The following is a 55,261-nucleotide window of genomic DNA, read 5'->3' as shown; positions in this document are numbered from 1 at the left end:
GATTCCAGAGATTATTGTATCAAAGATTGTCCCATGAATATGAAATCCAAAAGCAGCAATTGCACCCATGTCAACATAATACAGTCTGACTAGCTCGTTGGTTTTTGCAGGAAGTGGATTAGACCAATATTGATCTGCGTATCCGTTGAAAAACACATAGTCGGGATTCCAGATTTCTTGGTTTTCCAAATCGTATTCTCCTTTGACAAGAACATACTCTCGTGCAGGCTCCAATCCTTCTTTAGGATCAACTATGAATGCACCGTACAAACCATTTCGAATATGCTCAGATACCGGCATCACATGGCAGTGATACATGAATAGTCCTGCAGGCTCTGCAATGAAATCATAGACATATGATTCGCCGGGAAGAACTTCTTGGAATACGCCATCATTTTTTTCATTGTGATCTCCATGAAAATGCATTGTGTGTGGAAGTTTCCCATTATTGATAAAATTAATAATTACACGATCACCCTCAGTTGCCCTTAACGTGGGACCAGGAATGGTTCCATTGTAAGTCCAAGCCTCAACTCTAGTTCCCGGAGCAATCTCAAGTGTGGTGTCTTCAGCAACTACAGTATAGGTAATTGTTTTTGGAGGATTGTGAACAGAATTATCTTCTGCAAATGACTGTAAAGGTAATTCTGCATCAAAGAAAAAAATGCCAAGTGTCACTCCAAGGGAGACAACTCCTATGAGCATTACGATGGTTCTGTCCACGAAAAACATTCAAGGGTTTTGCTATTAACTAGGAAGTTTATTCTGCAAACAGTTGCAAACAGTTGCATACAGTGATCTTATCTAGTAAGAATTTTTTTAAGATGCCTTGGCACCAAGATGTAAAGGACACTGTATTGACTTTGTGACAAAAAGATTTGAGGGAGGTCTAAAGTATCAGAACGGATTAAAATGGTGCACCACATGTTCGCGCTTTATTCAGACAAAACTGATTCGCTGTTCCTGCTGCAATACAAAATTGCGGGTTAGGGCAAAAAACAGAGTTTATCACAAAAAAATGTCTGATTTAGAAACCAAGTTACCCACAAATTTAGAGGTTTTAGGATCATATAGAGATATTTTGAAGTGAATAAGACCTGTGAAACAAGGGTCATTTGAGAAAAATAGTAGGTATTATGATAAAATAAACACAGCATATTCCAAGTCTTTGATCAAACTTTGATCCAATTTGGTAAATTTGAATTGTAAATCTTTGGCTTTTTGGTATACCGAATCATCTACAACTACAGTGTTTGGCAAAGCATATTGATTTATCTTAAAGCAGGTATTCACTGGTTCTCCAAAAATATCATCAAGTGAAGAATCAGATGTTTTTGCCTCATTTACCATACCAAATGCAGTACTGATTCTGTATGCCATTCCAGGAAGATTCTCAGACGATGTTTTGTCATTGAGTTGTTTGTCTAGTTTTGAGATTTCTGAGCAGCAATCAAGCATACTGGATAGAATTGTTTTATCGTCTTTGGATGATGGGAAATAAAATAATATTGCATCATCAATAATTTTAATTGGTATTCCTTTGTATTTTTCTATTATTGGGATAACAGAGTCAGTAAAAATTTGACTGTATCGTTTTTTCTGTTCTTCAGATAGGGTTTTAGTTAATTTGAGCGAGCCTATTAAATCCACCAAACACACATAACTATCACGTTTTTCTTCAAAGAATTTTTCTAAAATATTTCCTTGTTGCTTGATGATATTTTCTCGTTTTCCTATTGCAGAAATAGATTCTTGTAATGTCTTTGCCATATTATCAAAAGATGCAGATAACTGCTCAATCTCATCATTTGTTTTGATGTTAGTTCTTACATCAAAATTACCTGAGGATAATTCCTGAGCGGCATTACGAAGTTTCAGTATAGGGTTAGATATTCTCTTGGAGAGGACAAATGTGACTATACTTGCAATAACAATTAGAGATATTCCGACAAGGATAATTCTATTTTGTAATTCCGTTATTGGTTTTAGAATTACTACTTCATCAACTTCAGTTAATAAAACAAAACCCAGATCAGGCTTACAATAAGAATATCCAAAAATATCTACGTCTCTATAGTCAGTATAATCTGCAGCTTCCACATTTTTTCCATTCTCAAGACATTCAGATACTGCAAACGTGTCTACTTTTTGATTAAACTGAGCATTTTCAAGAAATATTGATTCCGAGATCATCATCTTGTTTTGATTTACAAGGTATACCTCGCCTGAATCATGCAAACCAAATCTATTCAACAAGATATTATCAAATACAGAACTTCCCATTGTTGCAATCAATACGCCGTCCTGATTTCCATTCTCCGAATATACAGGCAATGATATTTTCATTAGTCGTGTTTTGTCAATATCTTGAATAAATTCAACAGCAGGTGCAGTTACTTTGTAGTTTCCTTTAACATATGTAGTAGGATCAATTTTTTCATTTAATGAAAATATTGGCTTTCCCCTCATGTTGATTATCTGGAGATCCCTGATTCCAGCTTCAAACTCATTTAATTGAAATAAATGGAATTCATGATGCAGTTTTGGTGATTGCTCATCAAGTATTCGGTCAAAAGAAACATCATTCAATGCAGGAATCAAAACATCAAAAGCATTGGCAAGTACTTTATTTTCTGAAAATTCTTGTAATTTCTCAATTCTGGATTCAATTATAGATGTTATAGTATCTCCTCTTGTTTGTGATTCATCTTTGAGTGATTCTTTGAAATTATCTTTGATTATAGTGTCTGCAAAATTATAAGCTAAACCAGTAGTTATTGCAATAGAAGAAATACTAATTGCAAGTACCAAAAAGATCAATTTAGTACCAATACTAAGAAATGAACTCATGTAATTACATCACAATAGTAGGTATTTTAATTATGAGTGGATTTTACGATTATTCAGATTGTAAATATTCAATCATGGCAGCACAGTAATCATTCATGAAAGTATCCAAATTTCCTAGTTTACCAGTCTATTGTTCTATAGTCATAGTGGATAAAGATCCACATCTCTAGAGTCTTTTTTTTATTTCTTATTTTTACGACATGGAATTGAAATACACTTTCTACAAGATAAGGTGATCATCACTATGACGCAAGGGAGGACAGGCGGTAATCTCAAAGTAGGTAGCAATATCTTATGAAATATTGTATGTAATTTGATACAGACATCTTTTTAATTATTTTTCATGATGTTATGATAATATGATGTTACAGGATGTATTTTTAATTAATTACCATGATCTTTGTATGATGTGGAATGCCCTAATTCCAGCTAGATATAGGAGGATACTATAATTGCATGAAGCCATAAAGTATGAATATAACATATTACTACTATATCTGAAGAGATGGGAGGAATTGTACGATGGTTAGCTGTATTGTGGTAGATGATGACAAAAGCATTGTGGATTTGTTCTCTGAATTATTGGGAATAATCAACGTAGATGTTCTTGCCAAGGGATATGATGGACAGAGTGCAGTGAAATTGTATGAAGAGTACAAGCCAGACATTGTCTTTACAGATTATCAAATGCCTGAATATGATGGACTGTATGCAGTTGAAAACATCAAAGACAAGAATCCTGATGCCAAAATAATCATGGTGACAGGAGGTGTCGATACCGTACAATTTGCAATTCTTGATTCGCTAAACGTACCTGTCATCATCAAACCATTTGATATCCAGAAAATAAAACAAACAATAACAAATGGTTTTCTTGATAATGATATCAAACAATCTATATTTGAGATCCAATACACGTTCAAAGAAGATTACTCTGTTTATTCATGTGTGGTGACTTTTGAACAATACAGGAATTTGAAGGCGATACCAATAATTGATGAATGTAAAATCATAAGAATTGGTCAAAACAGTCTTGATTCATATACAGAAAAAATGCAAAAAGCACTTGATTTGGCACGTACTAACGACAAAACTAACATTTTAGAATTATCGGAGATTGTAAGATGATTTACAACAGCGGAGAATTAATATGAAAGTATTAACTCATGAAAATATGTCCGGAGCAGATTCGCTTCTTGCAATATCTTTGGAGAAAATTATCTTGAAAAATCTAGGTGATAGTACAGTTCGTAAGATACAGGACAGACTATTTGAAAAATTTGGCATATCTATGACTGCTGCAATGCGAGAATTTGATAAAATAGATTATGTGCTAAGAGAATTTTTTGGAGCAGGTGCTGAAGGACTGGAGAAAAAATTCCTCCAAGAGATCTGTAGCCTCAAATCAAACAAAGACAAGACCGATAAGAGATTCACCTTATCTGATTCAACCATAACTCAATCTATTGTAAAGGCATTCTGTGACGATGAAATGTCAAAAATTCTCAATGCGTCAATTGGGGAGCCATGGACAATTTCTGAAATTATTGAAAAGTTGAACCTTCCTAGAACCTCAGGATACAGAAAAATCAATTTCCTAATAGAGCAGGGCTTGCTGATAAAGACAGGATTCATACAAACTGCTAACAGAAGAGTAGACAAATACAAGTCACTGTTTGATAATGTCAATATTGATTTTAACAATAAAGTTACAGTAAATGTTCAGTTTACACCCGAAGTCGTTAAGAACAGCTCTATTCTCACGACAGTCTACGGCTCATAGAGTTTGATTTAAAAAATAATTTCTTTATCTCTTTACAGTATTTTTTTTATCTGCTCACCACAATCGGCTTTAATACAGCCATTACATCTTCAAATAATTTCACAAAATGAAATAAAAAAGAAGGAATGCTATGCCAATCCTATTTGCTTCATGAATTCCAGATTATCCCAGAACAGGTATTCCTCAGTCATGACGCCATTTTCCCAGTAACCAACTGTAGCCATGTTAAGTTTGTAGGATTTTCCAGTGGGCTGAACAATAGTTCCATCAGGCAATTGCATAGGTTCAGTAAAGGTTCCCTCAATTACCCCAATCACACTTGTCCAAGGTCCAGATGCAATCTTGATAGGATGCTGTTCTATTCTAGTATCAGGGGCCCAAACAAACATTGCTTTCAAATCTTTAATGTGTGGTTCTATTCCAGTAGTTGTACGACCATCAGGCCAGTGTACAACAATATCACTTGAGTGGCTTTCATGTAATCTATCCCATTTCTGGTTTGTAAACACATCAAAATCCAATTCATCAAATGTTTTTAGATGTTGTTCAGAAAGGAGTTCTGCAGTTTGGAATTTTGTTAGTTCATCTTCATGGTGTGCATCATCCATATCAGAATGATCATCTTTGCTCATTTTATCGAGCATTTTCTCTATGTGTTTTAGAAGTTCTGGTTCATCCATTTGACTCATCTTTTCAATTTTCTTATCATGGTGTTCAGACATCATAGACTTCATCGAATCAATCATCTCCATTTTACTCATAGATTTCATTTGTTCTAACAATTGAAGATGTCTTTCCTTCATCTTGTTTTTTCCTTCATGTGAGGATTCACCGTGTTTTGCTTTGTCTTCACCGTGTTTTGCTTTGTCTTCAGAAGATTCTACTTTAGAACATAATTTATCGCCACAAACTTTCTTCGAACCTGTTTCAGGCAAAGGGTTTCCTTGTGATTTTGCAGCATCAGCTGTCTCTAAAAGATCAACAGATGTTACAACAGTAACTGTCAGCAATAGTACGATACTGAATGCTACTGTAAGTAGCGTATTCATTAAATTTTGATTGAGTTTTTCACATATAAGAAAATAGGTATTTTTATGGTCTGGTTTTCAATTATGACAATTGTCTAATCTAGTTTCATAAGATATTCCCAGCAATACGCATAATGGGAACAAAACCCTCTCGCCGTGTTTTAATGGCTATGTTGATAGTAGGGGTATCTGTTGCTGTAATTTTTACAATTACTCCATGGAATTGGATTCCAATTCAAGTAACTGAGGATGTATCAGTTATTGCAGTTACCGAAGATGGGTGTGTCGCAGAATCTCAATACGGAACTAGTGTAGTTGTATCTGAGTGTAATGCAAAAGTAGGAGACATAGTATCTGCCACGTTCTACATTCCTTCAAGTGAAATCAACGAGTTCTATGACAAACAACAGCAAAAAGTCGAATTAGTTCAACCAGAGCCCTGAATTTTTTATTTCATCAAAAATAAATTCACAATTGTTTTCTTGGTTAAAATTTTGATTTTATTTTAAGGAAAAGTAGGGAGTGTTGAACTGATCGGACAAAACCCGATGGGAGTATTAGATTTTTGGGTATTGACAAGCCCCTCTCATTAGACCTTTTTCAGAAACTATGATGGTATCCTCCTTCTAACTAGAAGGTTACAATTAACGAGGCCAATAGAACATGATTGTAACGCCAATCAAAACTATTACTGAACCAATTATCTCAAATCTGTCTGGCTTTTTCTTATCCACCCAGTATCCCCAAATTATTGAAGATACCACAAAGATTCCCCCATACGTTGCATAGACTTTACCAAAATCTGCAGGCTGCAAAGTCATTACAATCCCATAAGAAAATAAAATCAATCCTCCAATTAGACCCAAAACTTTCCCTTTATGATCACGTAACCATTTCCATACAAGATAACCTCCACCAATCTCTAACAGTGCTGCAAAAAAGAAAATGCCTACAGTTGATGCTACTTCGACCAAATCTTTTCTCCTTTTCTAGGATAGTAGAAAATTATCAGGACTCCAATTACAGCAATTATTGTTCCAAGAATGTCATAATTGTCAGGAGTCACTCCATCAATTAACCATCCCCAAAATACTGACATTACAATAAAGACTCCACCATAAGCTGCATAGACTCTATGAAAGTGGGTTTTCTGAAATGTGGGAACTATTCCATACAAAAATAACACGAATCCTCCAACTGCACCTAAAACAAAACCAAAGTCTTCATGCATCCAAAGCCAAACTAGGTACCCACCACCAATCTCACAAAGACCAGCTAGAAAGAATAGTAGAACCGAAGTGAAAAAAATTTTTGGCGGTTTATTCATTTAGCGTCAAAATGGAATAAAGATTCTCGATTATAACTAATTAAGGTAAACGGGTTCAAATCAAAGAAAAAGCAGTTTTGTGGTTATTGCCCTGAAGACAAATGTATCTTAGATTGTGAGATTTGTAATCCAAAGTTTAATAACGGATGCAAATGTGATTGCTAAACCTCATTTCAGACTACATGAGTAAAAGGTTCAGAGATTATGAACCTCACAATTTTAGCTTGAATAATTTAACATTAAATTTAGTTATAATTCCAATACTACAGGGATTTGCATTTCATCTTTTTTTGCGATTAAGGTAATCAGAAATTATCTTTCTTGCAAATTCATCTGGCAGCATCTCTTTCTTGCTTGATTGACTTGAAAGCTTTCTTGCATTGGTTTTGGAGAGTTTTATTGACAAATTTTGTTTTATTCGCATGGTTTTTGCACGTTTTAACAGTTTTTGATGAGATGATTTGGGGGCCTGAGCTAATGCTTGAAGGTATTTTTTTCTCAATCGTGCATCTATCTTTGAAATTCTTTCTACTATCTTTTCTGCCTTTTTTATGTTGGGTATTACAAGGTAAAGTTTTGTCATTTCATCTCGAGAGATTTTTTGGGGGACAAGTGCTTTTAATTTGTCTGGAACGCCTGCAAACCCCAAATATTTGTTAAGAGTTGGAAGTGACATTCCCATTGATTTTGCAGCAGATGACTTTCCCACATTTTCAGTCAAAAACTTGCAAGAGTCTGCAATTTCTTTGTGGTTCATATCTTTTCTGTGGATATTTTCAACAACTGATGCAGCCTTTGCATTCTCAAGATCGTATGATGTCTGTTTTGTTAGAACATGTACTGGGATTTTCTTAGCGCCCAACCTCTTCATTGCTGCAAGCCTTCTCTGTCCTGACATGAGTAAGTAGGTATTCTTATTCTCTTTTTGAACCAAAGGCGGATTTAGCAATCCTTCATTTTTGATTGATTTTGCAAGTTCTGAAATATTTTCTCTATCAAGCTTTCGTGCTTGAGCTTCTTTCCAAATTTTGATTTGCTTTATTGGAATATCTCTTAATCTGTATGAGATGGTTGGTTTGTATCTTCTCACTAGTTTTTTAAAATCATCATCTTTAATGTAATCATTGGTCTATTGAAAATAATCAAAACTCTAATTGTTTCAACAAATTTTTGTCTCAAAAGATAAATTTATTCAAAAAAAATTGAGTTTTTCTAAAAAATTCCTGATATTAGGATTATTTACTTGACGGTCTTGCAAATTTTTCATGGCAGCAAGACGTAGATCGACAAAAAAGGCAAGTAGAAAGACATCCAAGGTAAAAAGAACTGCTACAAAAACGAGAAAAGCAAAAAATACAGCAAGTAAAGCAAAACGACGAGCACAGCAAGTAGCAAACAAGAGAAAAAGGGAACTACTCAAGGCAAACAACAAAATCAAGAGTTTGAAAAAAGCCTTGAAGACAGCAGAAAAATCTGCAAGAAAAAAGAAATCTACTTTTCAGAAAGCACAAAAAAGAGCAACTTCCACAAAGTGACAAGAAGCTCTTCTCACCCTATTTTTTAACAAATTTTTAGTTAAAAAAACAGTTAAGGGTGAATCTAAAAATTCGTTGACTTTAATTCAACAATTTTTAAAGCAAAGACTACAAATTTTCTTAGAGTTAATCTGATATTCCATGAAAGGATTGTGCTCAAAATGCTACTCTTCAGGAGTTCCTCTAGTTATTGACGAGGATACTTCTGAGGCAATATGTGAAAAATGCAAGAAATAGTCTTCTCGATCTCTTTTTGAAGCCAGATATCAGGATAATTTCGAAGAAAGATCTTGAATTTCTTTTTGTTTTATAGTCAGTTCTTTGATTTTTTCTTCTAGTTTGGGATCTTTGGAATTGTTTGACTTGATGTCCTCATACTCGTCTAAGAGTACCTTGTATTCTTTTTGGAGATTTTCATAATTTTGTAATTTCTTTTTGTCATGTTCTACAGTCAACAAGTTTTTGTAAATTTAATATTTGAAATAGATTATTGACAAAAAAAATTGTTTCAAGATAAATTTTTTTGAAATTAATCTATGCCTGCCCCGCCTGTAGGATTTTTGTCAAGATCTTGTAATTTTCTAGAACAGGCAAGCATCTCTTTGTTTGTATGCTTACTTTTCTCACGTTTGCACATTGGGCAAATTTCTTCCCCTGATGATGAACGTGGCGGATCAGTCATCATGACATGTCGATGGATAATTACCATTTATAGTATTTTTTATGATATTTCAGAAGTATCAGGCTCTGATCTGCTCAGAGTGTTTTTTATGTGAGAATTATGATTTAGAATTGTTTCTTTAAATAATAAAATCAAGAGAAGTGAATAGTGGGATTAAGAGATATTGAATTAAAAGAAGAGTATCGCTCAGACAGGGATGATATCGTAACAGAATTCTTTTTTCCTTGTCTAAGTCATTGTATAGAATATGATAGATGTGTAGATTTTTTATCGATTCAGACTTTAGCCACAATTTCAATGGCATTTGAGAATTTTGCCGGAGGCAAGGCTAAATTAAGAATGATCACAGGACACAGATTCAGATCAGGGGATCTCAACTTATTTACAAAATTATTTTCTGAAAAATTTACAAAATCATTTGAGGGAAAATTTATCAAAGACACTAAAATTCAAAAACTCCAAGACATTGTAAATAACGGTCAAATTGAATTAAAGATTGCCATTACAAATTCAGAGCAAGTTTCCAATTCTTTCTCTGAGAGAATTGGGATTTTTAGAGATGTAGATGATGAAGCAGTCGCATTTACTGGAACTTCTAGAGAATCATTTTCAACTCAATCAAGAGATTTTGAATCAGTAGATGTTTTTACGTCATGGAATGATAAATCAAGAGTTGAAAGAAAGATGAAAGACTTTCAGGGTCTTTGGGATAACAAAACAAAATATGTAGATGTTTATGATTTTATGTTTGCAGAAGAAAATAATCTTTTAAAGTACTCATCAGAATGGGTATTGCGAGATTAGATTTTGAATGATTCTTCTAATCTAGATTTATTCTCATTGAAATTCATTCTGTTAATTTTATAGTAAATGACTTCACCACGACGGTCAATTACTGCAATAATTGGTTCTTTTCCCATTTGAGTGATTTCTTCAATCTTTTTTTGTAGATTTCCCATCTTCTCTTGTTGTCCCTCATTGAGTCCAAAGATCAGGAATTTTGCACCCTTTTCTCCAAAATGTCCCCTCTCATAAACTCTAAAGTCAGAACCAAATCCAAATCCATCTTTTACAACATATCCCCTATTTTTGAGATCACGATAAATTAAAAATTTGGTGAGAATTTCAGAGTCAGTTTTTTGACAAATATTCATAAAAGTGTCAAAATCAATTTGTTTTTTTCCTTTCTTTAAAATCAGCCTTTTAGAATATAATAAAAATAAAGTTTCAAATTGTTTCAAAAATAATTTCTCATTTTCAATTTCACCATATCCCTTTAGATCAAGTTCATGAATCATATTTTTATCAGAAATACAAGTCTGTTCAGAAACAAGATCACCGTTCACTAGAGGGGTTTCTTCCATGATGATGTGAAAATCAAAGGATTTCCATATAAGCATTGGAAAGTTTGGGCACATTCTGGCTCACCGTTAAAATATGGGCGTTTTGGTTTGAGAACATAATGCATGGTGCCAATTATAGAACTGCAACTGGACAAGTCTTTACAAGAAAAGAGTACATCAAAGGTAAACCACAGATAAAAATTGCTAAATTTCAAGGTGGAAAAAGAGGCGTTTACAAATATTGTGTGCAGTTGCTAATTAATGAAAAGATTCAGATCAGACATATGGCAATTGAATCAACCAGATTGGCAGCAAACAAGACACTAGAAAAGACCACTGGTGAAACAGGTTACTATTCCAGATTAAGAATTTATCCACACAATCTACTTCGAGAAAACAAGCAGATTGCAACTGCAGGTGCAGATAGAGTTTCTGAAGGAATGCGAAGATCATGGGGTAAAGCAGTTAGTTTAGGAGCCAGAGTCAAACAAGGACAATGTATCATGGAAATGTTCGTAAACACAGAAGCTCATTTGGAGGCAGCTAAAAAGGCACTTCATGGGGCATGTGTAAAATTGCCAGGAACTCCAACTATCAATGTAATTGAATGGAATAAATCATCACCGTAAATTTTCTAAATCAGATTTCTTACTTTTAACAAATTCTAAAAATTCATTAAATTCATCTTTAGTGGGTTCTCGATTTAGAATTCTTTTTGATTGATAATAGAAAGCGTTGTAGATTCTTCCAACAATCACACCAAGTGCAAATGATTTTGAATCATCAATGTTTGATAGTAGTTGAAGTAGTTCTTTAATTTCATCTTTGTTTGAAAGTGAATCTCGAATTTTTTGTTCAATTTTACTAAGAATAATTTCATCCATAGCATATCTTTGTTGAAATAGTTAAAAACAGTTTAATATCCAAATTCAACCTCTAGGGTTGTTGCAGTTATAGTACAGTCTGGTTAGTACTCGTGCTTGCCAAGTACGTGACCCGGGTTCAAATCCCGGTAACTGCACCATCTATTTTTGATTTTTTGGGATTAGTGCATTTTTAATAATTTCTAATGCATCCTGAGCTTTTTCAGGACGAGGTAACTGAATCATAAACACATTATCTTTTCCATAATTGGACTTTGGTGATGAGAGTGCAAACATAGATGTTTTTGAAAGAGTGACAAAAAAGTCAAGATGTGTTTTTGCATTTATCATAAACTTTTCAACAATATTTCCTTTAGAGAATGTCAAAACAACTTCAACGAAAACATTTCCTAATCCATCTTGTAAGATATTAAGATCAGTGTTTATGGACAAAGATTGTCCTGCAACCTTGGCTAGCATATCATCATATTTTTTTTCTTCAATAATGATACAGGGTGTTTCTTTACCGTCAAAATCAAAAGTGGTGATTCCGTCGTGTGCTTGTTCCGTTAGTTTTTTTAGTTCATCAGACATCTTTCTTTTCCTCTACTTTGGTAATTATTTTATCTCCAGCTTTTACTAAAAAGGGTGAAATAAAAGCCGTGATGATAGAAATTATACCTATCAGGGGGAATAAGAAAGCACTAACTGCCCCTATGTCCACCCCAACCTTTACAATTACAATTGAGAATTCACCTCTTGGAGCACCTAACGTAAATGCAGAACGAATTGCTTTACCACGTCTTTGCCTAAAGATGATGTTTCCAATCAAATTTCCACCAAACTTCATTCCAGTAGCAACAGCTATCAGTGCAATTGCAATGAAAATATAATTTTCAAGTTCAGATACATCCATCAAGGCACCAACAGAAATGAAGAAAATTGCTACAAACATGTCTTTTATTGGACTGGAAAGTAATTTTGCAACTTCGGCAGATTTTGATTCGGCTACTAATACACCTGCCAAAAATGCTCCGATGGCAACAGATAATCCAACAATATTTGCAAGTAATGCATACCCAAAACATACTCCTAAAACACTGAGTAGTAAAATTTCGCGATGCTCAGCTGCTGCAACTTTATCAATTAATGGTGGTATTACTCTAGTTCCAAGAGTAAAAGTCCCAACTATCAGACCAGCTGCTACAAGTGCAATGATAATTACTGATTCTATAGATATTGTTCCAACTAAAGCAATTGACTGTAAAGATGAAATCAAAATAACAGCTATAATATCTTCTACAATTAAAATACCTAAAACAAGAATGGATGATTCATTTCTGATTCTGCCCATCTCCTCTAAAATTTTAACGATTATTGCAGTACTGGAAATTGATAGTGCTGCTGAAATAAACAGTGCATCTAAAAATCCCAAACCCAATGCAGTTGCAGCATAAAATACCACACCTAAAGTAGAAAATAACCCTAATGTCCCAACACCTACTGCCACTCTTCCAATACTTTTGATCTTGGCGTAAGGGAATTCAATGCCAATTACAAAAAGTAGTAAAATCACACCAATCTCAGCAAAAAGATTCAATGCAGAGATGTTAGACAGTATTCCAACACCTCCCAACACATCAGATGACGGACCGCCTTCAGGCAACACCCAAGACCAGAAAGGAGAAAGGGGACCAATAAGCATCCCGGCAAAAAGATATCCAATAATTAGTGGTTGTCTAATTTTAAAAAAAGCCAAAGTAACTATCGCACCAATAATCATGATAAATGCCAAATCAGTTACAAACGATGCATGGGGTAGTTCGGGAGTGATTTGTTCAATTAAACTATTGACAGTTGTGTTAAGGGAGTTATGAATTTCACTAGTATCTAATTGAAGTGAAATGTTTTGCATGTATTGAGTTAACAAATTTCTTTAAAAATGATTTCTGACTAAAAACTTTCAAATCAAATTAATAAAATTACAAATAAATGAAAATACCCTCAATAGAGATAATCTTTAACGTCTTTATGATGATTAATGATAGTAATTTTGCAGAGTGATGATTAGGTCATCTGAATATTATGTAGAGAAATGACCTGGGGTATCTGACTGCAATATTGGTTACGTCATAATCACCTGTGTATTAATAGTACGGTACCATACCGTACTATATGATTCAATGTGAATATTGTACAAGAGGGTTCATCGAAACAGCAAATGGGTTGGCTGAGAAGACCTTTCATGAGTTACTGCACGAACCAACTGTTGTAAACAAGTAACTCATCACATTTTTTATTTTAGACCCAACTTTTTTATCATCATTTTTTAATTGACTATATATGGCAGCTAAAACTACAAAGAAAAAGACCGCAGCAAATCCAAAAAAAGTTGTCAAAAAAAGTACTAAAGAGCCAACACCATCAGTATTACTAAAGAAAGTAGCATCCGTTTCAGATTCGAACAAGGCATTACAAAAAGAGATCAAAGTAATGTCGAAAATTTTTGGAGAAAATCAAAAAGTTTTACTGTCAATGAAAGGTATGATTGATACGCTAACATCAACATTAGAGTATATCCAAAAGCAATCAAAACAAATCAACATTATAGAAGACGATACTCAGAAACTGTATGCAGGGTTAAATCAAGTAAGAACTCAATCAAATCTTGTAAGTAAGATAAATCAGCAAACAGAAAAACTGCAAAATGAGATAAATAAAATTTCAGAGATTCAAAAAACAACAAAGCCTCAAGAATTATCTCAGCAAGTACAAGATAGTATGAATTCAATTAAGAACAACTCCCAGATGATAATAAAAATCGCACAAAGAATTGATGAGGTAAGAGACGACATGAGAAAAGTATCTGGAAAAACAGATTCATTTTTAGAAATTAGTTCTGAGATGAATAAGCTAAAAAATAATCTCGAAGAAATTTCAAACAAAACTGAAAAACTAGATACTGGAAATCAAATCATACAAAGCCTCAAGCAAGAATTTGAAAGAATTGCAGAAGGTTCAATCTCAACAACAGATCTTAATGCAGAATTAGAAGCAATCAAAGTTACAATTGATTCAATCTCTTCAAAAGCATCAAAAATCGATTCACTTGGGGGGGTTATTGACGGACTCAAACAGCAATTTGAGACAATCTCAGAAAATGCAAAATCAGCTCAAAGCCTTAGTACACAGACTATGAAGGATTTAGGAGGGAAAATAGATAAAATTGAGACTGAAATTGGAGGATTATCGCAAAGAGCAGACTCGACTGCATTTGTTGGAGAAGGACTAAAGTCAGTCCAGGAAGACATTTCAAATTTCAAGCAAAATGTTTTTGATAAAACAAACAGTATTGAGCAAAAAATAGCATCAGCATCAGATATTCTAAAGAGACAAGATGCTTCAACAGTAGAATTTCATAAAAAATCAGATAAATTATTTGAAGAAATACAATCAATCAAAAATATCACAAACAAGGCAACAAGTGATTCATCTAAAGAGATGATGGCGTTGCTAAAACTTTCAGAATACCAATCAAATGTTAGAATGAATTCTGAATCAAAATATGGCGAGTTAAAAGACATTGAAAATATGGCAGCACAAACTGCAGATATTGTAAATCTATTTGATAGAGTATCCATAGAAGCAGGTGAAAAGATTCCACTTCCTCAAGAAGTAAGACAATGGGCAGTAAGCAAAATATTAGATTGCGCAGACAGGTGGGAAATTAGATTCAGTGATGTGTATTCAATTTTAACTAATGCGATAGGAAGAGATATGCTAAAAGAAACAATTAGAGTTCAACAAGTAAGAGACATTTATGGAATCAGAGCAGTTGATGAACTAAGAAAGGATCTAAATATCCCTTAGACTCCAGTCTCATCGAGTTCTTTTAATTGTTGTTTCTTTTTCTTTAATGCAGCAAAGATTCCCAAAATTGCTGCAATCCAAATTGTACTAAACATGATGTTTGCAACACTTACGTACATGTAGGGAGTTGCATCCATAATGTTGGTTTTCAGAGATAGTGCTCTACCATTGATATCTAGCATTCCTGTATGGTATGCAGAACTATCCTTTGGCACAGTAGAAATTTTTTCAATACTTGCAACTAATGTATCCACATCATTTTGTATTCTAAGCAAGTTTGTAGATTCTGTGGCAAATATCCAGACAGGATTTTTAGAGATTACCTCACCATTTGCATCAGTTTTTTCTGGTACTTTTTCCATTACAAGTGCCAAATCTTCTTGAATTGCATAGAGATGATTCTTGATTGCAGTAGGATCTGATGAACCAACAATTCCATCAAGATGACCCCTGATTCGATCTAGAGGATAGATATCAGTATTATATCCATAAATTGCCATAAACCCTCCAAAAACAATAATTCCGACAATCCCAACCATGGAAAGTTTGTAAACAGTATTTGCCATTTTTTCCTTCTTGGTTTTTGTTCGGGGTTTACTGGATTTATTTCTTTTAAATCGCGTATGAGACAAACTCATGTATGCAATATAGAAAAATCCTGTTGCCTGAAGCCCAATTATAGGAACAAAGATAGGATTATTTGAAAAAACTGCAATAAAGATTCCCAGTATACCATATACTCCAAAAAAGATCTCAAGTAGTGTAACTTGTGAGAAAGGTAAATTGTATGCATTATCTTTCCAGTCATCTTTTGTTTTCAGCATGCCATATTTTGGAGTTCTAAGAAATTCGTTTTTCTTACCAACAACTGCATCAAAAACTGCAACAGTATTGTTCACGGACATTCCAGCATTGTAAATTAGTAGTGCTGGCAATATCTTGGCTTTAGACTTCCAAGATTTTTGGTACATACCTTGCATGATCATAATATACGCTCCAGGTCCCATTGCCAGATATGTTGCAATAGTTATTGCAGGCAAAAAACTAATTACATAAAGATTCACTTGGCCTGCAAGTAGAATTGGTAGAGATAAAAATTGTATTAGCATTAATGGATAAACAATATGGCGAGTTAATTGAATAAATGCCTGAATTTTTGCTTCAACTGCGACTTTACGTTTTAGTGCAATATCAGATAGTAATTTAATTGCACATTGAATAGAACCTTTTGCCCAACGGAACTGCTGTCTTTTTGCTGCATTCATCTGGACAGGTAGTTCTGCATCAACTACAATGTCTGGAAGAAAGAGACATTTCCAACCTTTCATTTGTGCTCTATAGCTAAGATCAAGGTCTTCAACTAGTGTTGCAGTATGCCAGCCTCCTGCATCTTCAATGCAATCACGTCTCCAAATTCCTGCAGTACCATTAAAATTCATAAACAGATGAGAATTACTTTTTGCCTTTTGTTCTATAAGAAAATGAAAGTCAAGACTGAGTGCTTGCGCTTGAGTAATTGCAGAGTAATTTTCATTAACATGCCCCCATCTACATTGAACAAGACCAATCTTTGAGTTTGTAAAGTGAGGTATTGCTCTTTTAAGAAACCATGATGGTGGAATAAAGTCAGCATCAAAGATTGCAACAAGTTCTGTATCAGTTGATTTCATTGCATGTTTTAGCGCACCTGCCTTGTAGCCACTTCGAGTTTCTCGTCGAATATGTTCAATTTTAAATCCCTGTTTTTTGTAATCATCAACTGCATCTCCAAGCAAATCAACTGTATCATCATCAGAATCATCTAATACCATAATTCTCATCTTGTCTTTTGGGTAATCCAAATTACAAACGGCATCTACCAATCTTTTTGCAACATACTTTTCGTTGTATATTGGAAGTTGGATAGTAATTGATGGGTCCCCCCAATCAGTAGTTGTTGGAGTCTCATTTCTTTTTCTTGAAAGAAATGCAAGATAGTAAAAATTGCAAGTATATGCAGTAATAATAATAGCAGATAAGATGAATAGATCAAAAACAAACGCTGTGAAAGGATTGATTGCCATATCCCTAATCTCTCAAAATGACTAGTCGCTATTTATAGTTGCAATTATAGATTATTTCTGCTCAAAGATCTTGATTGCTTGTGGTGGGCATACACCTTCACATGCAAGACAAAAGATACAGTCAGGTTCTTTTGACATTAGTGGTTTTTTGTCAGATGCAGGATTTCCGGGAGTGTCAAACCACTCGTAGACTCCTACAGGACATGCTTCAATACAACCACCATCTGCAATACAAATATCATAATCTACTGAAACAAACTCTCCCCAAACACCCATGATGCCATTACTGGTACCTTTTCTTCCCCAAGTCTTGATGGTATGCTCTGGTGCTTCATATGCAGCTGAAGGTTTCATTTTTCCTTTGAATTCCACGTCAATAGGTCCAGGTTTAGCACCATCGGGGATTTCAATATCTCCCTCATCTTCTTCAACATCATCATCCTTTGCTTCAACTGGTTTTGGTTTTGCCCCAAGTACAATTTTTGCCAATGGAGTTAGTTCTTCTAGTTTTTGAATTGCAGCAACTTCAGAAATTTTTTCAGTCTTTGCAAAATAAGAAACCATTTTATCTGCCAAGATGGTGTTTCGTAAAATAGTATCAATTACCATTTTTGCAAAATGGTCTGCTTTCTTTCTATAGTCTTTGACCCAATTTGGATCACCGAATTTTTCAATTGGAAATATTTGGTAAATAATATCAACAACTTCTCCAGTAACAATTTCCACTGTAACTGAAAGTTCAACCTCTTCGTATCCTTTAGCATCAGGATCATCCATGTTTTGCTCCTTCCAACGATAAGTAGCGTAAATTCTATCAGCATATATGTCCATTTCAAATGCTTTTTTTAGACCATCATGTACGGATTTTAGTTCTACGGGTTCTTCTAATTTAATTGGTAATCTATACAATCCAAGTTTGTATCCATGTAGTGGGTAAACTCCACGCTTTGCTGTTGGGGCCTCCATGGTATAGACTCGATCTTTTAAAAGTAAAGACATCTGATTTTGATAATTCGATTTTAGTTAAAAAGGTTATCAGTCATCTTCTGGACAGGTTAACTCCCTGAGTTCAGTGTATTTTTTTTCCATGGCCTCAGCATGCTCTAAAACTTTGGATTGAGCGTAGGAATCCTTTGGAAAGTACCATCTGATAACAACCCAATGACCAATTCCATCCATATCATGGATCATTCCCTTGTCAGCTTTGACGTTTAATTTTTCATCGGCAGAAGTCTCCTTAATGGTAAGACCTCGTTTTGTTTTATCCTCTAAGATAAAATGAGTATTTCCATCTTTGATAAAATAAAAACTACCTTTCTCAAGAATTGGAAGGTCTAATAGCAATTTATTTTTCCACAGGGTTTCCTATCATGTTACCCCATTCAGTCCAAGAACCATCATAGTTTCGAACCTTTGGATATCCAAGTAGGTATTTTAGAACAAACCAGCTATGAGAAGATCTTTCCCCAATTCTGCAATAACAAATCACATCCTTATCAGGAGTAACACCTTTTGGCTCATAGTTTTGTCTTAGTTCTTCAACTGCTTTGAAGGTTCCATCAGCATCATTGACTGCAGTTGCCCATGGAATATTGTTTGCACCAGGAATATGTCCACCCCTTTGTGCATGCTCCATTGGATATTCTGGAGGAGCTGTAATTTGACCGGTAAATTCTGCAGGAGATCTAACATCAACCATTACAGTGTCTTCTTTATCCAATGCACGACTTACATCAAATAGATAAGCCCTTAGTCCTTCATCTGGAGGTTGTGCAATGTATTTTGTTGGAGACAATTGTGGTTCATCAGTAGTGTAATCTTTATTTTCTAATTCCCATTTCTTTCTTCCACCATTCATGATTTTGATATTCTCATGACCATAAATTTTGAAAACCCAAAAAACAAATGCTGCAAACCAGTTGTTAAAATCACCATACAAGATTACTTCTGTATCAGATGTAATTCCATTTTTTTCCATTAAAGCCTCAAATTGTTTTTTACCGATTATGTCTCGTGTAACAGGATCATTGATGTCACGTTTCCACCAAATCAGAGTTGCTCCATTAATGTGACCTTTTTCATATCCATTAACTGGGTCATAATCAACTTCTACTAATTTTCTATTTTCGTTTGGAGGATTTTGTGATACCCATTCAGTATCAACTAAAACTTCAGGATGTGCGTAACTCATGATGTTTTTCCATTGTTTTCATACTTATTTGTTTTTTTCCAAAAATCCTCAAAAATATCATTTTTAAGTACAATGAAATTCAGTAGAACTGCTTGAAGCTTCAAAAAGTTGCAGTGGTAAGTAAGGTAGGTTCAAAAGATTCAGAGAAAGCTGCAAGAGATGTTGCAAAAAAGTTTTTGGCAAAAAATTCTACAGTATATACAATTTCACCAATTGAGGTAGAAGGGGCAACAGAGATAGAGGATTTATCAGAGTTAAAAAAAATAAAACTAGACCTAGTCATCACTCTTGGTGGAGATGGAACAACACTAAGGGTTTTTAGAAACCTCCAAAATGAGACACCAATTTTGACTATAAACGTGGGGGGCAATAGAGGTATTTTAGCTGAAATTACAATTGAAGAGATAGATGATGCCATAAATGCAATTCTAAAAGATAATTTCTTTTTAGATAAAAGAATCAGAGTCGTTGCGTCATGTGGTGGAGTTGAATTTCCTCCAGCATTAAATGAAATATACATTAGCAGAGTGAACCTGACTAAAACTGCAGAGATTGAAATCAAATTTCAAAATGATACAGTAAAACAAAAAATGGACGGAGTAATCATCGCAACACCAAGTGGATCTACTGGACATTCATTTTCATTAGGAGGTCCAATTTTACACGAGAGTTTGAATGTTTTAATAATTACACCTGTCGCACCAGTATACAGATTAGCTTCAATTGTAGTTCCGGATGAGAAAATCGAAATTATTTGTTCGCATGATTGCAACATTGCAATGGATGCGCAAGTAATCAAAAAAGCAGGATATGAAGAACCAATCATTATAAAAAAATACAACAAACCAGCAGTATTTGTTAGATTAAAAAAACGAGGGCTAAGGCAAATGAGCAAACTTGGATTTTAGAATTTTAGATGCTAGTGCATTTTATGCAGGAGTTCCATTTGGATCAGCTGATGATTGTTACACAACTTCTTTGGTATACGATGAGATAAAACATATCAAAAAAAATCAAGATGCACTTGGAACATTACTTGAAACTAATAGATTAAAAATAAGAGAACCCGACAAAGAATCCACAATGGCTGCAGTAAAAGCTGCAAGAGATACTGGAGACTATCAACAACTATCAAAACAGGATGTATCAATACTTGCATTATGTATTGAGCTAAATGGCGAGATAATTAGCGATGATTTTGCAATCTCAAATGTTGCAAGAAATCTAGGTCTGAAAATTTCACCAATAATGACGCAAGGAATTTCAGATGTTGGGAAATGGGTTCATTATTGCCCAGGATGTAGAACAAATCATTCATCAGGTAATGAATGCCCTATGTGCGGTACCTCATTAAAGAGGAAATTACTCAAGGGGTAATTTTTTTCCAGTCCATTCAACAAATGAGCCATCATAGAGTTTTACTTTTTCAAACCCTGCAATTTTAAGTTGTAAAAATAGATTTGATGCTCTGTGGCCATGCATACAGTAGCAAACTATCTCTTTATCCTTTGAGATATTTTTTTGTAAAAATAGATCATCAAGGAATTCTTTGTTTTGAAATAAATTTCCATCATAACCAATCCCTTCAGTAAATGGAATGAGTTTTGAGTTTGGAAGATGCCCACCCATAAATTCTTGAGGACTTCGTGCATCTAAAATTTCAAAATCAGTCAAATGATCTTTTAAAAAGTCAGATTCTATTCGGATGTCATGATTAATTTTTGGCGAGAATTTTGCAGGTTTTGGAATTGTAGTTTGACGCTTTAACTCAAATCCATGTTTTTGTAAATCAGATGAATTTGAATTTAGAAGATATGTTTTTTCATGTCCAAAATATAAAAACGTCCAAACAATTCTTGCAACAGATGGATCCATAGCATCTCCAATTAAGATCACTGTTTTTGTTTCATCGATTCCTAAATTACTAAAAAGTTCAACAATCTTTTCTTGCTCAATTACCAAGTTAGAACCAAATTCATCAAAGCGGATTACCTGCTCTATTGAAAGTGATTGTGAATTTGGTAAATGCCCATAAAGAAACATTGTCTTTGGACGTGTGTCTACAATTACAACATCAGGATCAAATTGATGCTCTTTGAGCCAATCAACTGTTACAAACATGGTAATTGATCTAATCTTAAATTATTAATTTGTATCATTCATCATGCAGAGTTTTTTGATTAGATTTTTTCAAATGTTTGCTTTTTGAGTCAAGAACAGTTTTGATTTTCTTGGCACGTGCTTCTCCTAATCCTTCAACTTTTGCCAAATCAGCAGTAGTTGCAGTAAAAACTTTCAGAGGAGTTCCAAATTTCTCAAGCATCCTAACTGCAAATTTTTCTCCAATTCCAGGCAAACTACAAAGTGAGGATAATTGTTGACGTTCTAGATCAGATGATTTTTTGATTTTTTTCAAATATGGCCCTTTGTGAGATTCCTTTCTAGAGCACATCGATACCAATAATTTTGCAGTATGTGCAGCACTGGGAGTAGGGATTACAGGAATTTTAAAATCAAGTACTACTGTAGATATTGCACCATAAAATATTAGAGGATTTTCAGTTATTTCTTCAATCTCATCTACATTTCCCTCCATGAGAACAACGGGATTCTCAAAGTGTTCCTTTAGTCTTGAACATTGATCAAAAAGTCTTCCATCAAATACAGATGCCATAAGATCACGAATACTTTTTCGCTCAACAATTGTTTCGGGGGCAACAATGTAATCACCAATAGGGAGTGTTTTCATCTCAAGATTCATTCCGACTGATTTTAGGAGTTCAGGAATTCCGCTTTTACGTTCCCTCTCATCAACAATAATTCGAAGATTCTCTAATTTCACAAATAGTATTTAGAATGAATTGTTAATATCTTATATGAAATTGTAATGAAGATTATTTTCTTGGATTATCTTCTGCAGGTGGAGCAGGATTTGCTGAACCGCCTTTCATCATTTCAGTGATTTTTGCCTCTTGTTCTTTGAGTGATTCTTTTAGACGCTCCTCTTGTTTTTCAAGTACTGTAAAACGGGTCTTTGCCATTTCTTCTTTCTCTTCTAATTCATCAATTAGTTGTTGTTTAGTGGATTTTATCAAAACAGTTCCAGCTTGCTTAAAGACGGCATCATTATCTGTAACTTTTTTTAATTCATCTAATGCTTTTGCAGTTTCTGCTTTTTCCATCTCAAGATGCTGTTTTTGGGTCATTACTGCTTGTAGGTTTTGTTGAGATTGTTGTAATTTCATAATTTGCTCTTGAAGCCATGGAGGCATTTGTGGAGATGACATAATTAATCAAAAATTTTGTTTCATTATATCTTTACCGATTCAATCGAATCATAACTTGCCTGGATTAGCCTAAGTGTTGAATTAAGATTTGCTCTGAGATGGGTTAGTTGTTGAGATTCTGCAGAAATTTCAATTTTTTTATCAAACGTAATCTTTGTTTTTACAGGATTTTCTGGATAAAATTCGTTATCAGTATTCACAGAATCAAAAATTGCTTTGTTCTTGTCTTTTGCATCAACGATAATTTTTGCACTAAAGCTTAATGTCATATGCAGTTCCGGCTACCTTATAGCTGCATTTCTTGCAAGACCAGATACCTACGGCATCCCTACCAAAAGTTTTTGAACCGCATTCAGGGCAGGTTCTTTTTTCTTTGAGTTGAAGATGGATTTTTGTATATTGTTTTCTAAGCTTAATTCCGTAACGAGCGCCTAATCCTTTAAGTGATTTTTTTGCTTTTGCCATTTTATTGACCTGCCGTTTGGGCTTGTTTTAATTTTTCTCTTATTTTTGCTCCTACTCGTACTGAGATTTCACCGCATTGGTTAATCTCTTCTTGAGTGAATCCATCAAAGCCACCTTTTTGTAATGCACAGATATTTCCATCACCATCAGTCGTAATTGTAATTCGCGCATCCATACTTTCCCATTCATCACCATTTGGATCTACAATAATGTGATTTCCTATTTTTCCCATAGTTACAGATACAGGAATTGTGGTAATTGGTAATGGCGTATCTTCACCCTCTACAAGTGTTGGGGAATCATCAACCCAATTCCATTTAGGAGTTTTTGATGTAAGTAATGCAGCTACACTAGCATAAGAGCAAGCATCAAAGAGATTTCCATCATAATCAACTACAACGTTATCAGCAAATACACCAATGACTGATTTATCTTTTTCAATAACTAATTGAGAAACATCAACCATATGGCTTTCTCTAATTCCTCTATCAACAACTCTTGCCAATTCAATTACGTGTGGTTGTGGAGGTCCAGTTTCAACAGTAGGATGTGAAAGGGGTAAAAGTTCAGCAGTACAAATGAAAAGACCCTTGTCACCAGTATCTGGGAAAGGTCTATCAGGTTGGATTTTCACTCCACATACTACTTCGGTATCACCAAGAAAAACTCTTGCAGAACCATTTGCTTTAGGAATAGCATTAGTCTCAATTCTAATTTCTCTTACTTCATCTAGTGCTCTACCATCTACTCTTTTTCCTTGTTCGAGTAACTCTAGAATTTGTGATTTCCTTAGATCATCAAGAACAGAAGTAGATGTCATCTTTAATCAGCTCCGTTTCCAAAGTATTTGTCTTGAAGTGCTTTCTTTTGAATATCATAAACAATTTTACATCCATCAACTCCAACTTGAATACATTTTTTGTATTCCTCAGGAGTAAGAACACCATCTAATTGTAATAATGTAATTTTTTCAAGACTTGGCATATATCCAATTGGCATATCTGCTTGACCTGCCTGGTCCTCTTCATTGTTAACATCTAAAACTATAGTATCTGCCACTTTTCCTGCAGCACAAGCTGCTACCATATCTCTCATTGGAATTCCAGCATCAGCTAGTGCAACTGATGCTGCTGAAAGTGCAGCACAACGGGTTCCACCATCTGCTTGCAATACTTCAATGAAAACATCAACTGCAGTTCTTGGGAATTTTTCTAGCATAACTGCAGGCTCTAATGCTTCTTTGATTACTTTAGAAATTTCAATTTCTCTTCTAGAAGGAGCAGGATTCTTTCTTTCTCCAACAGAAAAAGGCTCCATATGATATCTAACTCTTAAGATTCCAGTGTCAGTATCAGACATGTGTTTTGGATGAACGTCTCTTGGACCAAAAACACCAACTAGAATTTTGTTATCACCAAATTCAATGTAAGCTGAACCATCTGCGTTTTTTAGTCCGCCGGCTTTAATCATAATTCGTCTTGGTTCGTCTACTTTACGGCCATCACAACGTATACCATTCTCGTCCAATAGGACCATTGTTGCGTCTCTTCCGCCCATTATGATTCACCTTTTGATTCTAACATTTCTTTCACTTGATCAGTCAAATTAGCAACATGTGCTTTTTCATTAACCATTTCAATTGCCTTTTTAGCCTTTAATAATCCCTCGGGAGACTCACAAGAAACAACTACCCAGCCATTCTGACCAATTGTAATTGCAGCATCGGTTGCCATCTCTATCATCTGGATCATGGTACCTCTTTTTCCAATTAGGCGCGGAACCTTACTGGGGGAGATTTTTACCAAATCTCCAGTATCAATTTTACCTAAATCTCTATCAGAAATCGTAACCAGTGGATCTCGTGTTCTATCAAAATTTGCAATTCTTGCTGCAACCAAGTCACCAGACTTTAGTTTGGATGAAAGTTCATCAGCATGAGCAGAAAAATCACGTCCAAAAACATCTTGTGCAGGAAGGAATCCAACATAGCAGGAATTAATGTCAAGTTCCCATGAAAGAGAAGTATGAGAAATTACTTTACCTATAACTAAATCATTGATTTTTGGAATATATTTTCCAGTAAGTGGGATTACCTTTACTGAATCATCATAAATTTCAGAAATTCCAATTGTAGTTGAGATGATCTTATTTCCTTGAAGCTCTACATTTTGCTCAGGTCTAAATGGTCCTGTAGTTACTACATCGCCTGGAATAACGTATTTTCTTTTATTATCCATTATTTCATTACCTCAACTGTAGCAGAGCCTTTGGTTATAGAGCCTAATCTATCAATCACGTTTGGCCTTGCTGCAGCGGGTATTTCAAGTATTGCTTTTAGTGAACCATTATTTTGCCATTCTTCTTTGGTTAGAGAACCTACAGATTTTAAAACTGCATATGATTGAGATGCATATTGTGCAGGAATTGTAATTTCCAATTTTAGATTCTCAGATTTTAAAGCAATGATAGAACGAAGTTTTTCAACAATATCCTTAACCTGTTCATCTACTGTTTTGTGGGGATCAATTGATACTCTACCGTCTTTCATAGCCTGCTCGATTCTTAGTGGGGGGTGTGGAAGATGAGTTCTAGGATCGACATATGTTTTGGCAATAAATGTGACAATCTGTTTTTTCTTCTCTTCAATCATTTTTTTTCTTTGATCAGTGGTAAGATTCAGATCTCCTTTCTTGAGAATTATTTCTGCTATTTCTGCCTGGTCTTCAGTTTTGAATGCATGTTGTAATTTCTCAGCAGTTGGCCTTGTGCCTTTACTGGCATCAGTGTAAATTTCATCAGAAACCAAGATTGATGAAATATCCTTTTTCTTACCTAACCGATAATCTAAAGCAGGGTCAGGCTTTACCATAATTTCAAATTTTTCCCCCTCATAGGAATATCTAACCAACGTGTAATCTGCCATTTCTAAAACATCTATGATAATTTGGTATTTATCTATACGTAAAACTAGCTAGATTTTTATGTGGACTTTGAAGATTTTGTTCAAGATTTGTCATCCTTAGAGGTAATTAGTAAAGATAATCAAAAAATAGCTGTAAAGCTAAAAGGAGTTCCATTGCAATATGCAAATGCACTCAGACGTGTCTGTCTAAATGGTGTCCCAGTATTTGCAATTGATACAGTCGATATACTTGAAAACTCTTCAGTACTACCCGATGAAGGGCTTGCACATAGACTTGGATTAATTCCATTAAAGACAGATTTGAGTAGATTTAACGAGCCATCAAAATGTGATTGTAAGAGTGAAACCGGATGTACAAATTGTAGAGTAATGTTAGTTTTAGACTCAGGGGACTCCGATGTTACAAGATCTATCCTTTCAAATGAATTATCTTCTGAAGACGAATCAGTAAAACCAGTTTCAGACAAAATCCCAATTGTCCAGTTAGCTCCAGGTCAACGAATCAAAGTTGAATGTTATGCAAGACTTGGACGTGGAACAGAACATGCAAAATGGAACTCTGCAAACATTTCTACAATTGTTGATACTGATAAAGAGGATGAAAAGATTCTCACAGTAGAGTCAACAGGTTCACTTAATCCTGAACAAATTATTCTAGCAGGAGTAGATGAAGTTAGCAGTAAACTAGGTCAATTCAAAGAAACCATTGACCAGATTCAAGAGTAAAATAAGCATAGACATTATATTTGGGTTTCAAGGCGGATTATTCACATGACTAATCAAGTAGTTATACGCATGGCAAAAGATCTAAAAAAAGCATCAACTAAAAATGACGCTCCAATTTGGGCAAAATTAGCTGAATATGCATTAAAACCATCCATAGCAAGAAGGGATCTAAACTTGAATCGAATTGGTCAATTAACAAAAGAAAATGATACAGTAGTATTTCCAGGTAAAGTTCTTGGAACAGGAAGTGTTCCCCATAAAATCACATTATTCTCATTTGCAATTTCAAATTCTGCTGCAAACAAAATCATAGAAAAAGGCGGAAAAATTATAAGTTATTCTGATTTGATTGAGCAAAACCCAACAGGTAAAGGAGTTGTACTACTTGGCTAATGGAAGAATAAACAAATCCACAAGAGGAACAAAACAGGAAACAGTTGTAAGAACAGATAGACCTATTGTTGTGGATGCAACAAATCACATTGCAGGAAGATTAGCATCATATGTTGCAAAATTACTCATTCAAGGAAACAGAGTGTCAGTTGTAAATTGTGAAAAAATTATGATGAGTGGCACTAGAGTAAACCAAATCAAAGAATATAGAGAATTTTTAGAAATCAACAGTATTATCAACTACAAACATGGACCAGTTCACTATAGAAGACCAGATACAGTAATTGCAAAAATGATTCGTCAGATGTTACCATTTGATAGAAAGCCATCTGGAAAAGAATCATATCAAAGGCTAAGAACTTACATCGGTTCCCCAAAACAAATCAAATCACTTGAAAAAATTCAATTTGAGAAAGCAAAAATTAAAAGAACTCCAGCAAACTATACAACATTAGGCGAAATATGCAGAGTAATAGGGTGGACTGAATGACAACTCCAAAAACTGAAATTTATTTTGCAACAAGAAAGAGAGCTAGCGCACACGTGTACATTACAAAAGGACAAGGTAAAGTAAGAATTAACAATGTTCCAGTAGAAATGATTCCTCAAGAGACTGCACGTGAAGTTATTTTAGGTCCACTAGAGATCACTGGAGATTTGAGAGATAAAATTGATATTTCTGTCAGAGTAAGAGGCGGAGGATTTATGGGCCAAGCCAGTGCAGCTGCAACTGGAATTACCAGAGCACTGATTGGATGGACTAAATCTAAAAAAGAACCAAAAGAACACCCACTTCCAAAATCTGCAAGAGAAGATCTTCGAAAACGAATCTCTGATTTTGATAAATATCTAGTCAGTGGAGATGCCAGACAAAAAGAACCAAAGAAATTTGGTGGCCCTGGTGCAAGAAGAAGAAAACAGAAATCATACCGTTAGACTGTGAAGGCCATAATTTTAGCTGGCGGAAAAGGAACTAGAGGTAAGCCTTATACGGAATATTTTCCAAAGGCAATGACGCCAATTGATGGAAAGCCACTTATTGATTATGTAATAAAATATCTAAGATCATTTAGTTTCATTAAAGAGATAATCATAATTTCGGATTTTACAGGGTTGGGAGGTCAAATAAAGAATTATTATGAAAATCAAAAAGAAATTACCTTCGTTCAAGACTCGCAAAGCGGTACCGGTGGGGATTTGCTTCATATTGAAAATAAAATCAAAGGCGAATCAGAATTTATTCTGTGGTTTGTAGACAACTTGTGTGCCATCAATCTAGAAAAGATGCACGAGCAATATGTTGCAAAAAAAAGTACGGCATGCATTGCAACAAGATCAAAAAGAAAAGAAGAGACAGGGTTTGCAGTAGTTGAGGATGGGATAATTAAAGAATTCAAAGAAAAACCATTAATAGATTTGCATCTATCTGAATGTCTTGGAATCTACATGTTGGGTTCAGATGTTATTAAAAGAATAAAGTCAAAGTCAAAACAAAAGGAGATTAATCTGTCATTTGATATTTTACAGCAGCTCTCAAAGGAAGGAAAAATCAGTGCATATGACATTGGAGAAATAGAATGGATTGATGCTGAGTCCCCAATGGTTTTAGAAAGAAATGAGAAAACAGTAAAGAAGATTATAAAACAGATGGGATTTTAGAATTTTTTTCAAACTCTGTGATCTTGTCTTCGTATTGGAAAGTTTGAGCGATATCATCTAAGCCTTCTAAGAGAATTTTTTTCATATGAGAGTCAATATCAAAATGAATTTCTTGAGTGGAAGTTTCGATAGTTTGGTTTTCCAAATCAACACTAATGGGATCGGTCTGTTTTTGGATGAGTTCTACTATTTTTTCATCAAGTGAAATTGGCAAAAGTCCATTTTTGAAACAATTACTAAAGAAGATATCAGCAAAAGATGGTGCGATAATCACTGAAAAGCCATAGTCTTTTAGGGCCCAAACAGCATGCTCACGACTAGAGCCGCATCCGAAATTGTCACCTGCAACTAGGATTTTAGAGCCATCATATTTTGGATCATTTAATACAAAATCAGATTTCTTATTTTCTGCCTCATCATATCGCCAATTGAAAAACAAGAACTTTCCAAATCCAGACTTTTGAACTAATTTCAGAAATTGTTTTGGAACAATTTGATCAGTATCCACATTTACTTTATCCAGAGGTGTAATGATACTTGATATGTTTTTGAATGGCTCCATTTTAATTCAAATCCAATTTCCTAACATCTACAAAGTGCCCATTAATTGCAGCAGCTGCGGCCATTACTGGACTAACCAGGTGAGTTCTCCCACCAGTTCCCTGCCTTCCCTCAAAGTTTCTGTTTGATGTACTAGCACATCTCTCTCCAGGAGATAAAATATCAGGGTTCATTCCAAGGCACATGCTGCATCCAGCTTCTCTCCATTCAAAATTAGCATCAATGAAAATTCTATCAAGACCCATTTCTTCTGCTTGCTTTTTTACCATTTGAGAACCAGGTACAACCATTGCTCTAACATCAGGAGATATTTTTTGTCCCTTGACAACCTTTGAGGCCTCAATAAGATCTTCTAATCTTGCATTAGTACATGATCCAATGAAAACTCTATCAATTTTGATTTCTTCAATTGGAGTTCCAGGTTTCAGATTCATATAATCAAGTGCTTTTTCTGCACCCTTCTTTTGGTTAGGATCACCTTTTGAAAATTCATCAGGAGATGGAACTGATTCAGTTACATCACAAGTCATACCAGGATTTGTTCCCCAGCTTACTTGAGGAGCAATATCATCAATGTGTAAAACAAATTGTTTCTCAAATTTTGCATCAGTGTCAGTCTTTAGATGCTCACGCCATTCTTCAACTAGAGATTCGTAATTTTTAGGAGTATATTTTCGGCCTCTAAGATAATCAAATGTTTTCTCATCAGGGGCAACTAATCCTGCTCTGGCTCCTGCTTCAATAGACATATTGCAGATAGTCATTCTCTGTTCCATGGAAAGATCTTCTATACCCTCACCCCTATACTCGATTACTGTACCTGTACCTCCTCCAGTTCCTATGTTTTTGATTATCGAGAGAACAATATCTTTTGCAGTTACTGCGTGAGGGTTCTTTCTTTTTCCCTCAACTCTAATCTCAAAGGGTTTTGGTTTTTCAAGCCACATAGTTTGTGATGCCAAGACATGCTCCACATCACTTGTTCCAATTCCTAATGCCAAAGCACCAAAAGCACCATGAGTTGATGTGTGACTATCACCACACACAATGGTAGAACCAGGTAATGTAATTCCTAATTGAGGACCAATTACGTGAACAATTCCTTGATTTGGACTATTAATATCAAATAGAGTTATTCCAAAATCTTTACAGTTTTTTTCCAGTGTTTGTATTTGAATTGCAGAAGTTTGATCCAAAATTGGGAGCGACCTATCATTTGTTGGAACATTATGATCCATTGTAGCTATGGTAAGATCAGGTCGTCGAACCTTTCTGTTATTCATTCGCAATCCATCAAATGCTTGAGGGGATGTTACTTCATGCACTAAATGTCTATCAATGTAGATTAGAGATGGTTTATTTGGTTTTTCAACTATAATATGAGATTCCCAAATTTTTTCAAAAAGTGTTTTTCCCATTTTAATCCTGGTCTGGTTTGTACTTGAATAGACCACCAGCAGTAATAATTTTTCCAATGATTTCTGAGAATGGTTTCATTTTGTATATCTGATTTTTTGTAAGATTTTTGATTTCATTTGCTGAAACATCAATGTCTATCTCATCACCTTCGGATATACCATCATATGCATCTTGATCAATTTCTATAGGTAACAAGAATGCCCCATCTACTGCATTTCTGTAAAAAATTCTTGCAAAGGACAATGCAAGTACTGCCTTTATTCCCGAATGAGATAAAGCAATTGGCGCATGCTCACGACTTGAGCCACATCCGAAATTTTTACCAGACAAAATAAAATCACCTTCCTTTACTTTAGAATGAAAATCGGGATCAAGTCCCTCCATTGCATGTGTTGCAAGTTCTGCATAATCATGAACTTTAAGATACTGACCGGGAATGATCACATCAGTGTCAATATTATCCTGTGCATATTTTATTATGTTTCCCTTCATTACAAATCCCTCGGATCAGTTATCTTCCCTGTAACTGCAGATGCAGCAGCAACTAGTGGGGATGCAAGATATGTTTGAGATTCAACATGTCCCATTCTTCCGGGGAAGTTTCGATTAGTAGTACTAATGCAAATTTCATCTTTTGCTAATACACCCATGTGAGCGCCACAACATGCACCACATGTAGGAGGTCCTACGGTAACACCAGCATCCAAAAATATTTTCAAAAGACCATTCTCCATTGCACGCTTGTAAATTGAAATAGCTGCTGGTAAAATTTCTGTTCTAATCTTTACTTGTCTTCCTTTGAGAATTTTTGCAGCTGCTACCAAATCTTCATATTTTGCACCAGTGCATGAACCAATATACGATTTATCCAATTCAACACTAGGTGCTTCTCTTACAATTGAGATGTTTTCAGGAGAAAACGGTTTTGCAACAGTTGGCTCCATCTCTGATGCCTCATATTCAAATATTTTAGAATATTCTGCATCATCATCACCTTTAATCAAATTAAAATTCGCAGCACCACGACTAGAAAGATAATCAACTACTTTTTGATCAGGTTCTACAATTCCATTTTTTGCACCAGCTTCTGTAGTCATATTACATAGTGTCAATCTACTTTCAACGGACATTTCTTCAACACCGCTTCCACCAAACTGCATTGTTCTGTATGCACCACCATCAGTTCCAATCTCCCCAATAATTTTTAGAATCAAATCTTTTGCCATCACATGATCGGGTAATTTTCCATTTAGTTTAAAGTACATAGTTTCAGGAACCTTAAACCAGATCTTCCCATTAAGCAAAACATAAGCAATATCTGTATGTCCTAAACCACATGCAAATGCACCCAATGCACCAGTAGTGTTTGTATGAGAATCCCCACCAACATAGACTTCACCTGGCATAACCATTGCTTCTTCGTGAGATATTGTATGGCAAATTCCATATTGCCCCATTCCATATTTGAAGTGTTTTTCAATTCCGTATTGCTTAGTAAAATTGGATAGTTTTACAATATTTTCAGCTGATACTTTTTCTGCTGATGGCACAAAATGATCTTCTGCAACCCAAACTTTTGTTGGATCCCATAACTTATCAACTGAGATTCCTTGCTTCTTTAGTTTATCAAATACCTTGATTACTCCAGGTCCAGAGACGTCATGAACCATTACCTTATCAACATTGGCAAAAATTACATCATCAGGGGAGACTGAAGACTTTCCAGATGCACGTGCAAGGATCTTCTCAACAATGTTCATAATCCAAAAGACTTGTTCTACAGATTAAAAGCTTTACAGAATCCCCAAGTATCAGATCATACTTTCAGCATGTTCTGATTTACTAAAACTTTCTTTACAGAATCAAGATACTGCTTTCTGGTAGTTGGGATTGATTTCCATTTAGATACCATTATAGCATCTAAATTCTCATAAACCAGAGTAATTTCTGTTCCTGATTCTAATTTTTCTTTTGCAATATTTACTAGTTCTTGAATTCGTAATTGCCTTCTCCAAGTTTGTACACAATCAGCCATCAAAGTTTTTTGAATTTAATGAACTAAAAGTATCACTATCAAATCATAACAATTTGAGATTTAACAAGGTAAGATCACTTTATTCTGTATCGAAGTATAGCTAAAACGGAATTATCAAGTTCTAGTTTTTTGATAACTTTTTGGGAAGATGCAAATTCTATTTTGCACGAAGTGTTTTTTGCAGCCTCTAGCATCTTTAGAATTTTTTTAAATTGAGAATCAGAGTAATAATTTGATGAAACAATCAGAGTATCAACTGCCCCAATTTCTAAAGCCTTGAAAATGACACTATTTCTTTTTGCAGTAAGTCCTTGTTTGACTAGGTTTTCATATTTTTCAATTATTTCTTCAACATATTTTTTTCTGTATTGATATAGATGGTGAATTAATTTCTTTTCAATTTCTTTTTTTGATGTAGAAAAAGACAAGTTTTCAACAAATCTGCATTTTTTTGCCAACTCTGAATTAAGTTCATCATAAAATTCTGTTTTTGCAGTACCAATCCCACCCAATAAAATTAAATCAGAATCAGAATCCATCTCTAGGACTTTGTTTGCAATTTTTTTAAAGAATACATGAATTTTTGTTTGTCTCGCTCTAAGGAATCTTCCTTGACTTTGTCCTCCCTTTCTATGTCTTCCCTGCAAATCAATTCTGAGTTTGGATTCTAAAACTATCTGACTTCCATAAAATTTTTGTATTCTTGCAGTTTTTTGATCTAGTGTAACTACCAATACATTGTAATTTGTTTTTAAGATATCTTTGAATGGTTTGATAAATGGTTTTTTGCTTGCCATGTAGACATATGGAAGTTTTTTTGAGGTTCCAATCACTTTGATGTTTGCTTTGTTGTCTTTCATCCATCCAAAAATACAGAGTGTTTTTGTAAACTTGCCAACAGAAACAGGATTGTCTTTGAGTTCAGATATTTTGTTTTCAATTTTTGCTTCAATTTTTTCAAATGACTCATTTCTCTTTGTTTCCTCGAGCAAAGATATGGTTTCAAGTCCCTTGCCATACGGATAATACACTGAGATGCAAGGAGAATCAATTTGCTTAATATCATATAGAAATTGATTAATCGAAAGCCATTCAAGAGGATCTATTTCATCAGGATTTAGAAAATTTTTCACAAGTGTGACTTTTTTTCTTTCATAAATAACTAATACTATCTTTAATGAGGGATTTATCTTAAAAATTCAAAGTATTGTTCATAACAATAAAAAAGAAACATAGTTTTAGAAATATTGTGGAATTGACAGTTTTACCACTTTTAGCTGAAAGAAAGCAAGATACATTTGATATTTTTGAGACATTATTAGAAACTTTAGAAAAAAATGATACTAAATTGCAAGAAGGAGATGTTTTAGTAATTTCCACAAAATACATTTCAAATGCACAAGGAAGAATTGTGGATCTTTCAAAAATCAAAACATCAGAAGAAGGATTAGAGATTGCAAAAAAATACCAGTTAAAACAGGAAATAGCAGAAATAATTATCAGAGAATCAGACAAAATCTATGGCGGGATAGGTGGATTTGTGATCACATCAGCTGATAACATCATGGCACCAAATGCAGGTATTGACAAGTCTAATGCAAAAGAAGGCAAAGCAATTTTGTATCCTCAAAACCCCTATCTTATTTCAGAACAAATTCGCAGAAAGATTTTCTTAAAGATGCTAATTCATGTAGGAGTAATTCTTGTAGATAGTAGACTAATGCCTGCAAGAATTGGAACTTCCGGAGTTGCAGTTGCGTGTGCAGGGATTGAACCAGTTTTAGATATGAGGGCAAAAAAAGATCTTGACGGTACTCCACTAAAAGTTACTTTTCAAGCAGTGGTAGATAACATTGCAACAATTGCCAATTACAAAATGGGTGAAGGTGGTGAATCAAAACCAATTGCAATAGTAAGAAACTCAGATGCTAAACTTACAGATAGAAAGATCAGTCCTTCAGAAATGGCAATATCACCAGATCAATGTGTCTATGTTAGAGGATTATCAAATCCACCCGGACACTAGGGATTTTTTGGTTCTGCTTTAAATAGAGGTATTTTGGTGAAAAAATAATGGAGTATCTTACCACATACCCAAAGACAGTATCATTTTTTGATGGACTAAAACACAAAATTAATGTTGATAATAAACATGGAGTAGAGCAACTTCACATAGTAGTAAAGAAAAGTTTTGAAGAATTAATGAAAATCTTTACTGAAGAGGGATTCACCAAAGTAAAACTTGAACACAAGCAACCAGGACAAATTGGAAACGGTCTTAATTTAAAATTAAAAAAACCATGGGAGATGCATGTTAGAATGGTTGATCTAAAAAAAGGATTAATTGGAATTCATGCAGAAGTTGAAGTCTCAAGAGATTATCTTCAACATTTATTCTCACAGAGAACTCCAGTGGTTTACGAAGTAGAGACAATTCTAAAAAAATATCAGGTAGAGTATAGTTTTTGGCACGATAAAATTAAGAAGAATGTTAATGCCATTGTAGATAATTATAAAGTTAAACTTGCAACACCTAGCATTCCAGTTTTTGCATGGAAACCAATGTTATTTGTAATTGGAACAATTGCTGCATTTTATGGTTGGAAATATTTTAACACAATCTGGTAAATTTAGACGCCCAGACTTTCTGCTTTAGTCATTTCCAGAAATACCTTATCCCCAACTGATAGATTCATCTCTTTGTATTCATGCATTTCAAGTTTTAATTGGGTTACACCTTGCATCCCCATTCCACCACCCATTCCAGACATCATTTTGTTAAGATCCTTCATCATGTCATTCATGTTTGAGAATCCCATAACTTTAGGAGTTCCAAAAGGAGATTGGGGATTTTGAGTTGATTCTTTAAGATCTTTAATAGAGGATAATGATACTACAACATAGGGTGCGCCATCAGGTGCTGAATCAATGCTTTTTACTACAAATTCTTTCTTCATGAATATAGAAATTCATCCATGTAATTTTAATTTTAAGGTCAATTTGTCCCAATTTGCAAGGTTTGAAGCTTTAATTACAATTTTTAAGAATTCAATGTATGGCAGATGTATTAAAAACAACACTGAGATACTATGGAATTTCTCCGTGGGAGATCGAAGTACTCTATGGATTTCTAAATTCACATTTTACAATTATTCAAGATGAGATTGAACAGGATGATGAGAATTTTGTGAGTTCATTAGACATGGAAATTCCACTTGCATTTAATGAAGAATTCTTTCAATGGTTTGACTTTAAACGATGGGAGAATGTAAAGTCAGTTTTCAAGGAGATGAAGAGAAGGAGAGGTAGCGGTAATGCATTAAAGGTTAAAATTAATTTTGCAGGAAATCCGAGAATAGTTTTCAGTATTGATGTAGAGGATAAACAGTGGTTTGATAACGCAATCGAAAAGATTGATTTTGTTTTAGAATTGATTCCTCATCACCTTGATCCCCAAAAACTCCCTACAGAAATTTCAGAAATTATCTACAAGTTTGATTCAAAATCAATTAGATGGAGGCTAGATACAGCATCATCTGAAAATAAAAAATATATTTTTAGTGGAAACACTTGGAAAGAAATTATTTGAGATCTTTTTGTAGTGGCTCTAGTAATTCATGTAGTTCTTTGTATTTTGACTCTAAAAATTCTAAAGCATCATCAAGTTTTTTTGATTTTCCATATTTGAAGCGAATTAGTTCACGATGATGCCAAAATGTTTTGCCCTCTTCTACTGAAAGAGTTGTAAAATAATCGACGCCCTTCAAGTTATCAGGAAGTGATACATTGTGAGGAAATAACAATTCTATAATAAACCATTCATCTCCATCAGGATAATCACACCCCGTATCCACATCAAAGAAAATATGAAGCAAGTCTGATTGCATAAGGCCATCATCATTTATTGAAGGGTGTTTTATGACAGATTTTTTGAAGTCAAGATTCAAAAGTTGGGGTTCAAAGAATCCTTTGATAATAGATTTTCGAAATATTTTATTTGCCTCGTAAATATTCAAATGCAAGATACACTACTATGAAACTTGCCTATAACTTGTTAGGTCTAGAGCAGGAATCACACTTGAAGAGAATCTAAAATTGCAGAAATATCAGTGATTGGCTTGCCATTTTGGGAGATGTTTTGTTTTGCAGGAGGGTTTTCACAGTAATTTGGAATCTTGTCTTTTAGTCTTTGGTTGTAGGGCGAGATTAATTCATTTTTGTAAAAGACTCCAGTAGGTATCTTGGTATCCCACTCTAGTGATTTAATGAGGGATTGAGATAATTTCTCATTTACTTCAGCTACAGAGTCATAATGGACAACTGGATCATACCCTTGCTCTTCAAGTTTGTAAATTCGTGAATGTCTTTTTTGTGCCTCATCAACTAAATCAGTACCAGCATACCAATCTCTAGTATTGATATCATTGTAAGTGGGGCATGGCTGCAACACATCCAAAAAGGATAATCCTTTGTGTTTAACTGCCTGAATAATTAAAGATTTTAGATGTTTAATGTCATAAGAATATCCACGTGCAACAAAAGTAAATCCACTTGCAACTGCAAGACCTATTGGATTAACATTGAAATTGGTATTTGGTGAGGGCAATGATTTTGTTTGTTCTCCTAGTTTCAGAGTTGGTGATGCTTGGCCCTTTGTTAATCCATAAACACCATTATCAAAAATAATGTAAGTCATATCGACATTACGTCTTCCAGCTGCTACAAAATGACCTGCGCCAATTCCCAAGCCATCACCATCACCACCAGCAGCGATTACTGTCATCTCAGGATTTGCAATCTTTGCACCTTGTGCAAATGTCAAAACACGACCATGTAATGTATGAACACCATAAGTGTTGATAAAATGTGACGTCTTACCAGAACAGCCAATTCCCGAAAAGATTGTTGCTTTGTCTCGCTCTATTTCCATCTCAGCTAATGCCATTTGAATGGCATTGACAATACCAAAGTCCCCACATCCAGGACACCAATCGTTGTGCACATCTGTCTTATAGTCTGCAAGTTTAAGCGCCATGCATCAAGACCTCCCGTTTTTCGGCTTTGCCGTCAATAATTTTTTTAAGTGAATCATAAACTTCAGTACTAGTCATGGCTCTACCAGAGTATTTTAAGATGAAGTGATCAATATCACGTCCAACATTTTGTTTGAATAATTTTCCCAGTTGTCCTGAATGATTAGCTTCAATATCGATTATGGTCTTTGCATCTTTGAGCAATGCAGTTACATAATCAGCTGGAAATGGATTCATGAGTTTTATTTGCACATACCCGATTGAGATTCCTTCTTTTTTTAGCATATCAATGGCATCAAGAATAGGACCTTTTGCAGAACCCCATGAAATTATAGTATTCGCTTCAACTCCAAAAGACAATGCTTGTTGGGATTCTGGGATTTCTTTTAAGATTAAATCTAGTCGGGACATTCTTTTATCCATCATTTTTACACGTAAAATTGGGTCTTCTGTGATGTGGCCTAATTCATCGGATTCATCACCTGTATTCCAAAAGACTCCATTATCAAGTCCCAATCTAGAGCGGGGAGATACCCCATCATCAGTAAATGCAAATCGCCTATACTCACCTTCCACTTTTTCTAATAATTTACCACGATTGACTGTTATTTTTTGAGGATCAAATCTTTTGCAAGTAATCACAGAGCTTGCATGGAATTTATCCATCATGTGGATTACTGGGACTTGGAAAATGTCAGCGTAATTGAAGACATTACCTGTATCGTAAAAGCTCTCCTCAATGTCACCTGATGCATAAACAATCTTTGGAAAGTCTCCATGGCCGGCATATACTGCAAAGAGTAAATCATCTTGGCCATGTCTAGTTGGTAGTCCAGTTGACGGACCACTTCTTTGATAATTTGTAATTACAATTGGGACCTCATTCATTCCTGCCCATCCAAGCATTTCAGTCATCAATGCAAATCCCGGACCAGAAGTACAGGTTGCAGCACGTGTTCCAGTTAATGCAGCACCAATTGTCATCCCCATTGCAGAAATTTCATCTTCGCATTGAATTACTGCAGTGGAACCTGGCCTATCTCCACTTACTTCAACAATTTCGTTTGATTCAAGAAATACAGATTCGTCAGATGCTGGTGTAATTGGATAGTATGGTTGCATTCTACAACCACATGCCATCTTACCAAGTGCAGTTCCTTGAAATCCTTGAACTAGAATAGTGTCAGGTTCTTTTTCAGTTCCCGTTAGTAAATGATTGAATGATTCAAACTTTGCAGATGCATAATTATATGAATAAGTTGCAGTCTCTTGATTAATTTTTGCAATCTCTGCTTTTTTTGCAAAAATTTCTCCAATAGTTTTATTTAATGAATCAGGAGGCATTTTAACCAATCCTAAAGATAATGCAACGCCAATCACATTGAACATTCTAACCAATCCTTTGAGTCTCGGATTTTCAAGTTCTTCAGCAAGTGTTGCAAGAATGGATTTGAAAGAAACAGGATAGAGTTTAACCCCTTTTTCTTTGGCAATCTCTAAAACTCCTGCAATTGTAAATGGTTTATTTTTTGATTCTAATTCTTTGTGCAATCTTTCTTTGAATGGAGCATCTAATGTGTTAACATCATCTGTTTTTGATTTTTCTAAATCAGAATCATAAATAATTCCGCCACCAGAAACTACTTCATCAAAATGACGAAAGAGGGTTTCAGCATCAAATGACACCATCAAGGTTACATCATTAATGTTTGAATTAATTTTCTCATCACAAATTCTTACTGTAAAGTAACTATGCTCACCCTTGATATTAGAATAAAACTCTCTTTTACCAAATATCTGATATCCCATCTCAGCGCAAACTTTGGAGAAGATATTTGCACCTGACTCAACACCACTACCTTGTGGACCGCCTATTAACCAGGTAAAATCAGCCGTGCTCACAGTAAATTACCTCTTCTTTGAAGTATAATATTCTGTATTATCAAAATGATCAACCCCCAGTAGCTGCATCAAACAATGCACATTCACATTTATCGCGTTCTCCACAATAAGGACAAACACATCCGCATTTGTCAATAGAATTGCCACACTCTACACAAATGGCAAAATCTTCCTCTTCTTCTTCGGCTTTCGAAGACATAAGTGATTTAGAAAGAAATCGTATAAATGGTTTGAGATGAATCTCAAGACTGATGAAAAACAAAGTCTTTCTTACAAGAACTTTGCATGATTTTGCATTAAAAGAGTTAAAGAAAAAATATCAGGTTGAAATTCATTCGGGAAAAATTCCAATTCCTCAAACAAAGCTTCGATCAAAAATAAAAGAGGTGGATGGAATCATCTGTTTCCCATATGATAAAATCAATAAAGATACAATTGATCTAGCAAAGAATCTAAAAGTGATCAGCACCTATAGTGTGGGTTTTGATCATATTGATGTTAATTATGCAAAGAAAAAGAAAATTCGTGTCGGATACACTCCAGAAGTACTAACTGATGCAACAGCTGATTTAGCATTTACCCTATTACTAGATGTGCTAAGACGAGTCTCTGAGGGAGATAGAATAATCCGTGAAGGTAAATGGAAAGAAATCTACGGAGCACATGATTATGTTGGAGTGGATCTACAAGGAAAGACTCTCGGCATACTAGGCCTAGGTAGAATTGGCAGAACTCTTGCAAAGAGAGCAAAAGCATTTGACATGAAAATCATTTATCACAATAGAAATCGCATCTCAAAATCCAAAGAAAAAGCAATGGGTGTAAAATATACCTCATTTGAAAAACTAGTCACACAAAGTGATGTTTTGTCAATTCATGTCCCCCATACAAAAGAGACAGATCATTTGTTTAACATGAAAGTTTTTAGAAAAATGAAAAAATCAGCATTTCTAATTAATACGGCAAGAGGAAAAATTGTAAATGAAAAAGAACTTGCAATTGCACTGAAGAAAAACATCATTGCAGGTGCAGGATTAGATGTCTTTGAAGAAGAACCAATGAATAGGAAAAATCCATTAATCAAATTACAAAATGTTGTCCTTGCACCACATATCGGCAGTTCAACAAAAGAAACTAGAGCAAAGATGGCCCAAATTACGGTCAAAAATTTGAATCTAGGAATGAATGGGAAAAAGCCGATCTATTCAGTTGGATATTGACTTTTACGCTTGAGTGATCATCTAAAACAATGTGCGGTTTTTATATTCAAATCTCCATATAATATTAGATTGAAAAAATTCAAACATACTAATGAAGAATTAGAATTAGCTAAATTACAATCTGAAAAAGAAAAGAAGAAAAAAGAATTAGAATAGTATTTTTTCTCCTTGTCTTTTTCAGACAAGGTTTTTTTTAAAATTTAATTTTGGATGAGAATTTTTGTTTTAATTCATCATATGCGTTCTTTCTTGCAGGAATTAGTTTTTTAGAATCATCATACATTTTTGTAAAAAATGCCGCTAAAACACGTTCTTTATTGTCATCAAAGAACTGCACACTAAAACTAGTTCTTTCAGGCTTTACTTCTTGAACAAATTCTGCAGATTTTATTTTTTCAGAATTTACATGCATATGTGCAGGGCCATCATTATCCCCTATAGTAATCCATTTTTCTTTTTGTCTGATACTAAGTGAATTGCTTCTAGTTTCACTTGTGGCACCATTATTTTTTACTATTAGTAAAACGTCATCATTTGCCACTATGTCAGATAATAAATCAAAAAGCATCATAATCTATTCTAAACAAAATTATTTCAATTTTTAGATGGTTTCATGTCAATTTGAACAAAATCATCGGAATCGCCATGAACACAATCAGTTCCAACTGCTTTTACTGGTGAAAAGATAATTTTTCCATTAAGGATTTTGCCTTCATTTTGAAGCACTCCAATTTTTCCTGAAACTATTTTCTTGTGTTTTTGGCATGTGACCCCAAACATGTATTCATCTTGCTCAGCCACAATAGACACAATAAATTCTGGTGGGTTAACGCATTGTTTTCCCTCTTCCATTACTGAACATCTATCAGGTAACACAAGTTTAATTGAAATTTTATTGGATATTAATCTTAATTATCATAGATTCGATTTATTATTGAGAAAAATGTACTAAAACAAGGTCAATGGCACATAATTTTGATGTAATAATTATCGGAGGCGGGATTCTCGGAACATCTATCTCATATTTTCTATCACATCTAAACAAATCAAAAAAAATTGCAGTAATTGAGCAAGAACATAATGTTGCATTCCACACCAGCGGTAGAAACACAGGAAAAGTTCATGCACCGTATTTGTACAATCCTGAAAAGAAACAATTGTTTGCAAAAGCTGCTTTTCATGGATATGAGATGTGGGAAGAGTATTCCAAATTAAGAAACTTGCCTTTCAAAAAAGACGGAGTGATAGAAGTTGCATTGGACAAAAAAGGTAATTCAGTTCTTGAAAAATATCTAAAGTGGGGTAAACAAAATGGGTTAGAAGACAAAGACATCAAACTAATGGACAGCGCAGAGCTTAAAAAAATAGAACCTGAAATAAAATGTGAATCAGCACTATATGTTTACAAAGATGGGTCAACAGACTATTCAATATTTACAGATTCAGTTATGAAAGACAGTGAATCTAGCGGAACTAAATTCATTTTAGACACAAAGGTAACAAAAATCAAAAAAGAGAATGGTAAATGGAAGATCACACTAGATGAACAACATGAAGTATTTACAAAATTTCTAATTAATGCTGCAGGAGGAGAAGCAATCAATATAGCTCATGACGTAGGAATTGCAGAAAAACTCACAGATGTCCATTTTAGAGGAGAATATTGGAAAGTCCCAAAAGAATACCACAACTTGACTAAAACAAGCGTATACTCTGTTCCAGAATTTCCAGATTATCCATTTTTAGATCCTCACTGGATTATCAGAGTTGATGGAAGTTGTGAGATTGGTCCAAATGCAGTTCCTGTATTTAGCCCATATGGATACAACAAAACAGAAAACATCAAAGAGTTTATTCCAAAGATGTTAGAGATGCTAGGTTCTGGTGCAAGAAAAGCGATTTTTGACAAACAATTTCAAGAGCTTGCAATCAATGAGATTCAATCATCAATGTCAAAATCAGCAATGATTTACAGAGTAAAAAGATTTCTACCGAAGATTGATGCAGACAAAATTACAGAGAAAGGTACTGCAGGAATTAGATCATCAGTAATTGATGAGGATGGAAAGTTTGTGCCAGATGTTATTCTAATTGATGATGAGACATCGTTTCATATTCTAAATTACAACTCACCAGGTGCCACGGGTGCATTACCATTTGCATCACACATCATTAATCATCTAAACACAAAGGGGCTATTTCAGAGTGAAAATATCGATGCTCAATGTGGGCCATGGAAATTTTCGGAAATCATTGAGAAACTAGAGAGATAGCCAAAGATTAATCAAACATTTTGCTGATTATAAGATGAAATCATTGTTTTTTACAACTAAGAGTAAATCAAATAATTTAATACTTGAACATTAACAACACTTCTTAACAAATACAATGTCAAAGAATTTCAAAAATATAGCAGTTGCAATAATCACACCAACCCACACAAAAAAGTCATTTGATGTAGGGCTTGAACTAGCAAAAAAAGTTGGCTCAAATTTGACTATCATTGAGTGCATGTATAAAATTCAACCAAAGTTGTATTTTTTTGAAACAAAATCCGATAAAAAAATTGCTCAAAAACAGATTTCAAAATTAAAGGCTGAATTGGTGAATTGGAAAAAAATTGCTCAAGATCAAGGAATAAACATTAAGACAAAATTTGCTTTAACAGATTCCATATCACATTGGGTTATCGATTATGTCAAAGATAATAAAATTGATCTCTTAATTGTAGACTATCCCAAACTATCGATGGTAGAAATGTCACTATATGACGACATTATTAACGCGATTCATCATGAATCCCATTGCCATCTTTTAACCACAAAACCCTAAGAAAATCCAAATTTACAATCGTATTTTAAGATCTTTAAAATATCCAAAATAATGATTAAGAAGGAGATTTTAGGGATATCCGCAGTTCTGCTAATCTTTACATTCTCTCCTGTATATGCACAGCACCATTCAGGGTCTTTGGCACCACCAGTAGATTTTGATGGGTTAAAAGTCGCTTTAATCACAATATTATCTCCAGAAGATTATTCATTTCCAGATGCAAAGAATCCAAACTTGTCAATCAGATTCTTTGACAGTGAAACTAATACAAACATCAAAAGCGTAACATATCGCGTTCAAATTTTCCACGAAGACAATCTTGTTGCCAATGAATATTTTTTCGATGATGATGGCAGATTAGATTTAGAAATTAAACCAAAAACAGACTGCCTAGAAAAAGAACTTTGGAAATGTACAAAGTATTTTGGTGAAAAACACGCAATTGCAGGCGCATACTATGCTAGAGGAGAATCGATTCCAGTAATTCAAGGTCCTGTTTTTGATAAAAGCGGACAATACAATGTCAAAGTATCAATTGTAGGCGCAACAAATCCCAAAACAATGACTGTGAAAGATATTCTTTTTGAGACTTTTGTTAGTATTCCACAAAAAGAGATTTTTCAAATAAAAGATGCCAATGCTCAAGAATTTCCCATAGAAATTAAATCGTATGATGGTGAAGTATCCAATTTTATTTTTGATGAGGAGTCATCAAAGATATCATATGAATTAGAAAGTGGCAAGCATGTTCAACATCATGATGCAAACAGAAAGCAGTTAATTACCATGCAAAAAGATTTTTTGTCATTTAATGAAGGGTATAACGTAGAAGTATTTGTTGAAGGAGTTAAACTGAAAAAAGATTTAGTTGAATTTGATAGTTCATCACCTACTGAAAATATCATTAGAATTAGCATTCCAAAAGAAGACAACCATGATTCAGATCATCCATTAAAAGTGGAAATTGTGTCAGGTGATGCAATAAATCCACATAATCTTGGTTTTAATTTTCAGAACGGTTTTTCTGCAAATGTATCTTGGGATTCAAAGTTAGAAGCAGGTGAAAAAATTCCATTCACATTTTCGTTTTTTGATAAAACAAATGATCCTGCAGAAAACATACTCTTTGCATACAGCATTACAGATTCCGCAGGAAATGAAATTTGGTCAAATATTGGAGAGTCACAAGAGCATCTTGGAATTTTAGCTCCACACGGAGTATTGCAAGAGGCAGTTTTGATTCCAATTAGTGACAAATACCAATTGAAACTAATTCTGACTGGTCAAAACTCACAAAATTTTGTAGAGTTTTTCACAGCAAAATCAGATTTTAGCATATCTCAATCACCCCCACAAGAGGAATCAACTTCATCTGTTCCATCATGGATAAAAAATAATGCCGGCTGGTGGTCTGAGGGAATTGTAGGAGATCAAGAATTTGTTCAATCCATTCAATTTCTAATTATAGAAGGAATTCTGAGTGTCACAGTAACTGAATCAGTCACTACAGAATCTCAAGATATTCCCATTTGGGTAAAAAATAATGCAGGTTGGTGGTCAGAAGGTTTGATATCTGAGAGAGATTTTGTGAAAGGAGTAGAATTTTTGATCAGTCAGGGGATAATTAGAGTGAATTAATGTTTCAAATCATAACATCAAATTGCTAAAAAATTAATTAAGAAAAAATAGAATGCATTATCAAAATCATTTAGTGTTTGCTGCTTTCTTCAATGCTTTTTGATAATTTGCTTTCTTTTTGCGTGCAGATTTTTCTGCAGTTTTTAGAGCCTTCTTTACGCTTTTGATCTTGTTATCTGCTTGGAGAAGTTCTCTTTTTCTTTTGTTAGCTACTAGTTGAGCTCGTCTTTTGGCTTTACTTACTGTGCGTTTAACTTTTCTCACAGCTTTCTTTCCTTTTGTGACAGTTCTCTTTGCTTTGCTAGTAGTTTTTCTTACAGCCTTTTTGATTTTTCTAGTGGGTTTTCTTTTGGCTGTTCGTTTTCTTGCTGCCATGGTCTATTCCAAAATAAAGTGAACTAAATAGCATGTACGTCAGAAATTTTTCAGGTCAACTCAAAGATTTTTACTGTAAATTAAAAATTATTTAGAAAAAAATACTTTGAGTTGATCGATTTTTTTACATAATTATAATTTCTCACACTTTCCACCTGCTTTCTTCCAACTTTTTCCACCTTGACGTTTACATTGTGATTTTGTTACTTTTCTTGCAAGAACACCTTTGCAGCAGTTTTCAAGATAACAGGTTCCCAAAGGGGTTTTAGTAGTAGTTTTTTTGTGTAAAACTGATTTTTTAGATGTATTTGTTGATTTGACTCTCCCTAATGAAAGAGAAGGAGTTTTTTTAACAATACGTTTACGTTTAGAGATCAATGGTTTTTTTATTTTTGGAACTTTGGGTTTTCTAATAACAGGTTTACGTATTGACACAAAATTAAATATGTAAATTACTATAAAACAATTTTAATTAAAATGATATGAAAAATTAAATTTTAAATCTCATATCTGGTTGAAATATGTGTGTCAAAATTAGAATATGTAATAATGATCGGTGTTGCTCTAAGTGGAAAGACCACATACATCAAGGCAAATTTTGATCATGAGCGTGTGGCTTTATCATTTTTTGATAACGATAGAAAAAAAGAATTGAAATACATTGAAAAATGTCTTGGAGAAGGAAAAAGCGTTGTTATTGACGATACCAATCTAACTAGCAACATTCGAAAACAACACATTGATCTAGCAAAAAAATACAATGCCAAAGTAAGAGGTATCTTGATGAATACCTCAAGAGGATTACTTGAAAAAAGACAAAAAAGCAGACGAGAACCATTTCCATTAGCAGTGATTTACAAACAACTCAAAGAACTAGAAACGCCAGTAAGTGATGAAGGCTTTGATGAACTTATTGTAAAAAAAGACTATGAACAACCCAAAGACACATGATCATTGCAGTGTTTTGATAAATAATCAAATTAGGATGGCGCCGGGAGGGAGATTTGAACTCCCGTTCCCTTGCGAGAACGCGCTTTATGGTTTAACAATTTCCAGGCGCGCGCCCTACCAGGCTAGGCGACCCCGGCACAAGTCTAACGACAAGAGTACTCGGTAAAATGTGATTATAAATTATGTTACTTTTGAAATCCTACTTCCAGATTGTAACTGTAGTTGATTTCTCTACTTGATTTCCTTTTTCATCTAGGCCCTTTGCAGATATTTTGTATAGACCCTCTAAAGCAGCATCACCATCATTTTTGATTTGATCCCAAGATAATTCAATTTCATCACCAGGTGCAAGATTTGAAATAATTTGTGTACTAATTGGAGTATACATCAGTATCCCTGACAATCCAGTTATTCTAAGACCATATGATGTATCATTGAATGTTATTGGAATTGTTCCAGAATTTACAATTCGAATTTTAATCTCTTCGCCTTTTTTAAAATCAAATTTTTCAGTAACTAGAGAAATAGAAGGACCTTCAACATAGACTAGTTGATTTGTATTTTTAACATCCATCAAATAAACACCAAATGCAAAACCTGAAACTACTCCAATTATAATAAAAATTACAAGACTTTTTGCTAGCATGGCTTTGGAATAATTTAGTTAATCCTTTGGATGAGTAGGCTTTGTTCTCCATTTTTTAGGATATGTGTTTGGAGCCATAATGATTCTCCTTGTTTCAAATGCATATCCCTTTGTGGCATCACGGATCTCTTCTTCAGACATGGTAGATTCGGCCAAAGCTACTGCCTCTCCTTTTTGTGTGTAGACTCCAACAAGATCACCTTTCTTTAGATTTGGAGAAATTTTTAAAATTCCAGGAATTGCAAGTTGAGCTCCATGGCACATTGCATCTACTGCAGAGTCCCGAATAACTACTGACTTTAATTCACTTAGTGCATATTCTACAGGTTTTATCATTTTCATCAACCTTGATTCATCTTGGTTCTCTTCCCACAATGCAAATGCATTTGCCAATTCATGAAGAGTGACTAGTCCATCAGTTTCATAAAATTGATCCACCCTAGATCTTCGAAGCTCAATCATGGTAGCTCCTGGTCCTAAAATCTCTCCAATATCATAGTATAATTTTCTAATATACGTTCCAGCCTCACACAGCACACGAGTTAGGAGCAATCTTTCTTTTTGTTCAATTAATTCAAATTCATAAATGGTTCTAGTTCTGGTTTGTCTTACAACTGCTGAACGTTGAGGTGGTTTTTGAAATATCTCGCCTTTGAAAGAATCAATAATCTTAGATAGTTTTTCTTTTGATGGAAGTGAATGTACACGTCCCAATGCAACATATTCTTTAGGACCTAGCAGTAAAACACCCAATGCTTTTGTTGCCTCACCTAACCCCAGTGGTAATACTCCTGAAACCTGAGGATCAAGGGTTCCACTGTGACCAATCTTTGGAAGTTTTAAAATTCTTTTTGCCCATGCAACTGTTTCATGACTTGTAGGACCTGGAGGTTTATCCAATAGAATGATGCCATAGTTTAGCAATTGCTCAAGTGAACGTTTGTCATAATATGTCCCATAAGAATCATCAGTGATGTCCTGATCAATTTCAATTAGATTTTCAAGTTGTTTTAGGGTCATAGTAATTTTCTCACAGTTTCTTTTGCAACATCAATTACTTGTTGGGCTGATAGATGATCTGTATTAATAATCAAGTCAAATACAGATTTATCCTCACCAAAATCAAAATCATAAAGTTTTTTGTACAATGCCTTATTTTTGTTAAATCTCTCTTTTGTGATTTCATATGCTTGCTGAGGGCTCATGTTATCCCTTGTTTGCATTCTTTGAGTACTACTTTCATGTGAGCCTTCCAACCAAATTTTAATTCCGTCTGAGATTAACCAAGGCAAAGTGTAACTAGTGATCACCACACCACCTTTCTTGAATAGTAAAGTTAATTTTTCATCGAGTGCTCTATCATATTTTGAATCATTTTCACGTTTATTGAGAAAACTCATTCCTTCTTCAGTATCCCACCAGTCGTCTCCATCAGATTGATATCCTTCCTCTATTGCCATCTCTTTTAGAACATCACCACCACTAAGATATTCTAGTTGAAATTCTTCTGCCAATCCTTTGGCAACAGTTGTTTTACCTACTGCAGGAGGGCCAGAGATTACTATAGATTTTGTCAACTGAGATCCATCGAGGTTTTCGTCAGTTTCATAATAATGCCACTAAATGCAATAGATGAAAGGAAATACCAAGCCCAGAGATACAAAGAATTTTCTTGACCAAAACAAGGATCACCCTCTATCGCTGCATGTTCAGCAGTACATGTTAGTTGGAACATATCACCTGGGATTACATTTAGTGGGATGGGGGATATTGCCACAGTATATGAAAACAATTGAGGCAGTACAAAATAAAATATCAAAATTAATGGAACAAAGGTAATCATCATCGGACGCATATTCATCTGCATCATCTCCATAGACATTTTGTTCATGTATGCAGATTTTTTTCCAAGTTCAGCTGCTTTTGCAGTATCTTTTGCTCTCATGGCAGCCATTCTTTCTTTTTGCCAGCCACGTGTTTCTTTCATAATTCGTTTTAGTTTTGTTTGGTCTACCATCTTCTTTCTAACACCAGCATTGAATAGATTCAACAAGATTCCAAATCCAGAAACTGCAAACATCGAAAGGATTAATCCTTTGATTATTGGATCATCACTACCAAGTGCTTGTCTTGCCTCACCACCAAAGATATCAAACTGCAGGGGAATTGATTCGATAAATAGTAGAATAAAGTTAAAGTCCATTTTTTACAGTCCTAATGCATTAATTATTTTGTCTATGGCTTCATCAATCTTTCCTTCTCTATTAAGAATATGTTTCACAGGGGAGCCTGTAAGAACAGTACATGCAGATATCATTGCAGATTGAATATCTAATTCCTTATTTATATTAGGAAGAGTGATTTTGTCACGATTTCGTGTTTCGTCTTTCATTCGTCGGTTGTAGATCTCTTCAGGTTTTGCTGAAACTGAAACAAAGTTTGTGGGTTTAATAATTTTCAAAACATGTTCAGGTAATCCTGGATAGTAACCCTCAGGTGAATTGATAAATGCATGAGTGTCGACTATTACTACTTGCTCATCATATGCCGCAATTTTCTCAGCAGATGTTTTTTGAAGATGTTGTTGTTTACTTACAGGTAAATGTCTAAGCTCATCTCTATCTTTGATACCATTTTCTTTTGCAACTTCAAACATCAAAGTTCCAAAGCTGACCACATGGACAGTTTTGTTATGTTTCTTTAGGATTTCTACCATTTTTTTTAAAATTGTGGTTTTTCCTACACCTGGAATTCCTACAAGGATAATTCGCTTATTTCCTTCCAAGTAAAGCACCCAAACGCGGCATGACGACTTCTACTTGTTCTCTTACTAACTGTGTGTAATAGTTAATGAGAATATCTACCATAAGTAAAATTCCAATTCCAGAACCAAATACACCAAGAACATCAGAAACACCTGCTAGGAGGCCCAAAATCATAGAACCAATAATTGTAACTGATGGAATGTATTTGTTCAACAATGCTTCAACTGGTTTGTTTGATCTTCTAAATCCAGGAATTTGCACATCTGCATCAAGTAAGTTCTGAGCAGCACTCTTGGGGGACAAACCACCAAGCTCTACCCATAGTCTTCCAAATACAACTACAATTCCTACCATAAACAACACATATCCCACAGCACGCATTGGATCCAATGCTGCAACGTCCAAGCCTCTTGGAGGTGTCATATAGTAAATGATACCACCTATCGGAGTAGATGGACTCGTCGGGTCAAACTGCGCAATAAAGTTCATGAAGAAATTATTATTCCGCGGGTTCATGTTTGCCCACAACATCTGAAAAATGAAAACAGCATTTGCCGTAAGGGCTGATGCCAAAATTACTGGAATGTTTGATACATACATCAATTTGATTGGATACACAGCAGAGAAGCCTCTGTATTTTGTAGATACAATTGGAATCTCAATCTTCATTCCTTGTGTAAATACAAGGATTAACAAGATTCCTGCCGTCAAAAATATACCAAAGACACTCGGAAGTTGATTCGAACGGAAGAACACATTTGATAAATCACCAGTCATTATTGATTGGCCAAGATACGGAATAATACCAATCGTTCCCCCATCGCCCGCAGGTAAAGGACTAAACAAGCTCCAAAGAATCTGTTGTGCAACACCTGCCATAATGAAAAGACTGATTCCACTGCCCAGACCCCAACCTTTCTGAATTAATTCATCTAAGAACATGATGATTATGGATGCGGCCATCAGCTGTCCTATCATCACATACAAAAAGTATGGCTCTGAAACTCCAGGTCCATATACTGCAGCGGCATAAACGATTGATTCTGCAACAATTACAATGTATGTTACAATTTTAGTTGCTGTCTGAAAGATTCCTCTCTCTTCTGGTTTTTTAAAATCAAATTTTAGGATATCCGAACCCCTCAGCAATTGCATCAAGAGTCCAGCTGTAACTATGGGTCCAATTCCCAATTCAACAAGAGTTCCTTGTTGGGATGCAAAAATTACTCTAGCAAATGCTAAAAAGTCAAACTGTGGAGCTGTTGCACCAAATAATGGAGTCTGACCCATTACCATGTAGATCAGTAATGCTACCCCACACCACAGCAGTCTAGTTGGTAGTGGAATTTTCTTTTTTGGTTTTGGAACTTGAGGAAGATAGGGTTCTGCTTTGAAAACTACTTTTCGAATAATACTAGTGATAGTACCCTCAGCCATTATCTGCTAACACCTCTCCCCCAACAGCTTTTAGCTTTTCTTCTGCAGTTGCAGTGAATTGTTTTACTTTGACGGAATAGGCATTTGCTATTTTTCCGCCACCAAGGAGTTTTTCGTATCCTGCACTTGTAAGGTCTACGATCTTCTTTCCTCCTTCTTCTTTACCGAGCTTTAAGAACAAGTCATCAAGATCTCTGATGCTAGTCCATGTTTTTGTAATATTTGGGTGAGGGCGTTTAGGTGCTTCATGACCATAATGATCTGGCTCATATTTTAAAGTAGAACTCCAATGATGCTTTAGCATACCGGTAACTCCAAGACCACCTTTGTGACCACTTGCGCGGTGTTGACCTACTTGTCCCCATCCCATGTGTCTTCCGCCTCTGAGTCGTCTAGTTTTTCTCAATCTTGTTGCCATCTCAAATCATTCTCCTAACAATTGTGTCAAGTTCTTTATTTTGTCCAAGTATTCCCTTGTTTCCATAAAGTCTCTTTGTACTTTTTTTGAATCCAAGTTTTGGTGGTGCCAAGGCAAACCAAGGTTTTAGTGGTTTTAATTTAGATAGTATAGCTTTTCCTTCTGCCAATGCAGTTCCTAATTCATCAGAACTTGAAAATCCTAGTTCTTTGAGATCTTCAGGAGTAATTTTTTGATAACCACCTTTTCTTGCTTTTTTATCAATTAGTTCTTTTGCCAATGATGCATCTAGTTCAATCCAGGAAACATAGTGCTGTACTTTTCTTAGCATACCTAGAGTGTTTTCTTTGGCAGGCAAAATTGTTGCACGGTATTTTTTATCTAATTTTAGCAAAGTCATAGTATGTGTTGCCCAGTAGGGGCAATCGGCTTGGCCTTTAATTCTAACAACAAGATATGCATTTGCCATTTTCTATCAACCTTGACTAAATGTCTGTCTTAGACAGTCCAGAATTGCTTTAGAAGTAGAGTTCATCGTAGGTGTGGAGCCCTTTGCAGTAGTCCATGCATCTTTGAGACCAGCTAATTCCAATAATCGTTTAATTTTACCACCTGCAACAAGTCCTAATCCTCTAGGTGCAGGAATAATTTCAATTGTAACACTTCCACCTTTTCCCTTTACCTTGAATGGGACTGAATGTTTTTGATCACATCTGCATTCCCAACTGCCACATCCTAGTTTGATTGGGTTAACATTAAGGAAAGCTTGACTGGTTGCCTTTTCAATTGCAATTCTCATCTGTTTTGATTTACCTTGGCCAATTCCCAAGTAACCGTTTTCATTTCCAGCAGCAACAATTGCTTTGAATCTAGTCGACTGTCCGTTTGAAGTCATTTTTTGAATGATACCAACATCTACAACTTCACTTTTCAAGTCAGGCAATAGTTTCTTGATGATTCCTGATTCTTGAATTCTTAATCCCGATTCTATAATTTCTTCTAAAGATGAAATTTCCCCTGATGCAACTTTTTGACCTAAGATTGTTTTTGGAATCCAGACTTCCTCTTCTGGCTCTCTTCTTGGTCTTCTTGGACGATCTCCTCCTTTGGCTCCACCTGGTGGACCACTACCATAAACTGGTGGGCCTCGTCCTCTTTGACCTGGTTTGCCTTTAGATTGTGCAGTTTGGCTCATTTCTATTTGACCTCACTGTCGATTGTAGATTTCATTTTTGATACTTCATTTTTTACTGTAAGATGTTCACCATTGATTCTATCCTCTGGTGGGAATGTCTCTTCGTTTGCTGGTACCTCTACTCCAGCGTCAATTACTCCTTTGAGGGCTGCTGCCATTCTTTGTGTATAACGTCTTGTGCCAGTGTAAAGAATTGCATCCTTGGCACCTTGACCAAGTGCTTTCTTGCCTGCCAAATATCCAGTAAGATATGCTGCAGGTACACTTTTTCTAGACCCCTTCCATCCTTTCTCAAGGAGATATCTAGAGTGTGCAGATGCAACCACTTTATCGCCTTCCATTCCAGGCTTTAGAATTTGTACTTGAGTATTTTCATTAGTAATATTTACAGTGATAAAATCGCGTTTACCCATCAACATGGTGCCACGTTTTTTGTAATTGGTCTTTTCCTCTCTAAGTCTACGTAATATTTTCGAATAGGCCATCTATAGAAACCGAGTTTGAATCTGCTCTTATATACGTTAAGCGCGAATTAGGGCAGCAAGTAAAGCTTTCTGAGTATGTAAACGATTTTCTGCCTCATCCCAAATTACAGATTGATTTCCATCAATTACAGATGCTGTTACTTCTTGTTCTCGTTTTGCTGGAAGACAATGCAAAAAGATCGCATCAGTTTTTGCAGACTGCATTATTTTTGGATTGACTTGGTATTTTGGAAGAAATTTTTTGATTCTTTTTGGATCACTGTTGTGAATTGAAGAATATGTATCAGTAACTATAACATCTGCATTTTTAGTTGCAACAAAAGGATCAGCAGTCAATTCAATACTAGTTGATTTCTTTGCATCCTTTACTACACCTTTTTCTGGTTGGAATTCTTTTGGAGTTGCAATTGACATCTCTATTCCACAATGTGCTGCACCATAAATCATAGAGTTGCATACATTATTTCCATCCCCAACCCAGGCAATCTTTAGTCCTTTGAGTTTTTTCTTTTTTTCTTTAATGGTCATAAAGTCTGCCAAAATTTGACATGGATGAAATGAATCAGAGAGTCCATTAATTACAGGAACACTAGAGTATTCTGATAATTTTTCAATCAAGTCATGGGAATAGACTCGGGCCATAATACAATCAGTGTATCGCGAAAGGGTCTTTGCAGTATCCTCAACTGACTCTCCCCGTGAGAGCTGCATGTCATTTGCAGATAAATTAATTGCATGTCCACCTAGCTGAAACATTCCTGTTTCAAAACTTACACGAGTTCTAGTAGAGGGCTTTTGGAATATCATTGTCAGGGTTTTATTTTTCAAAACAGGTTTGGACATTCCTTTTTTGAGTTGTTTTTTTAGTTTGATTGATTCATCAATTAGTGATGAAAATTCCTTTGGGGATAGTTCCGCTAAAGTGAGTAAATTTTTTGTTTTGATTTTCATTTCTTAAAGAATCCAAACATACCTCGTTTCTTTTTAGGTTTTTCTTCTTTATCATGTTTTTGCATATCATCGTCAGTATCGTCTTGTTTATCTTTGGTGTCATCTTGGTTATCTTTGTCATCTTTTGATTCATCTGGTTTTGGCCTGCCGTCTTTAATCCATTGACGAATTTTGTTTCCTAGCTTTAATGCTTCGCTGTCTCTTTCAGGTGGCGGTACATCAAACAAGTCCGAATAAGTTGCAATATCATCATCTTTGATTCCATCAAATGGATCATCTGAAGTTGGTGTTGGTTCAGGTTCTGGTGTTGGTTCAGGTTCTGGTGTTGGTTCAGGTTCTGGTGTTGGTTCAGGTTCTGGTGTTGGTTCAGGTTCTGGTGTTGGTTCAGGTTCTGGTGTTGGTTCAGGTTC

General features: G+C 34.8%; 73 protein-coding genes, 2 tRNA genes and 1 pseudogene (1 of these 76 only partly in view). 23 read left to right on the top strand and 53 right to left on the bottom strand.

Features of this window, described 5'->3' with window-relative positions:
• A protein-coding gene (locus tag C6990_RS08510; protein ID WP_182130332.1) for a multicopper oxidase domain-containing protein crosses the window boundary here: on the bottom strand, nt 1-705 show its 5' portion. The gene continues 624 nt to the left of window position 1, outside the view; 705 of the gene's 1,329 nt are visible here — the first part of the coding sequence; it begins with the start codon at nt 703-705; the stop codon falls past the left edge of the window.
• 429 nt (nt 706-1,134) lie between these two features.
• Nucleotides 1,135-2,850, bottom strand: coding sequence for a cache domain-containing protein (locus C6990_RS08505; RefSeq protein WP_182130330.1), 1,716 nt, complete (start codon nt 2,848-2,850; stop codon nt 1,135-1,137).
• Between the two features lie 522 nt (nt 2,851-3,372).
• On the opposite strand from C6990_RS08505, the gene C6990_RS08500 reads away from it, so the two are divergent.
• Both C6990_RS08500 and C6990_RS08495 read left to right on the top strand, forming a co-directional pair.
• Nucleotides 3,373-3,978, top strand: a complete 606-nt coding sequence (locus C6990_RS08500) for a response regulator (protein WP_182130328.1) — start codon at nt 3,373-3,375, stop codon at nt 3,976-3,978.
• 22 nt (nt 3,979-4,000) lie between these two features.
• Entirely contained in the window at nt 4,001-4,633 is a 633-nt protein-coding gene (locus tag C6990_RS08495; RefSeq protein ID WP_255465349.1) for a helix-turn-helix domain-containing protein, read from the top strand.
• A gap of 128 nt (nt 4,634-4,761) precedes the next feature.
• On the opposite strand, the gene C6990_RS11065 is transcribed toward C6990_RS08495, so the two are convergent.
• Complete coding sequence (locus tag C6990_RS11065; protein ID WP_255465348.1) at nt 4,762-5,682, bottom strand: ester cyclase; 921 nt, start codon at nt 5,680-5,682, stop codon at nt 4,762-4,764.
• Nucleotides 5,683-5,795: 113 nt separating this feature from the next.
• On the opposite strand from C6990_RS11065, the gene C6990_RS08485 reads away from it, so the two are divergent.
• Nucleotides 5,796-6,104, top strand: coding sequence for a hypothetical protein (locus C6990_RS08485; RefSeq protein ID WP_182130326.1), 309 nt, complete (start codon nt 5,796-5,798; stop codon nt 6,102-6,104).
• A 201-nt stretch (nt 6,105-6,305) separates the two neighbouring features.
• Here C6990_RS08485 and C6990_RS08480 read toward each other — a convergent pair whose 3' ends face one another.
• From C6990_RS08480 to C6990_RS08470, 3 genes are all read right to left on the bottom strand, one after another.
• A complete protein-coding gene (locus tag C6990_RS08480; protein WP_182130324.1) occupies nt 6,306-6,635 on the bottom strand; it encodes a YnfA family protein in 330 nt (109 codons plus the stop codon).
• Complete coding sequence (locus C6990_RS08475; protein WP_182130321.1) at nt 6,623-6,988, bottom strand: YnfA family protein; 366 nt, start codon at nt 6,986-6,988, stop codon at nt 6,623-6,625. Before C6990_RS08475 ends, C6990_RS08480 begins: the two co-directional genes overlap by 13 nt.
• Before the next feature lie 280 nt (nt 6,989-7,268).
• Nucleotides 7,269-8,078, bottom strand: a complete 810-nt coding sequence (locus C6990_RS08470; RefSeq protein ID WP_182130319.1) for a ParB/RepB/Spo0J family partition protein — start codon at nt 8,076-8,078, stop codon at nt 7,269-7,271.
• A gap of 175 nt (nt 8,079-8,253) precedes the next feature.
• Between C6990_RS08470 and C6990_RS08465 the strand changes: the two genes are divergently transcribed.
• A complete protein-coding gene (locus tag C6990_RS08465; RefSeq protein WP_182130317.1) occupies nt 8,254-8,523 on the top strand; it encodes a hypothetical protein in 270 nt (89 codons plus the stop codon).
• Nucleotides 8,524-8,789: 266 nt separating this feature from the next.
• Here C6990_RS08465 and C6990_RS08460 read toward each other — a convergent pair whose 3' ends face one another.
• Together C6990_RS08460 and C6990_RS08455 are read right to left on the bottom strand one after the other, a co-directional pair.
• Entirely contained in the window at nt 8,790-8,981 is a 192-nt protein-coding gene (locus C6990_RS08460) for a hypothetical protein (RefSeq protein WP_182130315.1), read from the bottom strand.
• A 71-nt stretch (nt 8,982-9,052) separates the two neighbouring features.
• Nucleotides 9,053-9,208, bottom strand: a complete 156-nt coding sequence (locus tag C6990_RS08455; protein ID WP_182130313.1) for a hypothetical protein — start codon at nt 9,206-9,208, stop codon at nt 9,053-9,055.
• A gap of 144 nt (nt 9,209-9,352) precedes the next feature.
• Here C6990_RS08455 and C6990_RS08450 point away from each other — a divergent pair, with 144 nt between their 5' ends.
• Nucleotides 9,353-10,009: a phospholipase D-like domain-containing protein gene (locus C6990_RS08450; protein WP_182130311.1), complete on the top strand. Its 657-nt coding sequence runs from the start codon at nt 9,353-9,355 to the stop codon at nt 10,007-10,009.
• Here C6990_RS08450 and endA read toward each other — a convergent pair.
• Nucleotides 10,006-10,569 carry a tRNA-intron lyase gene (gene endA / locus C6990_RS08445; RefSeq protein WP_182130308.1) on the bottom strand — a complete coding sequence of 188 codons (564 nt, stop codon included), beginning with the start codon at nt 10,567-10,569 and terminating at the stop codon, nt 10,006-10,008. The two genes, C6990_RS08450 and endA, sit on opposite strands and share 4 nt — an antisense overlap.
• Before the next feature lie 98 nt (nt 10,570-10,667).
• On the opposite strand from endA, the gene C6990_RS08440 reads away from it, so the two are divergent.
• Nucleotides 10,668-11,177, top strand: a complete 510-nt coding sequence (locus C6990_RS08440) for a 50S ribosomal protein L16 (RefSeq protein ID WP_182130667.1) — start codon at nt 10,668-10,670, stop codon at nt 11,175-11,177.
• Here the strand turns inward: C6990_RS08440 and C6990_RS08435 are convergent.
• Nucleotides 11,169-11,432, bottom strand: a complete 264-nt coding sequence (locus C6990_RS08435; RefSeq protein ID WP_182130307.1) for a hypothetical protein — start codon at nt 11,430-11,432, stop codon at nt 11,169-11,171. The genes C6990_RS08440 and C6990_RS08435 overlap by 9 nt on opposite strands.
• A gap of 63 nt (nt 11,433-11,495) precedes the next feature.
• Here C6990_RS08435 and C6990_RS08430 point away from each other — a divergent pair.
• A tRNA-Gly gene (locus tag C6990_RS08430) sits at nt 11,496-11,572 on the top strand.
• A gap of 1 nt (nt 11,573) precedes the next feature.
• Here C6990_RS08430 and C6990_RS08425 read toward each other — a convergent pair.
• Both C6990_RS08425 and C6990_RS08420 read right to left on the bottom strand, forming a co-directional pair.
• On the bottom strand, nt 11,574-12,005 hold the full coding sequence (locus C6990_RS08425) for a hypothetical protein (RefSeq protein WP_182130305.1): 432 nt from the start codon (nt 12,003-12,005) through the stop codon (nt 11,574-11,576).
• The gene (locus C6990_RS08420; protein ID WP_182130303.1) at nt 11,998-13,326 is read right to left on the bottom strand and encodes a cation:proton antiporter; all 1,329 of its coding nucleotides are present in this window, start codon (nt 13,324-13,326) and stop codon (nt 11,998-12,000) included. Before C6990_RS08420 ends, C6990_RS08425 begins: the two co-directional genes overlap by 8 nt.
• Before the next feature lie 428 nt (nt 13,327-13,754).
• On the opposite strand from C6990_RS08420, the gene C6990_RS08415 reads away from it, so the two are divergent.
• On the top strand, nt 13,755-15,281 hold the full coding sequence (locus C6990_RS08415; protein WP_182130301.1) for a chemotaxis protein: 1,527 nt from the start codon (nt 13,755-13,757) through the stop codon (nt 15,279-15,281).
• Here C6990_RS08415 and C6990_RS08410 read toward each other — a convergent pair.
• Genes C6990_RS08410 through C6990_RS08395 form a run of 4 tightly spaced genes read right to left on the bottom strand, consistent with a single transcriptional unit; the run spans nt 15,278 to nt 19,535 of the window.
• The gene (locus tag C6990_RS08410) at nt 15,278-17,344 is read right to left on the bottom strand and encodes a cellulose synthase family protein (RefSeq protein WP_182130298.1); all 2,067 of its coding nucleotides are present in this window, start codon (nt 17,342-17,344) and stop codon (nt 15,278-15,280) included. The genes C6990_RS08415 and C6990_RS08410 overlap by 4 nt on opposite strands.
• A 51-nt stretch (nt 17,345-17,395) precedes the next feature.
• Nucleotides 17,396-18,343: a 4Fe-4S dicluster domain-containing protein gene (locus tag C6990_RS08405; RefSeq protein ID WP_182130296.1), complete on the bottom strand. Its 948-nt coding sequence runs from the start codon at nt 18,341-18,343 to the stop codon at nt 17,396-17,398.
• Nucleotides 18,344-18,379: 36 nt separating this feature from the next.
• Nucleotides 18,380-18,688: a hypothetical protein gene (locus C6990_RS08400; RefSeq protein ID WP_182130294.1), complete on the bottom strand. Its 309-nt coding sequence runs from the start codon at nt 18,686-18,688 to the stop codon at nt 18,380-18,382.
• A gap of 1 nt (nt 18,689) precedes the next feature.
• Nucleotides 18,690-19,535 carry a sulfurtransferase gene (locus tag C6990_RS08395; RefSeq protein ID WP_182130292.1) on the bottom strand — a complete coding sequence of 282 codons (846 nt, stop codon included), beginning with the start codon at nt 19,533-19,535 and terminating at the stop codon, nt 18,690-18,692.
• Between the two features lie 92 nt (nt 19,536-19,627).
• Between C6990_RS08395 and C6990_RS08390 the strand changes: the two genes are divergently transcribed.
• Nucleotides 19,628-20,443, top strand: coding sequence for an NAD(+)/NADH kinase (locus tag C6990_RS08390; RefSeq protein WP_182130290.1), 816 nt, complete (start codon nt 19,628-19,630; stop codon nt 20,441-20,443).
• Nucleotides 20,433-20,912 (top strand): NOB1 family endonuclease, encoded by a 480-nt coding sequence (locus C6990_RS08385; protein WP_182130287.1) that lies wholly within the window; start codon nt 20,433-20,435, stop codon nt 20,910-20,912. The genes C6990_RS08390 and C6990_RS08385 overlap by 11 nt, the downstream gene beginning before the upstream one ends.
• On the opposite strand, the gene C6990_RS08380 is transcribed toward C6990_RS08385, so the two are convergent.
• The 9 genes from C6990_RS08380 to C6990_RS08340 are packed head-to-tail and all read right to left on the bottom strand — an operon-like array spanning nt 20,898 to nt 26,210.
• Nucleotides 20,898-21,656 carry a sulfurtransferase gene (locus tag C6990_RS08380; protein ID WP_182130285.1) on the bottom strand — a complete coding sequence of 253 codons (759 nt, stop codon included), beginning with the start codon at nt 21,654-21,656 and terminating at the stop codon, nt 20,898-20,900. The genes C6990_RS08385 and C6990_RS08380 overlap by 15 nt on opposite strands.
• A 34-nt stretch (nt 21,657-21,690) precedes the next feature.
• The gene (locus tag C6990_RS08375; RefSeq protein ID WP_182130283.1) at nt 21,691-22,377 is read right to left on the bottom strand and encodes an ERCC4 domain-containing protein; all 687 of its coding nucleotides are present in this window, start codon (nt 22,375-22,377) and stop codon (nt 21,691-21,693) included.
• 52 nt (nt 22,378-22,429) lie between these two features.
• On the bottom strand, nt 22,430-22,822 hold the full coding sequence (locus C6990_RS08370) for a prefoldin subunit beta (protein WP_182130281.1): 393 nt from the start codon (nt 22,820-22,822) through the stop codon (nt 22,430-22,432).
• A gap of 23 nt (nt 22,823-22,845) precedes the next feature.
• Nucleotides 22,846-23,091: a KEOPS complex subunit Pcc1 gene (locus C6990_RS08365; protein WP_182130279.1), complete on the bottom strand. Its 246-nt coding sequence runs from the start codon at nt 23,089-23,091 to the stop codon at nt 22,846-22,848.
• Nucleotides 23,075-23,287, bottom strand: coding sequence for an eL43 family ribosomal protein (locus C6990_RS08360; RefSeq protein ID WP_048117285.1), 213 nt, complete (start codon nt 23,285-23,287; stop codon nt 23,075-23,077). The genes C6990_RS08365 and C6990_RS08360 overlap by 17 nt, the downstream gene beginning before the upstream one ends.
• Before the next feature lies 1 nt (nt 23,288).
• On the bottom strand, nt 23,289-24,107 hold the full coding sequence (gene rrp42, locus C6990_RS08355) for an exosome complex protein Rrp42 (RefSeq protein ID WP_182130277.1): 819 nt from the start codon (nt 24,105-24,107) through the stop codon (nt 23,289-23,291).
• Between the two features lie 2 nt (nt 24,108-24,109).
• A complete protein-coding gene (gene rrp41, locus C6990_RS08350) occupies nt 24,110-24,844 on the bottom strand; it encodes an exosome complex exonuclease Rrp41 (protein ID WP_182130275.1) in 735 nt (244 codons plus the stop codon).
• Nucleotides 24,844-25,524 carry an exosome complex RNA-binding protein Rrp4 gene (gene rrp4 / locus C6990_RS08345; RefSeq protein ID WP_048117294.1) on the bottom strand — a complete coding sequence of 227 codons (681 nt, stop codon included), beginning with the start codon at nt 25,522-25,524 and terminating at the stop codon, nt 24,844-24,846. Before rrp4 ends, rrp41 begins: the two co-directional genes overlap by 1 nt.
• Nucleotides 25,524-26,210 (bottom strand): ribosome assembly factor SBDS, encoded by a 687-nt coding sequence (locus C6990_RS08340; RefSeq protein ID WP_182130273.1) that lies wholly within the window; start codon nt 26,208-26,210, stop codon nt 25,524-25,526. Before C6990_RS08340 ends, rrp4 begins: the two co-directional genes overlap by 1 nt.
• Before the next feature lie 87 nt (nt 26,211-26,297).
• On the opposite strand from C6990_RS08340, the gene C6990_RS08335 reads away from it, so the two are divergent.
• Genes C6990_RS08335 through C6990_RS08315 form a run of 5 tightly spaced genes read left to right on the top strand, consistent with a single transcriptional unit; the run spans nt 26,298 to nt 28,988 of the window.
• The gene (locus tag C6990_RS08335; RefSeq protein WP_255465344.1) at nt 26,298-26,936 is read left to right on the top strand and encodes a DNA-directed RNA polymerase subunit D; all 639 of its coding nucleotides are present in this window, start codon (nt 26,298-26,300) and stop codon (nt 26,934-26,936) included.
• 45 nt (nt 26,937-26,981) lie between these two features.
• Entirely contained in the window at nt 26,982-27,329 is a 348-nt protein-coding gene (locus C6990_RS08330) for a 50S ribosomal protein L18e (RefSeq protein WP_182130269.1), read from the top strand.
• Nucleotides 27,322-27,819 carry a 50S ribosomal protein L13 gene (gene rplM / locus C6990_RS08325; protein WP_182130267.1) on the top strand — a complete coding sequence of 166 codons (498 nt, stop codon included), beginning with the start codon at nt 27,322-27,324 and terminating at the stop codon, nt 27,817-27,819. The genes C6990_RS08330 and rplM overlap by 8 nt, the downstream gene beginning before the upstream one ends.
• A complete protein-coding gene (rpsI, locus tag C6990_RS08320) occupies nt 27,816-28,265 on the top strand; it encodes a 30S ribosomal protein S9 (protein ID WP_182130265.1) in 450 nt (149 codons plus the stop codon). The genes rplM and rpsI overlap by 4 nt, the downstream gene beginning before the upstream one ends.
• Before the next feature lie 3 nt (nt 28,266-28,268).
• The gene (locus C6990_RS08315; protein ID WP_182130263.1) at nt 28,269-28,988 is read left to right on the top strand and encodes a nucleotidyltransferase family protein; all 720 of its coding nucleotides are present in this window, start codon (nt 28,269-28,271) and stop codon (nt 28,986-28,988) included.
• Here C6990_RS08315 and leuD (C6990_RS08310) read toward each other — a convergent pair.
• The 6 genes from leuD (C6990_RS08310) to C6990_RS08285 all read right to left on the bottom strand — a co-directional run bounded on the left by leuD (C6990_RS08310) (nt 28,966) and on the right by C6990_RS08285 (nt 34,136).
• On the bottom strand, nt 28,966-29,550 hold the full coding sequence (leuD, locus tag C6990_RS08310) for a 3-isopropylmalate dehydratase small subunit (RefSeq protein ID WP_182130261.1): 585 nt from the start codon (nt 29,548-29,550) through the stop codon (nt 28,966-28,968). The two genes, C6990_RS08315 and leuD (C6990_RS08310), sit on opposite strands and share 23 nt — an antisense overlap.
• A gap of 1 nt (nt 29,551) precedes the next feature.
• Nucleotides 29,552-30,967, bottom strand: coding sequence for a 3-isopropylmalate dehydratase large subunit (leuC, locus tag C6990_RS08305; RefSeq protein WP_182130259.1), 1,416 nt, complete (start codon nt 30,965-30,967; stop codon nt 29,552-29,554).
• A 1-nt stretch (nt 30,968) separates the two neighbouring features.
• Nucleotides 30,969-31,460: a LeuD/DmdB family oxidoreductase small subunit gene (gene leuD, locus C6990_RS08300; RefSeq protein WP_182130257.1), complete on the bottom strand. Its 492-nt coding sequence runs from the start codon at nt 31,458-31,460 to the stop codon at nt 30,969-30,971.
• Nucleotides 31,460-32,728, bottom strand: coding sequence for a 3-isopropylmalate dehydratase large subunit (locus tag C6990_RS08295; RefSeq protein WP_182130255.1), 1,269 nt, complete (start codon nt 32,726-32,728; stop codon nt 31,460-31,462). Before C6990_RS08295 ends, leuD (C6990_RS08300) begins: the two co-directional genes overlap by 1 nt.
• 56 nt (nt 32,729-32,784) lie before the next feature.
• A complete protein-coding gene (locus C6990_RS08290) occupies nt 32,785-33,003 on the bottom strand; it encodes a hypothetical protein (protein WP_182130253.1) in 219 nt (72 codons plus the stop codon).
• A gap of 74 nt (nt 33,004-33,077) precedes the next feature.
• On the bottom strand, nt 33,078-34,136 hold the full coding sequence (locus C6990_RS08285) for a baeRF10 domain-containing protein (protein WP_182130251.1): 1,059 nt from the start codon (nt 34,134-34,136) through the stop codon (nt 33,078-33,080).
• Between the two features lie 116 nt (nt 34,137-34,252).
• On the opposite strand from C6990_RS08285, the gene C6990_RS08280 reads away from it, so the two are divergent.
• The gene (locus tag C6990_RS08280; RefSeq protein ID WP_182130248.1) at nt 34,253-35,029 is read left to right on the top strand and encodes a coenzyme F420-0:L-glutamate ligase; all 777 of its coding nucleotides are present in this window, start codon (nt 34,253-34,255) and stop codon (nt 35,027-35,029) included.
• Nucleotides 35,030-35,076: 47 nt separating this feature from the next.
• The gene (locus C6990_RS08275) at nt 35,077-35,631 is read left to right on the top strand and encodes a hypothetical protein (protein ID WP_182130246.1); all 555 of its coding nucleotides are present in this window, start codon (nt 35,077-35,079) and stop codon (nt 35,629-35,631) included.
• Nucleotides 35,632-35,633: 2 nt separating this feature from the next.
• On the opposite strand, the gene C6990_RS08270 is transcribed toward C6990_RS08275, so the two are convergent.
• Nucleotides 35,634-35,960 carry a hypothetical protein gene (locus C6990_RS08270; protein WP_182130244.1) on the bottom strand — a complete coding sequence of 109 codons (327 nt, stop codon included), beginning with the start codon at nt 35,958-35,960 and terminating at the stop codon, nt 35,634-35,636.
• 98 nt (nt 35,961-36,058) lie between these two features.
• Between C6990_RS08270 and C6990_RS08265 the strand changes: the two genes are divergently transcribed.
• Nucleotides 36,059-36,592 carry a hypothetical protein gene (locus tag C6990_RS08265; protein WP_182130242.1) on the top strand — a complete coding sequence of 178 codons (534 nt, stop codon included), beginning with the start codon at nt 36,059-36,061 and terminating at the stop codon, nt 36,590-36,592.
• Here C6990_RS08265 and C6990_RS08260 read toward each other — a convergent pair.
• The 4 genes from C6990_RS08260 to C6990_RS08245 are packed head-to-tail and all read right to left on the bottom strand — an operon-like array spanning nt 36,585 to nt 40,137.
• On the bottom strand, nt 36,585-37,025 hold the full coding sequence (locus C6990_RS08260) for a hypothetical protein (protein WP_182130240.1): 441 nt from the start codon (nt 37,023-37,025) through the stop codon (nt 36,585-36,587). The genes C6990_RS08265 and C6990_RS08260 overlap by 8 nt on opposite strands.
• A 50-nt stretch (nt 37,026-37,075) precedes the next feature.
• The gene (locus C6990_RS08255) at nt 37,076-38,038 is read right to left on the bottom strand and encodes a 2-oxoacid:ferredoxin oxidoreductase subunit beta (RefSeq protein ID WP_182130239.1); all 963 of its coding nucleotides are present in this window, start codon (nt 38,036-38,038) and stop codon (nt 37,076-37,078) included.
• On the bottom strand, nt 38,028-39,938 hold the full coding sequence (locus C6990_RS08250) for a 2-oxoacid:ferredoxin oxidoreductase subunit alpha (RefSeq protein ID WP_182130238.1): 1,911 nt from the start codon (nt 39,936-39,938) through the stop codon (nt 38,028-38,030). The genes C6990_RS08255 and C6990_RS08250 overlap by 11 nt, the downstream gene beginning before the upstream one ends.
• A 49-nt stretch (nt 39,939-39,987) precedes the next feature.
• Nucleotides 39,988-40,137, bottom strand: a complete 150-nt coding sequence (locus C6990_RS08245) for a hypothetical protein (RefSeq protein ID WP_179372231.1) — start codon at nt 40,135-40,137, stop codon at nt 39,988-39,990.
• A 52-nt stretch (nt 40,138-40,189) separates the two neighbouring features.
• Between C6990_RS08245 and C6990_RS08240 the strand changes: the two genes are divergently transcribed.
• A complete protein-coding gene (locus C6990_RS08240; protein ID WP_182130237.1) occupies nt 40,190-41,158 on the top strand; it encodes a 2-hydroxyacid dehydrogenase in 969 nt (322 codons plus the stop codon).
• A gap of 193 nt (nt 41,159-41,351) precedes the next feature.
• On the opposite strand, the gene C6990_RS08235 is transcribed toward C6990_RS08240, so the two are convergent.
• Entirely contained in the window at nt 41,352-41,726 is a 375-nt protein-coding gene (locus tag C6990_RS08235; RefSeq protein WP_182130236.1) for a ChuX/HutX family heme-like substrate-binding protein, read from the bottom strand.
• 26 nt (nt 41,727-41,752) lie between these two features.
• Complete coding sequence (locus C6990_RS08230; RefSeq protein ID WP_182130235.1) at nt 41,753-42,034, bottom strand: hypothetical protein; 282 nt, start codon at nt 42,032-42,034, stop codon at nt 41,753-41,755.
• 86 nt (nt 42,035-42,120) lie between these two features.
• Here C6990_RS08230 and C6990_RS08225 point away from each other — a divergent pair, with 86 nt between their 5' ends.
• The 3 genes from C6990_RS08225 (at nt 42,121) to C6990_RS08215 (ending at nt 45,628) form a co-directional block, all read left to right on the top strand.
• Nucleotides 42,121-43,431 (top strand): NAD(P)/FAD-dependent oxidoreductase, encoded by a 1,311-nt coding sequence (locus tag C6990_RS08225; RefSeq protein ID WP_182130234.1) that lies wholly within the window; start codon nt 42,121-42,123, stop codon nt 43,429-43,431.
• 115 nt (nt 43,432-43,546) lie between these two features.
• A complete protein-coding gene (locus C6990_RS08220) occupies nt 43,547-43,990 on the top strand; it encodes a universal stress protein (protein WP_182130233.1) in 444 nt (147 codons plus the stop codon).
• A 51-nt stretch (nt 43,991-44,041) separates the two neighbouring features.
• Nucleotides 44,042-45,628 carry a hypothetical protein gene (locus C6990_RS08215; RefSeq protein ID WP_182130232.1) on the top strand — a complete coding sequence of 529 codons (1,587 nt, stop codon included), beginning with the start codon at nt 44,042-44,044 and terminating at the stop codon, nt 45,626-45,628.
• Nucleotides 45,629-45,694: 66 nt separating this feature from the next.
• On the opposite strand, the gene C6990_RS08210 is transcribed toward C6990_RS08215, so the two are convergent.
• Both C6990_RS08210 and C6990_RS08205 read right to left on the bottom strand, forming a co-directional pair.
• A complete protein-coding gene (locus tag C6990_RS08210; protein WP_182130231.1) occupies nt 45,695-46,003 on the bottom strand; it encodes a hypothetical protein in 309 nt (102 codons plus the stop codon).
• Between the two features lie 132 nt (nt 46,004-46,135).
• Nucleotides 46,136-46,438 carry a hypothetical protein gene (locus C6990_RS08205; RefSeq protein WP_182130230.1) on the bottom strand — a complete coding sequence of 101 codons (303 nt, stop codon included), beginning with the start codon at nt 46,436-46,438 and terminating at the stop codon, nt 46,136-46,138.
• Nucleotides 46,439-46,528: 90 nt separating this feature from the next.
• Here C6990_RS08205 and C6990_RS08200 point away from each other — a divergent pair, with 90 nt between their 5' ends.
• Nucleotides 46,529-46,954 carry an AAA family ATPase gene (locus C6990_RS08200; protein WP_255465340.1) on the top strand — a complete coding sequence of 142 codons (426 nt, stop codon included), beginning with the start codon at nt 46,529-46,531 and terminating at the stop codon, nt 46,952-46,954.
• Nucleotides 46,955-46,989: 35 nt separating this feature from the next.
• On the opposite strand, the gene C6990_RS08195 is transcribed toward C6990_RS08200, so the two are convergent.
• From C6990_RS08195 to C6990_RS11060, 13 genes and pseudogenes are all read right to left on the bottom strand, one after another.
• Nucleotides 46,990-47,091 (bottom strand) — tRNA-Ser (locus C6990_RS08195).
• Between the two features lie 62 nt (nt 47,092-47,153).
• On the bottom strand, nt 47,154-47,600 hold the full coding sequence (locus tag C6990_RS08190) for a hypothetical protein (RefSeq protein WP_182130229.1): 447 nt from the start codon (nt 47,598-47,600) through the stop codon (nt 47,154-47,156).
• Nucleotides 47,601-47,618: 18 nt separating this feature from the next.
• Nucleotides 47,619-48,620, bottom strand: a complete 1,002-nt coding sequence (locus C6990_RS08185) for an RNA-guided pseudouridylation complex pseudouridine synthase subunit Cbf5 (RefSeq protein ID WP_182130228.1) — start codon at nt 48,618-48,620, stop codon at nt 47,619-47,621.
• Entirely contained in the window at nt 48,617-49,177 is a 561-nt protein-coding gene (locus C6990_RS08180; protein ID WP_182130227.1) for a cytidylate kinase-like family protein, read from the bottom strand. Before C6990_RS08180 ends, C6990_RS08185 begins: the two co-directional genes overlap by 4 nt.
• A complete protein-coding gene (locus tag C6990_RS08175; protein WP_182130226.1) occupies nt 49,174-49,803 on the bottom strand; it encodes an EMC3/TMCO1 family protein in 630 nt (209 codons plus the stop codon). The genes C6990_RS08180 and C6990_RS08175 overlap by 4 nt, the downstream gene beginning before the upstream one ends.
• Nucleotides 49,804-49,806: 3 nt before the next feature.
• Nucleotides 49,807-50,394: an adenylate kinase gene (locus tag C6990_RS08170; protein WP_255465339.1), complete on the bottom strand. Its 588-nt coding sequence runs from the start codon at nt 50,392-50,394 to the stop codon at nt 49,807-49,809.
• On the bottom strand, nt 50,372-51,802 hold the full coding sequence (gene secY, locus C6990_RS08165; RefSeq protein WP_182130221.1) for a preprotein translocase subunit SecY: 1,431 nt from the start codon (nt 51,800-51,802) through the stop codon (nt 50,372-50,374). Before secY ends, C6990_RS08170 begins: the two co-directional genes overlap by 23 nt.
• Nucleotides 51,795-52,220: an uL15 family ribosomal protein gene (locus tag C6990_RS08160; RefSeq protein ID WP_182130219.1), complete on the bottom strand. Its 426-nt coding sequence runs from the start codon at nt 52,218-52,220 to the stop codon at nt 51,795-51,797. Before C6990_RS08160 ends, secY begins: the two co-directional genes overlap by 8 nt.
• 1 nt (nt 52,221) lies before the next feature.
• Nucleotides 52,222-52,689 carry a 50S ribosomal protein L30 gene (locus C6990_RS08155; RefSeq protein ID WP_182130216.1) on the bottom strand — a complete coding sequence of 156 codons (468 nt, stop codon included), beginning with the start codon at nt 52,687-52,689 and terminating at the stop codon, nt 52,222-52,224.
• A 6-nt stretch (nt 52,690-52,695) separates the two neighbouring features.
• Entirely contained in the window at nt 52,696-53,415 is a 720-nt protein-coding gene (locus tag C6990_RS08150) for a 30S ribosomal protein S5 (RefSeq protein ID WP_182130214.1), read from the bottom strand.
• Nucleotides 53,416-53,417: 2 nt separating this feature from the next.
• Nucleotides 53,418-53,900, bottom strand: a complete 483-nt coding sequence (locus C6990_RS08145; protein WP_182130212.1) for a 50S ribosomal protein L18 — start codon at nt 53,898-53,900, stop codon at nt 53,418-53,420.
• A 36-nt stretch (nt 53,901-53,936) separates the two neighbouring features.
• On the bottom strand, nt 53,937-54,851 hold the full coding sequence (argF, locus tag C6990_RS08140) for an ornithine carbamoyltransferase (protein WP_182130210.1): 915 nt from the start codon (nt 54,849-54,851) through the stop codon (nt 53,937-53,939).
• Nucleotides 54,848-55,261, bottom strand: a pseudogene (locus tag C6990_RS11060) (signal recognition particle-docking protein FtsY); the annotation flags it as partial. The gene argF and the pseudogene C6990_RS11060, both read right to left, overlap by 4 nt.

The organism is Nitrosopumilus sp. b3, assembly GCF_014078525.1.
Classification (GTDB): domain Archaea; phylum Thermoproteota; class Nitrososphaeria; order Nitrososphaerales; family Nitrosopumilaceae; genus Nitrosopumilus.
This window is presented reverse-complemented; position numbering and strand designations above follow the sequence as displayed.

Coding starts and splice junctions, on each gene's coding strand:
- C6990_RS08290 (WP_182130253.1), bottom strand. CDS start 33,003: ATGGCTGATTGTGTACAAACTTGGAGAAGGCAATTACGAATTCAAGAA.
- C6990_RS08425 (WP_182130305.1), bottom strand. CDS start 12,005: ATGTCTGATGAACTAAAAAAACTAACGGAACAAGCACACGACGGAATC.
- rrp41 (WP_182130275.1), bottom strand. CDS start 24,844: ATGGGCGGAAGAGACGCAACAATGGTCCTATTGGACGAGAATGGTATA.
- C6990_RS08495 (WP_255465349.1), top strand. CDS start 4,001: ATGAAAGTATTAACTCATGAAAATATGTCCGGAGCAGATTCGCTTCTT.
- C6990_RS08440 (WP_182130667.1), top strand. CDS start 10,668: ATGCATGGTGCCAATTATAGAACTGCAACTGGACAAGTCTTTACAAGA.
- C6990_RS08190 (WP_182130229.1), bottom strand. CDS start 47,600: ATGCTAGCAAAAAGTCTTGTAATTTTTATTATAATTGGAGTAGTTTCA.
- C6990_RS11065 (WP_255465348.1), bottom strand. CDS start 5,682: ATGAATACGCTACTTACAGTAGCATTCAGTATCGTACTATTGCTGACA.
- C6990_RS08365 (WP_182130279.1), bottom strand. CDS start 23,091: ATGACATTAAGCTTTAGTGCAAAAATTATCGTTGATGCAAAAGACAAG.
- C6990_RS08175 (WP_182130226.1), bottom strand. CDS start 49,803: ATGGACTTTAACTTTATTCTACTATTTATCGAATCAATTCCCCTGCAG.
- rrp42 (WP_182130277.1), bottom strand. CDS start 24,107: ATGACATCTACTTCTGTTCTTGATGATCTAAGGAAATCACAAATTCTA.
- C6990_RS08485 (WP_182130326.1), top strand. CDS start 5,796: ATGGGAACAAAACCCTCTCGCCGTGTTTTAATGGCTATGTTGATAGTA.
- C6990_RS08155 (WP_182130216.1), bottom strand. CDS start 52,689: ATGGCAAATGCATATCTTGTTGTTAGAATTAAAGGCCAAGCCGATTGC.
- C6990_RS08505 (WP_182130330.1), bottom strand. CDS start 2,850: ATGAGTTCATTTCTTAGTATTGGTACTAAATTGATCTTTTTGGTACTT.
- C6990_RS08410 (WP_182130298.1), bottom strand. CDS start 17,344: ATGGCAATCAATCCTTTCACAGCGTTTGTTTTTGATCTATTCATCTTA.
- C6990_RS08380 (WP_182130285.1), bottom strand. CDS start 21,656: ATGTTTGTAACAGTTGATTGGCTCAAAGAGCATCAATTTGATCCTGAT.
- C6990_RS08150 (WP_182130214.1), bottom strand. CDS start 53,415: ATGAGCCAAACTGCACAATCTAAAGGCAAACCAGGTCAAAGAGGACGA.
- C6990_RS08330 (WP_182130269.1), top strand. CDS start 26,982: ATGACTAATCAAGTAGTTATACGCATGGCAAAAGATCTAAAAAAAGCA.
- C6990_RS08420 (WP_182130303.1), bottom strand. CDS start 13,326: ATGCAAAACATTTCACTTCAATTAGATACTAGTGAAATTCATAACTCC.
- C6990_RS08415 (WP_182130301.1), top strand. CDS start 13,755: ATGGCAGCTAAAACTACAAAGAAAAAGACCGCAGCAAATCCAAAAAAA.
- C6990_RS08145 (WP_182130212.1), bottom strand. CDS start 53,900: ATGGCCTATTCGAAAATATTACGTAGACTTAGAGAGGAAAAGACCAAT.
- endA (WP_182130308.1), bottom strand. CDS start 10,569: ATGGAAGAAACCCCTCTAGTGAACGGTGATCTTGTTTCTGAACAGACT.
- C6990_RS08435 (WP_182130307.1), bottom strand. CDS start 11,432: ATGGATGAAATTATTCTTAGTAAAATTGAACAAAAAATTCGAGATTCA.
- leuD (WP_182130257.1), bottom strand. CDS start 31,460: ATGAAGGGAAACATAATAAAATATGCACAGGATAATATTGACACTGAT.
- C6990_RS08215 (WP_182130232.1), top strand. CDS start 44,042: ATGATTAAGAAGGAGATTTTAGGGATATCCGCAGTTCTGCTAATCTTT.
- C6990_RS08185 (WP_182130228.1), bottom strand. CDS start 48,620: ATGACCCTAAAACAACTTGAAAATCTAATTGAAATTGATCAGGACATC.
- secY (WP_182130221.1), bottom strand. CDS start 51,802: ATGGCTGAGGGTACTATCACTAGTATTATTCGAAAAGTAGTTTTCAAA.
- C6990_RS08395 (WP_182130292.1), bottom strand. CDS start 19,535: ATGAGTTACGCACATCCTGAAGTTTTAGTTGATACTGAATGGGTATCA.
- C6990_RS08265 (WP_182130242.1), top strand. CDS start 36,059: ATGGCAGATGTATTAAAAACAACACTGAGATACTATGGAATTTCTCCG.
- leuC (WP_182130259.1), bottom strand. CDS start 30,967: ATGGGAAAAACACTTTTTGAAAAAATTTGGGAATCTCATATTATAGTT.
- C6990_RS08245 (WP_179372231.1), bottom strand. CDS start 40,137: ATGTCTTCGAAAGCCGAAGAAGAAGAGGAAGATTTTGCCATTTGTGTA.
- C6990_RS08210 (WP_182130231.1), bottom strand. CDS start 46,003: ATGGCAGCAAGAAAACGAACAGCCAAAAGAAAACCCACTAGAAAAATC.
- C6990_RS08340 (WP_182130273.1), bottom strand. CDS start 26,210: ATGGCAGATTACACGTTGGTTAGATATTCCTATGAGGGGGAAAAATTT.
- C6990_RS08220 (WP_182130233.1), top strand. CDS start 43,547: ATGTCAAAGAATTTCAAAAATATAGCAGTTGCAATAATCACACCAACC.
- C6990_RS08160 (WP_182130219.1), bottom strand. CDS start 52,220: ATGGCAACAAGATTGAGAAAAACTAGACGACTCAGAGGCGGAAGACAC.
- C6990_RS08270 (WP_182130244.1), bottom strand. CDS start 35,960: ATGAAGAAAGAATTTGTAGTAAAAAGCATTGATTCAGCACCTGATGGC.
- C6990_RS08465 (WP_182130317.1), top strand. CDS start 8,254: ATGGCAGCAAGACGTAGATCGACAAAAAAGGCAAGTAGAAAGACATCC.
- C6990_RS08275 (WP_182130246.1), top strand. CDS start 35,077: ATGGAGTATCTTACCACATACCCAAAGACAGTATCATTTTTTGATGGA.
- C6990_RS08475 (WP_182130321.1), bottom strand. CDS start 6,988: ATGAATAAACCGCCAAAAATTTTTTTCACTTCGGTTCTACTATTCTTT.
- C6990_RS08500 (WP_182130328.1), top strand. CDS start 3,373: ATGGTTAGCTGTATTGTGGTAGATGATGACAAAAGCATTGTGGATTTG.
- rpsI (WP_182130265.1), top strand. CDS start 27,816: ATGACAACTCCAAAAACTGAAATTTATTTTGCAACAAGAAAGAGAGCT.
- C6990_RS08255 (WP_182130239.1), bottom strand. CDS start 38,038: ATGGCGCTTAAACTTGCAGACTATAAGACAGATGTGCACAACGATTGG.
- argF (WP_182130210.1), bottom strand. CDS start 54,851: ATGAAAATCAAAACAAAAAATTTACTCACTTTAGCGGAACTATCCCCA.
- C6990_RS08405 (WP_182130296.1), bottom strand. CDS start 18,343: ATGTCTTTACTTTTAAAAGATCGAGTCTATACCATGGAGGCCCCAACA.
- C6990_RS08240 (WP_182130237.1), top strand. CDS start 40,190: ATGAAAAACAAAGTCTTTCTTACAAGAACTTTGCATGATTTTGCATTA.
- rrp4 (WP_048117294.1), bottom strand. CDS start 25,524: ATGGATAATAAAAGAAAATACGTTATTCCAGGCGATGTAGTAACTACA.
- C6990_RS08455 (WP_182130313.1), bottom strand. CDS start 9,208: ATGATGACTGATCCGCCACGTTCATCATCAGGGGAAGAAATTTGCCCA.
- leuD (WP_182130261.1), bottom strand. CDS start 29,550: ATGGAGCCATTCAAAAACATATCAAGTATCATTACACCTCTGGATAAA.
- C6990_RS08295 (WP_182130255.1), bottom strand. CDS start 32,728: ATGAACATTGTTGAGAAGATCCTTGCACGTGCATCTGGAAAGTCTTCA.
- C6990_RS08235 (WP_182130236.1), bottom strand. CDS start 41,726: ATGCTTTTTGATTTATTATCTGACATAGTGGCAAATGATGACGTTTTA.
- C6990_RS08360 (WP_048117285.1), bottom strand. CDS start 23,287: ATGGCAAAAGCAAAAAAATCACTTAAAGGATTAGGCGCTCGTTACGGA.
- C6990_RS08225 (WP_182130234.1), top strand. CDS start 42,121: ATGGCACATAATTTTGATGTAATAATTATCGGAGGCGGGATTCTCGGA.
- C6990_RS08370 (WP_182130281.1), bottom strand. CDS start 22,822: ATGTCATCTCCACAAATGCCTCCATGGCTTCAAGAGCAAATTATGAAA.